The sequence below is a fragment of the Planktothricoides raciborskii GIHE-MW2 genome (assembly GCF_040564635.1).
Classification (GTDB): domain Bacteria; phylum Cyanobacteriota; class Cyanobacteriia; order Cyanobacteriales; family Laspinemataceae; genus Planktothricoides; species Planktothricoides raciborskii.
In genome coordinates, this window is sequence record NZ_CP159837.1 from 6,288,008 (window position 1) to 6,345,678 (window position 57,671).

43 protein-coding genes (2 of these 43 running past the window's edge) are annotated in these 57,671 nt (G+C 42.7%); 23 read left to right on the top strand and 20 right to left on the bottom strand.

The features are described from left to right. Positions 1 to 672: the 5' portion of a hypothetical protein gene (locus tag ABWT76_RS26875; protein WP_054469000.1), read on the bottom strand. 1,275 nt of this gene lie to the left of the window's left edge; 672 of the gene's 1,947 nt are visible here — the first part of the coding sequence; it begins with the start codon at positions 670 to 672; its stop codon lies off the left edge, out of view. 540 nt (positions 673 to 1,212) lie between these two features. Further along, entirely contained in the window at positions 1,213 to 1,377 is a 165-nt protein-coding gene (locus ABWT76_RS26880) for a hypothetical protein (RefSeq protein ID WP_156331958.1), read from the bottom strand. A 200-nt stretch (positions 1,378 to 1,577) separates the two neighbouring features. Between ABWT76_RS26880 and ABWT76_RS26885 the strand changes: the two genes are divergently transcribed. Then, positions 1,578 to 1,781 (top strand): hypothetical protein, encoded by a 204-nt coding sequence (locus ABWT76_RS26885; protein ID WP_054469001.1) that lies wholly within the window; start codon positions 1,578 to 1,580, stop codon positions 1,779 to 1,781. Further along, positions 1,753 to 2,118: a hypothetical protein gene (locus ABWT76_RS26890; protein WP_190878692.1), complete on the top strand. Its 366-nt coding sequence runs from the start codon at positions 1,753 to 1,755 to the stop codon at positions 2,116 to 2,118. Before ABWT76_RS26885 ends, ABWT76_RS26890 begins: the two co-directional genes overlap by 29 nt. Before the next feature lie 132 nt (positions 2,119 to 2,250). Here the strand turns inward: ABWT76_RS26890 and ABWT76_RS26895 are convergent, their stop codons facing one another. Next, positions 2,251 to 3,126 (bottom strand): DUF5895 domain-containing protein, encoded by an 876-nt coding sequence (locus ABWT76_RS26895; protein ID WP_054469011.1) that lies wholly within the window; start codon positions 3,124 to 3,126, stop codon positions 2,251 to 2,253. A gap of 332 nt (positions 3,127 to 3,458) precedes the next feature. Here ABWT76_RS26895 and ABWT76_RS26900 point away from each other — a divergent pair, with 332 nt between their 5' ends. Then, positions 3,459 to 3,752: a WD40 repeat domain-containing protein gene (locus tag ABWT76_RS26900; RefSeq protein WP_054469003.1), complete on the top strand. Its 294-nt coding sequence runs from the start codon at positions 3,459 to 3,461 to the stop codon at positions 3,750 to 3,752. Positions 3,753 to 3,772: 20 nt separating this feature from the next. Here the strand turns inward: ABWT76_RS26900 and ABWT76_RS26905 are convergent, their stop codons facing one another. Next, positions 3,773 to 3,895 carry a hypothetical protein gene (locus ABWT76_RS26905; protein ID WP_255353239.1) on the bottom strand — a complete coding sequence of 41 codons (123 nt, stop codon included), beginning with the start codon at positions 3,893 to 3,895 and terminating at the stop codon, positions 3,773 to 3,775. A gap of 28 nt (positions 3,896 to 3,923) precedes the next feature. Between ABWT76_RS26905 and ABWT76_RS26910 the strand changes: the two genes are divergently transcribed. The 3 genes from ABWT76_RS26910 (at position 3,924) to amt (ending at position 6,386) form a co-directional block, all read left to right on the top strand. Continuing rightward, positions 3,924 to 3,974, top strand: a complete 51-nt coding sequence (locus tag ABWT76_RS26910) for a hypothetical protein (protein ID WP_354636444.1) — start codon at positions 3,924 to 3,926, stop codon at positions 3,972 to 3,974. A gap of 222 nt (positions 3,975 to 4,196) precedes the next feature. Beyond that, positions 4,197 to 4,433 (top strand): WD40 repeat domain-containing protein, encoded by a 237-nt coding sequence (locus ABWT76_RS26915; RefSeq protein ID WP_082348991.1) that lies wholly within the window; start codon positions 4,197 to 4,199, stop codon positions 4,431 to 4,433. A 300-nt stretch (positions 4,434 to 4,733) separates the two neighbouring features. Continuing rightward, a complete protein-coding gene (gene amt / locus ABWT76_RS26920; RefSeq protein ID WP_231636895.1) occupies positions 4,734 to 6,386 on the top strand; it encodes an ammonium transporter in 1,653 nt (550 codons plus the stop codon). Positions 6,387 to 6,544: 158 nt separating this feature from the next. Here amt and ABWT76_RS26925 read toward each other — a convergent pair whose 3' ends face one another. After that, entirely contained in the window at positions 6,545 to 7,570 is a 1,026-nt protein-coding gene (locus ABWT76_RS26925; protein WP_054469006.1) for an ABC transporter permease, read from the bottom strand. 79 nt (positions 7,571 to 7,649) lie between these two features. On the opposite strand from ABWT76_RS26925, the gene ABWT76_RS26930 reads away from it, so the two are divergent. From ABWT76_RS26930 to ABWT76_RS26945, 4 genes are all read left to right on the top strand, one after another. Further along, a complete protein-coding gene (locus ABWT76_RS26930; RefSeq protein ID WP_054469007.1) occupies positions 7,650 to 8,495 on the top strand; it encodes a 7-carboxy-7-deazaguanine synthase QueE in 846 nt (281 codons plus the stop codon). A 264-nt stretch (positions 8,496 to 8,759) separates the two neighbouring features. Continuing rightward, complete coding sequence (locus ABWT76_RS26935; RefSeq protein WP_190878747.1) at positions 8,760 to 11,183, top strand: endonuclease MutS2; 2,424 nt, start codon at positions 8,760 to 8,762, stop codon at positions 11,181 to 11,183. 35 nt (positions 11,184 to 11,218) lie between these two features. Further along, positions 11,219 to 11,683 carry a 6-phosphofructokinase gene (locus ABWT76_RS26940; RefSeq protein ID WP_190878687.1) on the top strand — a complete coding sequence of 155 codons (465 nt, stop codon included), beginning with the start codon at positions 11,219 to 11,221 and terminating at the stop codon, positions 11,681 to 11,683. After that, complete coding sequence (locus ABWT76_RS26945; RefSeq protein WP_082348992.1) at positions 11,629 to 12,381, top strand: DUF4335 domain-containing protein; 753 nt, start codon at positions 11,629 to 11,631, stop codon at positions 12,379 to 12,381. The genes ABWT76_RS26940 and ABWT76_RS26945 overlap by 55 nt, the downstream gene beginning before the upstream one ends. Positions 12,382 to 13,258: 877 nt before the next feature. Here ABWT76_RS26945 and ABWT76_RS26950 read toward each other — a convergent pair. Further along, positions 13,259 to 14,065 (bottom strand): peptidylprolyl isomerase, encoded by an 807-nt coding sequence (locus ABWT76_RS26950; RefSeq protein ID WP_054469816.1) that lies wholly within the window; start codon positions 14,063 to 14,065, stop codon positions 13,259 to 13,261. Between the two features lie 645 nt (positions 14,066 to 14,710). On the opposite strand from ABWT76_RS26950, the gene ABWT76_RS26955 reads away from it, so the two are divergent. Together ABWT76_RS26955 and ABWT76_RS26965 are read left to right on the top strand one after the other, a co-directional pair. After that, positions 14,711 to 15,604, top strand: coding sequence for an SPFH domain-containing protein (locus tag ABWT76_RS26955; protein ID WP_054469815.1), 894 nt, complete (start codon positions 14,711 to 14,713; stop codon positions 15,602 to 15,604). A 1,664-nt stretch (positions 15,605 to 17,268) separates the two neighbouring features. Continuing rightward, the gene (locus ABWT76_RS26965) at positions 17,269 to 18,684 is read left to right on the top strand and encodes a methyl-accepting chemotaxis protein (protein WP_190878683.1); all 1,416 of its coding nucleotides are present in this window, start codon (positions 17,269 to 17,271) and stop codon (positions 18,682 to 18,684) included. 202 nt (positions 18,685 to 18,886) lie between these two features. Here the strand turns inward: ABWT76_RS26965 and ABWT76_RS26970 are convergent, their stop codons facing one another. Then, positions 18,887 to 22,057, bottom strand: a complete 3,171-nt coding sequence (locus tag ABWT76_RS26970) for an FAD-binding and (Fe-S)-binding domain-containing protein (RefSeq protein ID WP_190878681.1) — start codon at positions 22,055 to 22,057, stop codon at positions 18,887 to 18,889. A 354-nt stretch (positions 22,058 to 22,411) separates the two neighbouring features. Continuing rightward, the gene (locus tag ABWT76_RS26975) at positions 22,412 to 23,068 is read right to left on the bottom strand and encodes a GAF domain-containing protein (RefSeq protein ID WP_054469811.1); all 657 of its coding nucleotides are present in this window, start codon (positions 23,066 to 23,068) and stop codon (positions 22,412 to 22,414) included. Between the two features lie 946 nt (positions 23,069 to 24,014). Between ABWT76_RS26975 and thyX the strand changes: the two genes are divergently transcribed. Then, positions 24,015 to 25,439, top strand: a complete 1,425-nt coding sequence (thyX, locus tag ABWT76_RS26980; RefSeq protein WP_054469810.1) for an FAD-dependent thymidylate synthase — start codon at positions 24,015 to 24,017, stop codon at positions 25,437 to 25,439. Positions 25,440 to 25,547: 108 nt separating this feature from the next. Here thyX and ABWT76_RS26985 read toward each other — a convergent pair whose 3' ends face one another. Together ABWT76_RS26985 and ABWT76_RS26990 are read right to left on the bottom strand one after the other, a co-directional pair. Continuing rightward, complete coding sequence (locus tag ABWT76_RS26985; RefSeq protein ID WP_054469809.1) at positions 25,548 to 26,669, bottom strand: ATP-binding protein; 1,122 nt, start codon at positions 26,667 to 26,669, stop codon at positions 25,548 to 25,550. 2 nt (positions 26,670 to 26,671) lie between these two features. Further along, positions 26,672 to 30,649, bottom strand: coding sequence for a PAS domain S-box protein (locus ABWT76_RS26990; RefSeq protein WP_354635238.1), 3,978 nt, complete (start codon positions 30,647 to 30,649; stop codon positions 26,672 to 26,674). A gap of 478 nt (positions 30,650 to 31,127) precedes the next feature. On the opposite strand from ABWT76_RS26990, the gene ABWT76_RS26995 reads away from it, so the two are divergent. The 4 genes from ABWT76_RS26995 (at position 31,128) to ABWT76_RS27010 (ending at position 38,550) form a co-directional block, all read left to right on the top strand. Then, positions 31,128 to 31,370, top strand: a complete 243-nt coding sequence (locus ABWT76_RS26995; RefSeq protein ID WP_156332062.1) for a hypothetical protein — start codon at positions 31,128 to 31,130, stop codon at positions 31,368 to 31,370. Between the two features lie 88 nt (positions 31,371 to 31,458). Next, entirely contained in the window at positions 31,459 to 31,620 is a 162-nt protein-coding gene (locus ABWT76_RS27000) for a hypothetical protein (protein ID WP_354635239.1), read from the top strand. A gap of 442 nt (positions 31,621 to 32,062) precedes the next feature. Beyond that, the gene (locus tag ABWT76_RS27005; RefSeq protein WP_054469806.1) at positions 32,063 to 33,358 is read left to right on the top strand and encodes a P-loop NTPase fold protein; all 1,296 of its coding nucleotides are present in this window, start codon (positions 32,063 to 32,065) and stop codon (positions 33,356 to 33,358) included. 197 nt (positions 33,359 to 33,555) lie between these two features. Continuing rightward, positions 33,556 to 38,550: a hypothetical protein gene (locus ABWT76_RS27010; RefSeq protein ID WP_190878677.1), complete on the top strand. Its 4,995-nt coding sequence runs from the start codon at positions 33,556 to 33,558 to the stop codon at positions 38,548 to 38,550. Positions 38,551 to 39,014: 464 nt separating this feature from the next. Here ABWT76_RS27010 and ABWT76_RS27015 read toward each other — a convergent pair whose 3' ends face one another. From ABWT76_RS27015 to ABWT76_RS27035, 5 genes are all read right to left on the bottom strand, one after another. Continuing rightward, positions 39,015 to 39,722 (bottom strand): carbonic anhydrase, encoded by a 708-nt coding sequence (locus ABWT76_RS27015; RefSeq protein WP_054466632.1) that lies wholly within the window; start codon positions 39,720 to 39,722, stop codon positions 39,015 to 39,017. 433 nt (positions 39,723 to 40,155) lie between these two features. Next, positions 40,156 to 41,760, bottom strand: a complete 1,605-nt coding sequence (gene crtD, locus ABWT76_RS27020; protein ID WP_054466634.1) for a C-3',4' desaturase CrtD — start codon at positions 41,758 to 41,760, stop codon at positions 40,156 to 40,158. A 176-nt stretch (positions 41,761 to 41,936) separates the two neighbouring features. After that, positions 41,937 to 42,626 (bottom strand): dephospho-CoA kinase, encoded by a 690-nt coding sequence (coaE, locus tag ABWT76_RS27025; RefSeq protein ID WP_054466635.1) that lies wholly within the window; start codon positions 42,624 to 42,626, stop codon positions 41,937 to 41,939. A gap of 494 nt (positions 42,627 to 43,120) precedes the next feature. Then, on the bottom strand, positions 43,121 to 43,945 hold the full coding sequence (locus ABWT76_RS27030; protein WP_054466636.1) for a DUF1838 domain-containing protein: 825 nt from the start codon (positions 43,943 to 43,945) through the stop codon (positions 43,121 to 43,123). A gap of 352 nt (positions 43,946 to 44,297) precedes the next feature. Then, positions 44,298 to 44,681: a hypothetical protein gene (locus ABWT76_RS27035; protein ID WP_054466637.1), complete on the bottom strand. Its 384-nt coding sequence runs from the start codon at positions 44,679 to 44,681 to the stop codon at positions 44,298 to 44,300. A gap of 59 nt (positions 44,682 to 44,740) precedes the next feature. On the opposite strand from ABWT76_RS27035, the gene ABWT76_RS27040 reads away from it, so the two are divergent. From ABWT76_RS27040 to ABWT76_RS27055, 4 genes are all read left to right on the top strand, one after another. Beyond that, positions 44,741 to 44,926: a hypothetical protein gene (locus tag ABWT76_RS27040; protein WP_054466638.1), complete on the top strand. Its 186-nt coding sequence runs from the start codon at positions 44,741 to 44,743 to the stop codon at positions 44,924 to 44,926. A 467-nt stretch (positions 44,927 to 45,393) separates the two neighbouring features. After that, entirely contained in the window at positions 45,394 to 46,050 is a 657-nt protein-coding gene (locus ABWT76_RS27045; protein WP_369817728.1) for a M23 family metallopeptidase, read from the top strand. A 235-nt stretch (positions 46,051 to 46,285) separates the two neighbouring features. After that, complete coding sequence (locus ABWT76_RS27050) at positions 46,286 to 46,486, top strand: hypothetical protein (protein WP_054466639.1); 201 nt, start codon at positions 46,286 to 46,288, stop codon at positions 46,484 to 46,486. 537 nt (positions 46,487 to 47,023) lie between these two features. Next, entirely contained in the window at positions 47,024 to 48,406 is a 1,383-nt protein-coding gene (locus tag ABWT76_RS27055; RefSeq protein ID WP_354635240.1) for a DNA cytosine methyltransferase, read from the top strand. A 111-nt stretch (positions 48,407 to 48,517) separates the two neighbouring features. Here the strand turns inward: ABWT76_RS27055 and ABWT76_RS27060 are convergent, their stop codons facing one another. Then, on the bottom strand, positions 48,518 to 49,351 hold the full coding sequence (locus ABWT76_RS27060; RefSeq protein ID WP_354635241.1) for a TdeIII family type II restriction endonuclease: 834 nt from the start codon (positions 49,349 to 49,351) through the stop codon (positions 48,518 to 48,520). A 65-nt stretch (positions 49,352 to 49,416) separates the two neighbouring features. Here ABWT76_RS27060 and ABWT76_RS27065 point away from each other — a divergent pair, with 65 nt between their 5' ends. After that, a complete protein-coding gene (locus ABWT76_RS27065; RefSeq protein ID WP_354635242.1) occupies positions 49,417 to 50,721 on the top strand; it encodes a recombinase family protein in 1,305 nt (434 codons plus the stop codon). 237 nt (positions 50,722 to 50,958) lie between these two features. Here the strand turns inward: ABWT76_RS27065 and ABWT76_RS27070 are convergent, their stop codons facing one another. Next, positions 50,959 to 51,969, bottom strand: coding sequence for a sensor histidine kinase (locus tag ABWT76_RS27070; protein ID WP_054466703.1), 1,011 nt, complete (start codon positions 51,967 to 51,969; stop codon positions 50,959 to 50,961). Between the two features lie 165 nt (positions 51,970 to 52,134). After that, entirely contained in the window at positions 52,135 to 53,658 is a 1,524-nt protein-coding gene (locus ABWT76_RS27075; RefSeq protein ID WP_190878649.1) for a hypothetical protein, read from the bottom strand. A gap of 464 nt (positions 53,659 to 54,122) precedes the next feature. Here ABWT76_RS27075 and ABWT76_RS27080 point away from each other — a divergent pair, with 464 nt between their 5' ends. Beyond that, complete coding sequence (locus ABWT76_RS27080; protein WP_054466643.1) at positions 54,123 to 55,787, top strand: glycosyltransferase family 39 protein; 1,665 nt, start codon at positions 54,123 to 54,125, stop codon at positions 55,785 to 55,787. Between the two features lie 111 nt (positions 55,788 to 55,898). On the opposite strand, the gene ABWT76_RS27085 is transcribed toward ABWT76_RS27080, so the two are convergent. Both ABWT76_RS27085 and surE read right to left on the bottom strand, forming a co-directional pair. Next, positions 55,899 to 56,297, bottom strand: a complete 399-nt coding sequence (locus ABWT76_RS27085; RefSeq protein ID WP_054466644.1) for a hypothetical protein — start codon at positions 56,295 to 56,297, stop codon at positions 55,899 to 55,901. A gap of 733 nt (positions 56,298 to 57,030) precedes the next feature. Continuing rightward, a protein-coding gene (surE, locus tag ABWT76_RS27090; protein WP_054466704.1) for a 5'/3'-nucleotidase SurE crosses the window boundary here: on the bottom strand, positions 57,031 to 57,671 show its 3' portion. 163 nt of this gene lie beyond the right edge of the window; 641 of the gene's 804 nt are visible here — the last part of the coding sequence; the start codon falls outside the window, past its right edge; its stop codon occupies positions 57,031 to 57,033.

Below are 57,671 nucleotides of genomic sequence, written 5' to 3' on the forward strand. Positions count from 1 at the left end.
GCGTTCTCCGGTAATTAACACCTCCGCTTGCTCCGTAGCGGCTAGTTGTTCTAGTTCAGAAATCAGAGATTGAATAAGCTGGCTTTGTTGCGGTCTGAGTCTGAGTTCTTGTATTCCTTTTAATATTGATAGGGTGCTTTGGAGTTCGGCTTGGGTGAACACCGCAACTTCTACAGACTCCTCTCCCAAGGAGGCATCGATGCGTTCGATTTCCGCTTCGGTGAGGGATTCGAGTAAGGCTTGCACTTGCTCTAACTGCTGGGAGGACAGTTCAACCTGATCCGCCCCTTGGGTTTGGAGTTGTTTAAGCTGGCGAATTAGAGTATTAATCTCTGTGGTTTGTTGGGGTCGGAGGCGTAATGCTTGAATTTGTTCTAGCACTGAGAGCAGCAGTTGGAGTTCTTCTTGGGTGTATAGCTGTCCCTGTCCCCCCTGAGCAAGCGGTTGCAGAGCCATCGGTGAGGGTGATGTTGCTGAATTATTATTTTCCAGATTATTTTCCAGATTATTTTCCAGATTATTTTCGATTTCGGAAAAGTCAGCCGACCAAACGGCGGGTTTGACCCCCTCTAATTTGTCCGCATTCGCGAGACTTACGTCTGGCCGCAAAGCGATCGCAGCACTCACACAGGTAATAAAACCAAGACGTAAAGCAAACTGATTTAAACTCACGCAAAAAGCTCCCAATGCCTAGTTGATACAAATATCAATCATATAGCCACCCTGCTTGTTTTCCCACCATAAACTTATGGCTGGAGCAATTTTATTTCTCGCCACATTTCTCGCCACAGTTATGGCAGATAATGTTCTGGCGTTGCCAGACGTTTGATGCTTATGCCTTTGTTCCCTGTTGGGAAAAATTTAACTAAAACCGGGCAAATCACTTGGAATCTCGTCGCCCAGGATACAGAAAATTCCTGGAAGCTCATCAAATTTTATTTTTTTATATATTATATCTTATGTCTGATGTATTATGTATTATGTCTTATGTATTATGTCTTATGTCTTATGTCTTATGTTTAATTTCTACATCTGTACAAATCGATCTCTAAGACTCTCTCGGTACTGGCTCCAATCATTCTCCCAATAACTTCACTTTGAGCCAAAGTGATTTTAAGTTCTAAAAAGTGAAATCTCTGATTGTTTTCTGGCTGACTGAAATCCTGTAACTGAGCCGGTATTGACTCAGTATTTTTACGAAATCACCTCGATTTAATCTGGGGGGAATCTGGCGATCGCTTGAATGCCATCAAAATTTTCCCGAAGCATCCCATATTTGCCAAAAGACTGGTTGTTACTCCTTGCTTTCCATCTCTTTCCTGTTGCGGCTATGGCTGCCGTGGGGACTGAAAACTCTTTCTTGCTTTCTGCAATCATTTTGCTTACTGCCCATTGTCAGTGCTACTGCTTATGATCTCAATCACTGGCAATAGGGATGTGCATCACTGGAGATTCATTACTTGGATTACAAGATGATGACGGAATAATCACGATGGATGAATAGCTGATATCACAGCGTTAATAACTTCCTTTTCAGATAATGGTCAAAACAAATATATTTTCCAGTGATTAAAAAAATGCTTAAAATTCAAGGTGAAATCAATAGCAAAACGGTTTTGAATTATTTACGCAATGGTCATATGATGGCGATCGCCCCTGGATCAAAGGGAGGTTTAATTCTCTGTAAACGGTATCATGCGGAGTTAGTCGGACCTGGTGCGGCGGTCGGTGGACTATTAGACATAGACTGTAGTGATTATCATTGGAAATATATCTTTTAATCAGTTATTTTCTTATCAAGAAAGTCATCAAGCATTAGATACTAGACAACAGTGGATTCACTATCTGCAAGATTTAGTCAAATTTTCCGATCCTTTGATGCGATCGCAAAAAATTTTACATCTCTTGGATAATTTTTTTCAGAATGAACCAGGGACTTCTCCCCTCCCCGACGATACCTTAGCCATAGCGGGAGTCTTACCCAAAACTATCACCCTGGCTAGAAAATATCACAATGTCATGGATCCCTACGCCGCCGATGGCAAAATCCAAAAAAAAGACTCTTATGAAAATTTTGGTTGTAATTTTCTACAGTCGCCTAAAACCTCTATTAACTGATAGTATTTACCCATAAAATTTACTCAAAAATCCATCATCCTAGGGTGAGCAGACAATCTACTCGCCCTAATTATTTGACCATCGACTATACAGTTCTCAGTGAAGCCATAATTACTGTCTTGGCGTCATGGCTTAATAAAGCGGTTCATACTCATATTCTTCTCCGGCAAAGGTGTAGGAACTGCCAATTGGGGACGGAGTATCTGGCTTTTCGGGTTCCGTCTTAGGAATGTCTTGACCAAAGTCTTCGTATTGCTCAAAAGTCTCTTGAATAATTGACGATTCTTCGGAATTCGAGGCAATAATATAATCTTGGAAATTCGCCCCCATTGGGTGCTCATAATCCACAGTAGTAGCAACCAGGGCTTTGTTCGCTCCAATGCCTCTAGTTTCCGGTTGAATCAATGGGCAGAAAATCCCATGAGCATGAAACAGCGGGCTTTTTTGACCAAAGGGTTGTTGGCGAAATTCTGCATAAGCTTTTTCTAATTCCACCGTAAACCCACTGACTGCTTGTCCTCCTTTCACCATGCGGTAGGAGTTGCCAAAACTAGCCCCCGCTGCCCCACTAATACTTAAGCGTAAGGGCGATTGGTGCAGGAATTTTTTGTCCCGTCCGACAAAGAAAATGAGATGACGGGTAAAGGTTTTAAATTTGAGGCGATCGGCCATAAATTCATCATAATGATCCATGAGTCGGCCAATGGTCGCACCAGTTTCCCTATTTTTAATACAAACGGCACCCCGTCGCACAATCACCAGTCTCGGAGTGGTCGAGATATATAAATTCTCCACATCTCCAGTGCTAAATTCATGTTCTACTTCCTGCCAATTCTCATCAGGAGTAAAACCAATGGCTTCCGCATTGTCCAGTTTTATGGCCAAACCATAACTGGTCAGTCCATCAGTCCCGGCACGAGGATTGATCATCTGACACCAGGGGAGTACGTCTGAAGGGGGGGCTTGAAATTTCTCATCTTCAAAATCAAAAGTTGCAGATGACTTCATAGGTTTTGGCATAGTTGTTTATTGGTGATTTTACAGAAAACAATAAGTCCTCAAGATTCTACGTTGAGGTTCCTTGACAGACAAGTATCTTGTGGCGTCAAGAGTGCAAAACGTTGGGAAGATGATTCTATCCCATTTGCACGGGTCGGCGCATTCGGGGATTAGATTTGGGGGTTAACAAGAGAAATTATTGCCCGAATGCGTTCATCCCCTACGATGGCAGGGTCAGCCAGTGGAAGAGAAAAGATTTTTTCTATTCTCTTCTAAACTCTAAACTCTAGACTCTAAATTCTAAATTTCCCAATCGTAAATTTTAGTGAAGTGATGACAACATGATTCAAACTTGGCAATCTGTAAATACTTTGACGGGTCATTCGGCGCCAGTGCTGGGGTTGGCTTTTAGTGCCGATGGTGAGACGATCGCCAGTAGTAGTATTGATGGCACCATCCAACTCTGGAATGCCAGAACTGGGAAAGAGGGTAAAACCCCGATCGGTCACGAGGATTTTGTCAATGGGGTGGCTTTTAGTCCAGATGGTCATATTTTAGCCAGTGGTAGTACCGATAGTGAAACTTTGGGATCCGAAGACCGGGGAGGAGATCCAAACCCTGATGGGACATTCTAAACCAGTGGAAGCGGTGGCTTTTAGTGCCGATCGCGGCGATCGCCCAATTTTGGCCAGTGGGTAGGGATTCTTTGGGCTAAAACTATTAAATTATGGAATTGGCAAACCGGAGAGGCGATCGCGAAGCGGCGCGGATGCGCCATCGCTACCTTCACAGGTCATACCAAACCGATTTTATCCATTGCCATTAGTCCATATGGAGAAATATTAGCCAGTGGGTAGGGATTCTTTGGGATAAAACGATCAAACTTTGGCATATCCAAACTGGTGAATTAATTACAACCATGACCGACCATTCTGCCCCGGTAGAATGTGTCGCTTTTAGTCCGCCCCTTATGTGGCAAAAGAAATCTGAAAAAAAAATAGCATCAGATTTTATCTTAGCCAGTGGGTAGGGATTATTTTAGATGGTAGAATTAAAGGCAAGGAAAAACTGGGAAATTAATCCAAAGTTTTACCGATCATAATGACGGAGTTCGAGGTTTAGCCTTTAGTCCTGATGGGGAAATATTCGCCACTGCCAGTGTGGATAAAGCCGTAAAATTATGGGATTTAACGGGTAAAAATATTGCGACTATTCCCGACAATAATTATGTTTTTGCCGTGGCATTTAGTCCTGATAGTAAAATATTAGCGAGTGCCGGTGAGGATAAAACGATTCAAGTATTTCAGTTAGATTAAAACCAAGTTTAAGTCAGGGACACGGTGAAAGCATCTGTCCCTCGGTTGCCATGTCTTCTTCCGCTATAATGACAGCCATAATAGGCATAAAAGTGACATTATCTAAGCCAAAAAAGCAAAAATCTGTAGCAAAAAATACGGAATACCAGGGATAAAATTAAAATTGGGGCGACAAAAAATTTAATAATTTTATAAACAAAAAAATAGCAATTCTGTATCAAAAAATACGGAATACCAGAGATAAAATTGCTGCAATGCAAAGTCATCTATGGAGAAAATTCTATACAAAAGGGTAAAAAAGTGATTAAAAAAGTCCTCATGGTTGGGATGATCGCCCTGTGGGCAATAGTTATCCCCCTGATCGGAAATGGCTTGTCCCAAGATGAACCAATGCCGGATTCCGCAATGCCGGAAGTCGTCAGTCCCGCAGAACAACCAACTGATGAGATGCCGGTGGAACAGCCAACTGATGAGATGCCGGTGGAACAGCCAGCCGATGAGATGCCGGTGGAACAACCAGCCGATGAGATGCCGGTGGAACAACCAGCAAGTGATGGGACTCCAGCACCAACCTCGACCCCCGCACCGGCTCCTATAATGGCACCCCAAGCGGCACCGGCATTAGAAACTAACGTGGACAGCAGTACGACGGCAGCCCCAGAGCCGGAAATCAACAGCGGTGATACCGCCTGGATGCTGGTTTCTACGGGGTTGGTGCTGCTGATGACACCAGGATTAGCATTTTTTTACGGCGGTTTGGTGCGATCGCGCAACGTGCTCAACACTATGATGATGAGCATGATCCTGATGGCATTAGTTGGAGTGACTTGGGTTCTCTGGGGCTACAGCCTCGCTTTTGATGTGTCGGTGCAAGCACCGGAATTTGGTAAAGGTCTGGAAGCGTTTATTGGTGGGTTGGACTGGATCGGTTTAAACAATGTCACCGCTGCAACGCCCGATCCCGTTGGCTACGCCCCCACGGTTCCCCACCAAGTTTTTATGGTTTACCAGATGATGTTTGCCATCATCACCCCGGCTTTGATTTCCGGGGCGATCGTGGAACGCATGAGTTTTAAAGCCTATTTCTGGTTCATTATTCTCTGGTCTACGTTTATTTACGCTCCCTTGGCCCACTGGGTTTGGGGAAGAGGCTGGCTAGGTGCGATCGGTGCCCTGGATTTTGCTGGCGGAACAGTGGTTCACATTAGTTCTGGGATTTCCGCCGTAGTCGCCGCTTGGATGATCGGCCCACGCAAAGACTTTATGATCAAACCCCACGCCCCCCATAACGTGCCTTATGTTTTATTGGGGATTGGTTTGCTCTGGTTTGGTTGGTTGGGTTTCAATGGCGGCAGCGCTTTGGCTTCCGGTTCTCTGGCCGCCGTTGCTTGTGTCACCACGATCATTTCCGCCGCCGCTGGGGGTCTGACCTGGGTAATTTTAGAATGGATACTTCGCAACAAACCAACCGCTGTGGGGATTGCTAGTGGCTTCCTGGCAGGATTGGTGGGTATTACTCCAGCCGCCGGTTACGTTCATCCCATCGGTGCGCTGCTGATTGGTTCTATTACTTCGGTTTGCTGTTTCTATGCGGTCAGTTTCCGAGCTAAATTGCAGTTTGATGACTCTTTGGATACCTATCCAGTTCACGGTGTGGGCGGGACAATCGGAGCAATTTTAACCGGGATTTTTGCCACAAAAAGTGTTAACGAATTTGGCAATAATGGCTTGCTATTTGGCAATCCTAGTTTGTTGTTGATTCAAATTTTGGGTGTTGTGGCCACCTATATTTTTGCCGCTGTTGGTACTTTTGTTATTCTCAAAATTCTGAGCATTTTTATGGAATTGCGGGTGAAATCTGCGATCGAAGACCAAGGGATGGATATCAACGAGCACGGCGAAGAAGGTTATGGTAAGGACTTTGCTTCTGGCTTGAGTGTCGATAAGACCTAGAGAAATTCCCAATAATGCTGGCTTCCGGTTGGTCTGCCACCTGACAGATACCTGAGAAACGGTTTTTTTGGTAATAGGACTTACAGATAACCTGTAGCATATATTAGGGGCAATTAATCAATTGCCCCTACATTTAATGTTGATGTTTAAGTCCTAAATTAATATCTAATTCGGGGGTCAATATAGGCATTGATAATATCAATCACGATACTGGCGATCGCCACAATTGCGGCAAAAAATACCACAATTCCCTGAACCGTGGGATAATCTCGTAAAGAAATCGCCTCATATAATTTATTCCCCAAACCAGGCCAAGAAAAAGTCACCTCAGTTAATAGGGCACCGCCTAATAATGCCGCCAAGGTTAAACCCATCACCGTAATCACGGGAATTAGGGCATTTTTCAACGCATGACTGACTAAAATTTTCCTTTCAGGAATGCCTCTGGCGCGGGCTGCTTCCACATAATCCGCTTTTAATGTTTGTTTGAGATTAACTCGGACAATCCGCTCAAAAATACCACTAATTAAAATACCCAAAGTTAAAGATGGCAAAGCCAGATAATGTAAAGTGGTAAAAAACTGACCTAAATTAAAACTTAATAAACTATCAATCGTATAAAGTCCCGTCGGCCCTTGGGGTGGAGTTTGGGCAATGGGAAAGCGAGTCCCCAAAGGAAACCAACGCAATGTCACCCCAAAGATTAACTGCATCAGCATTCCCACCCAAAACGCAGGCAAAGAGTATGTGAGAATCCCAAACAACCGTCCCCCAGCATCCCAACCCGTATTGGGACGAGAGGCAGAAAGCATTCCCACACCAATTCCCACCACCAAGGCAACCACCATGCTAAACACCGCAATTTCTAACGTAGCGGGAAAATATTGCTGAATAATTTGCCAAACGGACTGCCCGCGAGTGGTCAGGGAAGTGCCTAGGTCAAATGTCAACAAGTCACCCATATAGTTAAGGTACTGTTGCCAGAGGGGATCTCCGAGTCCCAACTGTTCTCGCAAGGCATTTTTAACCGCTTCTGGGGCTTTTGGCCCTAAAATAGCATCCACTGGATCGCCGGGAGTGGCACGAAGCAATAAAAACACTAAGGTGGTAATTGTCCATAACATCAGCGGCGCCAGCATGAGACGGATGATGATATAGGACTGGAGGGCTTTAGATCGAGACATGGGTGAGGGTTGAAGATGATTAAGAGAGTGACAGAAAAATTATAAGATAAAAGATTTTGTTGCTAGAGAGATTTGGGAAATGACAGAAACTATTAAAAATTTAGCCACTGCGAGACTGATTGAACTGTTTTCCGCCATTCAGGGAGAAGGGCTGAATGTGGGGACTCGACAGATTTTTATTAGATTTGCGATTTGTGATTTACGGTGCCATTTCTGTGATAGCGCCCATACTTGGCAGCCTTCGGATACTTGTAGGATTGAACAGACTCCGGGAAAACGAGATTTTGTGACTTATGCTAATCCGGTTACTCAGTCTCAGTTGTTGGGGTGGGTGGAACAGCAAATGTTGCCACCAGGTTTACATGACAGTATTAGTTTGACCGGCGGCGAACCGTTGTTACACGCGCCGTTTTTACAGGAATTTTTGCCGGTGGTGAAGGAAAAGACTGGTTTACCGATTTATTTGGAAACTGGGGGGCATCGTCCCCAACAGTTAAGGATGATTTTAAAGGATTTGGATTTGGTGGGGATGGATGTGAAGTTGCCTAGTGTGAGTGGGGAAAATTGCTGGGCTGCCCATGAGGAGTTTTTGCAAGTTTGTGGGGATGGGGGCGTGGAGGTTTTTGTGAAAATTATTATTTCTCAAGATACGAATCCCGATGAGTTGATTCAAGCTAGGGATTTGGTGGCGGCGCAAAGTCCAATGATTCCAGTTTTTTTGCAACCTGTGACTCCGTTGAAACCTTGGGAGATTTTGCCAGGAAAACAGGGTGAGAATTTAGATAAGTTGCAGAAAGATAAGTTACAGAAACCGATGCTGCCCCCGACTCCAGAACAGGTGCTTGAGTGGCAAGGGTTGATGAAACGCGAGTTGAAGCAGGTGCGGGTGGTGGCGCAAACTCATAAGATGATGAATCAGTTATAGATTTGTTGTTTGTTGGTTGTTGGTTGTTGGTTGTTGGTTGTTTGTTGGTGGGTCTGAATAACGAATAACGAACAACGAATAACCAACAACCAACAACAAATCACTAATGTTATCGAAAATTGATATGATGGATTGCTGCGGTGAAAATGTAGTATAATGTAGTATTAAATTTCTGTAGAAAATCAGAATTGTCATTACTACTATCGATTTTTGAGTTAAATTAAGTTGATCAGTCCCCGAAGTAGCGAAATAGCAGTAAGTCCGTTGATTCAGTCGGAAACCTTAGAACTCCTAGAATGGCCTCGCTTGTGCGAACATCTGGCCACGTTTGCCGCCACTAAGTTGGGCGCGATCGCAGCCCGTCAAATTCACATACCTACAAGTTTGGCCGAAACCGAGCAACTGTTGACGCAAACGAAGGAGGTTTACCATTTGGAAACCGCCTTGACCACCAGTTTGTCTTTTGAGGGGATTCACGATATTGGTGATTCTCTGGAAAGGGCACAGTTGCACGGGATCCTTAGCTGCGTGGAATTGTTGGCGATCGCCACCACTTTGGCGGGAATGCGTAACCTGCGCCGGGTGATTGATAGCCAACCGAGTATCCCGGTTTTGAAAGAGTTGGTGGAAGATTTACGGACTTATCCCGAACTTGAACAAGAGATTCACCATTGTATTGATGAACGGGCAGAAGTTGCCGATCGCGCTAGTCCTCAACTGGGCGCTATTCGTGGTCAACTGAAGCAAGTCCGCGATCGCATTTACCAAACGTTGCAACAGATTATGCAGCGCCAAAGTGGGGCAATTCAGCAACAGCTAATTACCCAGCGGTCCGATCGCTTTGTGATTCCGGTAAAAGCGCCCCAAAAAGATTCGATTCCCGGCATTGTTCACGATAGTTCCACCACTGGCGCCACTCTCTACATCGAACCGAATGCGATCGTGGAGATGAATAATCGGCTGCGCGTGCTATTGCGCCAAGAAAAAGCTGAGGAAGAAGCAATTCTGCGGGCTTTAACGGAAAAAGTGGCAGCGGTGAATGAAGATTTAGAGCGGTTATTGGCGATCGCCACTACCCTGGATTTAGCCACAGCCCGCGCCCGCTATAGCTACTGGCTGAAAGCAAACCCCCCTAGATTTATTGACCGCAGCGCCGCTGACTTGATTACCTTACGTCAACTGCGCCATCCGTTGCTCATTTGGCAACATCACCACGAACAAGGCCCCGCCGTGGTGCCGATTGATTTAATGATTTCGCCCCATATTCGGGTTGTCGCCATCACCGGCCCGAATACCGGGGGAAAAACTGTCACCCTGAAAACCCTGGGACTGGCGGCACTGATGGCTAAAATTGGCCTCTTTATCCCCGCTAGAGAACCTGTGGAATTGCCCTGGTTTGACGAAGTGCTGGCAGATATTGGGGATGAACAGTCCCTAGAACAGAGTTTATCTACTTTTTCTGGACATATCCGCCGGATTACTCGGATTTTGGCGGCTATGAGTCAGGAAAGTTTGGTGTTGTTGGATGAAGTGGGCGCCGGGACTGACCCGTCCGAAGGCAGTGCATTGGCGATCGCCTTGTTGCAACACCTGGCAGACTATGCGGGACTGACCGTGGCAACCACGCACTATGGCGAACTCAAAGCCTTGAAATATCAGGATGAACGGTTTGAAAATGCGGCGGTAGAATTTGATGATGTGAGTCTTTCCCCCACTTATCGTCTGCTTTGGGGCATTCCGGGGCGATCGAATGCCCTGACCATTGCCAGTCGCTTGGGCTTAAGTTCAGAAATTATTGAAGTGGCGAAAACTCACGTGGCGCCGAGTGGCGGTGCGGAAATTAATCAGGTGATTGCCGGGTTGGAGTCTCAACGACGGCAACAAGAAATCAAAGCGAAAGAAGCAGCGGTATTATTAGCCCAGGCGGAAAAGTTGAATCAAGAAGTGTCTCAGGCTGCCCGGTCTTTGGAAGAACGAGAACAACTGCTGCGTCAGCAACAAGAACAAACCTTATTAAATGAGTTGGCCCAAGCGAAGGCGGAAATTGCCCAAGTGATTCGCCGTTTGCAAGAAGGGAATCAAACGGGTCAAGATGCTCAAGAAGCAACTAAGGCATTAAATGAAATTTCTGAGCAATATCTCCCGTCCCGGCAGGTGAAGGCTAAACCCAAACCCGGATATCAGCCCAAGGTGGGCGATCGCATTAGAATCCCGAAATTAGGCCAAACTGCTGAAGTTCTGGAGGTGTCCTTAGCAGATCAGGAGTTAATTGTCCGATTTGGCATTATGAAAATGACTGTGGCACTCACGGATATTGAATCCCTCAATGGGGAAAAAGTAGAACCGCCCCCAGTTAAAAATGTTGAACCAAAAATTTTAAAGGCGGCAAAAGTCACGGTTCCGGCAGCTACGGCTTCTGGATCGTCTTCTGTACCGACAATTAGAACTTCGCGGAATACCGTTGATTTGCGCGGGCGCCGAGTGGCAGACGCGGAGATGGAATTAACACAGGCGATCGCTGCCCAAGTCCCGGTGGGTGGCGCTTTGTGGATTATTCACGGCAAAGGTACAGGTAAATTACGGGAAGGAGTTCATCAAATTTTAGACCAATCTCCGCAAATTAAAAATTATGAATTAGCCAAAGATAAAGATGGTGGATCTGGTGTCACAATTGCCTATTTAAAATAATAGTTATTAGTTGTTGGGTAGGGATTCTTTGGTTGGTGGTTATTAGTCAAACAACTAACAACAGGCAACAGGCAAAAGGCAACAGGCAACAGGCAACAGGCAAAAGGCAAAAGGCAAAAGGCAAAAGGCAACAGGCAAAAGGCAACAGGCAACAGGCAACAGGCAAAAGGCAAACAACAACCAAAAGGCAACAGGCAAAAGGCAAAAGGCAAAAGGCAAAAGGCAACAGGCAAACAACAACCAAAAGGCAACAGGCAACAGGCAAAAGGCAAACAACAACCAAAAGGCAACAGGCAACAGGCAAAAGGCAAAAGGCAAACAACAACCAACAACCAAAAGGCAACAGGCAACAACCAACAAACAACAAACAACAATCAACAATCAACAACCAACAAATAACTATTTATCCTTTCTCCAAAAAATTATCTTTCTTAATTCTCTTTATATGCCCTGGTCTAACTCAGTTTCTCGAAGGTACAGTTCTCCCACTTGCACTTTAGAAATTAGTCTGAAACGCTCACCCTGGTCATTTTTGACTGGTGAATTTTTCAGGAAATATATCCGATTTCAGCTAATATTTGATCGCCCACAATCTGCCAGTGAAAAACAATTAATTATTCGGGGCGATGGATTAACCCTCGAAGAGTTATATCAAGCAGTCAAGCAGTACAGTGAAGCGTTTTTTCATGGCGATTCGCGAGAGCGGATTCCTTGCGGGAATAGCACCCCAAGCAATATGGCGACGCAATTTCTGTTAGAAGATTCCTTAGAATCCCGTTTTCATTCTGGGAGTATGGTTCTGCAACCTCCCTTAGAGAATCAAGAAGTTTCTAGTATTTTAACTTTGAATCAGAATGCATCGATTCAGATTAAACCCCAAGGGGGATTTATTCATCAATTAGATTTGGGTGTTTTAGCCACGGAAGCATCTAATCATAATATTCAATTAGGCAACCTACAATTATTAGATTTAGTCGCCGCTTTAGAAGAATGTATGGTGGATTTAATGGCGATCGCTCCACCCCAACCGCCATTAAAACCCGTCTCTGGACATTTGCTGAAATGGATCCTGGGGGCGATCGCCTTTGTGATACTGGGACTGACCGCAGGGACTACTACTAAAAGCGATCGGCAAGCTTCACCCCCACCCCTGACTCAGCCAACATTGCCAGGGATCCGCCATAGTCAATCTAAATAAACCGAACTTACCCAGAGTTCCACTCGTTTTGCGTTCAAATTGCGATCGAATCTTGATAAATTCTCTGGTGGGCATTTGCCCACCATATTTATAGTGCTTAAAACTTTTACCACACTATATATAGATTCAAGTAGAGTGGTAGCCCAACGGCTCATCACTTTTTTTATTGCCCCTTGGCTAAAAAATAAATTTTCTGGAAAAATTTTTCTCAAATGAGGGGTATGACCCCTCATTTATATGCTAAGTTAAATTTAGTAGTGTACCCTGATTGCAGACGCCCCTTGTTTGGGCGTTTTTTTTGGCCATTTTTCCGGCAACCAACCCAAAGGAAGATCCAGTAGGATCCTGTGCGATCGCCTCCCCATCAAAGCTAAAAAATTTTGACAAAAAATTTTGACAAAAAATTTATAAACTAGGGGGTAATACCCCTCATTGATGTGCTAGATTAAATTCAGTAGATTCACCCTGATTGCAGACGCCCTTAGTTTGGGCGTTTTTTTTGGCCATTTTCCCGGCAAGCCAACCAAAGGGGGATCCAGGGAAGAACCCCGCCCATCAAGGCAAAAAATTTTTTTCAAATCCGATTAAATGAGGGGTCATACCCCTCATTGATGTGCTAGATTAACTTCAGTAGATTCACCCTGATTGCAGACGCTCCTTGTTTGGGCGTTTTTTTATTGGATGCGTTCCCACCTAATCAGTCATCAGCTATCACTTATCAGCTAGTAGCTATTATTTGTTAGTTATCAAACAACAATTAATCACCAGCAACTAATAACTAATAACCAACAACTACCAACTAAAAATTAATAACTAACAACTATCAATCAACAACTATCAACTAACCCCTGACCTATGACGGCTGAATGCTTAAGAATTACCTAGGATTTTCGGGTGATTTTCGTGATAAATAAGTTGTAATCGATTGATATGTCATGTCCTGACTTTGACATTTCTGTAATCGATATTGCACTTCCAAGTGTAGCCAATTTTCAAATAATTTATCTAATATTTTTTCCTGAATTTCTGGGGTTAAATCAAGTTGAGTCACTTCTTCCACTAACATCAAATGATACCCAGCGGCAGTTTTCACCGGCGGAATAATTTCCCCGACATTTCCATTCAGAATCGCCTCAACGAGTTCTGGATCTAATTCAGCCATAGAAACCCAGCCACTATAACCACAACTTAGTCGGCGGCGCTGGTCGATGTCATAAAGATGGGCGGCTTCAAAAAAACTTAATTCTTGCTCTTCAATTTGATAAAATAAATCCGTGGCAATTCTTTCAAATGGTACAATAATTTGATACAGCAATATTTCTTGAAATTCACTTTTATGTTCCATGAAATATGCTTCAACTTGGGATGCAAACAAATGTTTAGCAAGTTTTTTGGCTAATAAGCGATCGCTAATTATCTGTTCCCATTCTTCATACAATAATCCGCGACCGACTAACCAAGCAATTAAGTCGGAACTGGTTTCTAGATGATGCTGGGTTCTAAACTGATGACATTCATCTTGAATTTCCTCTAAGGTGATGATCGGGTTGATTTGTTCCGCAAATTCTTTAACAATTTTACCCGATAATATCTTGACAATAACTTCTGGTAGGGTTTGTTCTTGTTTCAGAAAGTTAATAATTTCTTTGGCAGTAATTCCCGCTGTAATTTGTAAATTAACCATGATAGCCCCTCATTTCTAAGATAATCTGTAGCGTTTTATGAATTGAACGTAAACCCCGGTGATAAATTTAGTAAAATTTAACTGTAAGCCCTATAATTCAATCGATTAAAATTTCAGACAAATTATTTAAAAATTTTGAGTAAAAATATCCCAATTCTGTGATTGATAGTGTTGATCGGGGTTTTTCGAGTTTACCTAAGCAATTAAATCTGATCTCACTCATGGCCGATCGGCGTATTCATGCAGATTGACTGGTCAATTCAAGATTTTCATTGAGAGATGATTGAGATCCGTGAGATCCTTTCCCTTAGCCTTGTTCGTTCGCTTTAGCGTGCCGGAGGCAATCGCTCTTATAAGCAGGAATTTGGTTAGCGAGCCAAAATTGTCACCTTGATTGTCACCTAGTTTGTTCCCTTATGTTACATATTATCTCTCTTTTTGATAAATAATGCTGCCAATTTGGCAAAATTATTTGATGGCTTCTCCTCACCGGGGCTATGGGGATAAATCTTGTTTGTGAGGATTTCTCTAGGGCTAAGAGATTTCGGGTCAGGGATTTTTGGTTCTCATCCCTAGCCCACGTTGGCGGATTCAAAAGGGCGCTATAACATAGTCATATTGGTATGGATGATCAAATAATCAAAAATGATGCAAGAAATTCCGGCTTTTAAAATCAATGGATTTATCGCTTTGGGGGCGGCGATCGCCGCAGCCTGGGTGGGACTATGGCTAACCGGGGATATCACCCAGTTAATCAATCAATTAAATCGAGGCGAAGTGGCGCCGCCTGCTTTACTCGGAGTGGTGTTATTGATGGTGGCTACTATGACGTTACTGGGTTTGACTACCCTAGAACCCAATCAAGGGCGGGTGCTGATTTTTTTGGGTAACTATAGTGGTACAGTGCGCGATCCGGGCTTTTGGTGGGTGAACCCATTGGCTTCAAAAGAATTGATTTCTTTGCGCGTGCGTAATTTTAATAGCGATCGCCTCAAGGTAAATGATGCCCAGGGCAACCCGATTGAAATTGCGGCGGTGGTCGTTTGGCGGGTGGTGGATTCCGCCAAAGCCCTCTTTGACGTTGAATATTATGAAGAATTTGTGGCGATTCAAAGTGAAACGGCCATTCGTTCTCTGGCAATTCGTTATCCTTACGATAGCGGCAACGATCAAGAAGCTTCACTCAGAGGTAGTCCTGATGAAGTCGCAGCCGCCCTCAAACAAGAGGTGCAAGACCGCTTAGGAGTGGCTGGGGTGGAAACGATCGAAACTCGGCTGTCTCATTTGGCTTACGCCCCGGAAATTGCTCAGGTGATGTTGCGCCGTCAGCAAGCCCAAGCGATTATTGCCGCCCGTCAGCAAATTGTCGAGGGGGCGGTGAGTATGGTGGAAATGGCGATGAACCAGTTGCGCGATCGCCAGATTATTGCCTTAGATGATGACCGCAAAGCCAAAATGATCAATAATTTGCTAGTGGTTTTGACTTCTGAAAATAATATTCAACCTGTAGTAAATGCCGGTCATTCCCCAGAAGCTTGAGGGTTTTGTACTTGACCAATATCATGCCAGCAGCCTATAGAACATTTACGCAAAAAAGCCGTCGATGCTTACGATCATGGCGAACGCAAAATCCACATCTGTCGAACCTTAAATATTAGCCGCAATACTCTTGACCTCTGGTTAAAGCGTCGAAAAGAAACGGGCAGGGTGGCGGCTAATACCCAGTATCGGGGGGTCTCAATCGAAAATCAATGATCTCGAAATTTTTGAGAGTTTGGCGGTCGAGCATGGACATTTGACACAAAAAGAAATGGCTGAAAAATGGCCGGCACCAGTCAGGTCTTGATGAGAAAAGCAGTCAAGAAAATTAAATTCACTCGTAAAAAAACCTATAGGTACGGGGAAAGAAATGAACAAGCAAGAGCCGAGTTCCAAAAAGAAATTAGCCGCTATGCTCCCAAGAGACTGGTTGATTGGGGGCGATCGCTAAAGATAATGTGGTTTATCGGTGGCTGTTCTCAAAGTTTATATAACTCGCTATGGCAGGATTTGCCGAGAACAGAGTCAATATACTTGAAGTGGTTGTCACCACAGTTGCTAGTTTTATTGCCAGTGTGCTTGCCAGTGTGCTTGCCAGTGTGCTTGCCAGTTTGCTTGCCAGTTTTCTGGTTAGCCCAAGTCGCATTTCTTGTTTCTACCGTAATTCTTAAAAAAAGAGATTTGCTCTGATTAATATCCAACGAGCCAAGGCTATGTTTGTAAATGCACTTTTATGTCAATTGCTGTTTAGTGTATCGAAAAAATCGAGTTAGAGTCATCATTCTTTATGAAATTTTCATTATTGGCGGTATTTCTCGCTGAATTATGAATTTTTAGTAAATTTTAGTAAAATTACTTGACATTTTTTTTAACTTATGATTTCCGATTCCCAATTCTAGGGACAATTCAAAGATCGCCCATACTTCGGCGGGCATATCGGCGGGGAGAAGAGAGGCGATCGCCCTTGTCCCCTTTTTTCCCTTTTTCCCCCTTTTTCCCTTTTTCCCCCTTTTTCCCTTTTTTTCCCTATTTTTGTAAAATTATCATTAAATTTCTGAGAATGTGTGAGTTTAATCACCCAGTTTACTAAAATATCTGCCATGATATAAGTAGGACAAAATTACAGGAGAGGCAAAATGAACCACTCACCAGTAGACAGCGAAAAAGACAAAAGTTTTCCCCTGCATAAATTTCTGCAAAAATTTATCCATCCGTCGAGGAAAAAACCCCCCAAGAACGAAACACACCGCCTCTGAATTCCTCGAATTTTTCTCCGGTTATTGAGTAAAACGATCGCCCCTGGGTTGACCAGGATGAGAACACAGATAGGAAAACACCCCGATCCCAACAAGGCAATGGAATCGGGGTTTTTCTTGACTTTTTACCCTGGATCCAATGAATGATCCAGCAAATTTTTTAAATCCAATTATTGGGTGTACTTACTTCAGTCAAACCATTGTTTTTTTTACAAAACTTTAAAACTTTTTTTTTGGAAAAATAGTATAATACAAGATCATAATTCAGGGTTTGTTAACGTTTAAGCTTCTTCACAAATTTTAACGTTGGCTCAAACAGATCCGCTTAAATGAATCGATGAGTTTTTGACAGGTTCAAGGTTATTTACTCTAGAAAAATATTTTTTAGGCAATTTCAGAGGAAATGTTATGTTGAATTTGACTCAGGTTCGGTTCCGGTGGCTAATTGTCATCGGCTACTCAGTTCCCATTCTTTTATTGCTACTATCGACTTATTTGATTAAAGGAAGCGTTCAAAGGGCATCTCGTGCAGTGAGTGAACTCGATGCCTACAATGTCATTGAAAAACAAGGGGATGAAGTTGCTTTTACGGTAGAACACTTGCGAGTGGTGATTCGTTGTTATATGCTGGATCCGAATGCGAAAATTTTACAGGAATTAAAACAAAATATTGAACTGTATCACAATTTAGCCGCAGCCTACCAAGCTAAGATTCAAAATTCGGAACAACAAAAAATATTTACTCAATATAAGAGCCAGGTAGATGCAGAGATCGTATTTGTAGAAACAGAATTAATTCCTTTGATGAATCAAGGAAAGTTAGCCGAATCTCGCCACAAATGGCATCAAGAATACTATGGAGAGATTCAGAATGAACTGGCAACCTTGATGGATCAGTTTCGCGAAACCGGAGAAATTAAATACGCCGATATCAAACAAGAACAAGATACCGCATTAAGTCGGATAGATCCATTGATTTTGCAAGTGACTGCCGCCTCGGTAATCGTGGGGATCGCCACAGGTTTTTTGATTATTTCTGTTTTGATCCAACGCTTGAATCAAGAAGCGATCGCGATCGCTTCTTCTTGTTCGCAAATTGCCGAAACTTTCACGGAACAAGACCGGACTGCTAGTGAACAAGCTTCGTCCGTTAATGAAACAACAATTAGTATTGAACAGTTGCGGCGATCCGCAGAAAAATCCGCTTTGCAAGCCGAATCTGCCGCCGTGGGTGCGCGTCAGATATTACACTTGGCCAGCGGCGATCGGGAACATTCGGAACATGGCAACGGAACCGTTTGTTTACAAAAAGCTTCAGAAGAAATTGCGGACAAAGTGCAGTCTTTGAGTGAAGAACTCAATCAAATTTATCGCATTACTAATGTAGTGACGGAATTAGCCAGTCAAACGAATATGCTGGCACTCAATGCCGCAGTGGAAGCGGTTCGTTCTGGAGATCAAGGAAGAGGATTTGCCGTTTTAGCCACAGAAATTCGTAAACTTGCCGATCAAAGTCGCAAGGCTTCTGAACGAATTAATCAGTTAATTGAGAATCTGCAAAAATCGGCTAATTCTACGGTGACTATCACAGAAAAAGGCACCCAGGCGGTAGAAAATATGGTCACGGCGATTAATGATATTTCTGGAAATGTGCAAGAGATTGCTTCAAATGTTCAGGAGCAAGCCAGTGCCATCAATCAAATTATGATTGCCATGAATACGATTAATACAGGAGTTCAACAAACTTCTAGCAGAATTAGTCAAACGAAAATCGGAATTGAACAACTGGATAAAACGGCGCAACATTTGAAAGCCTTGGTTTAGATTCGTGCTAGTTTTAGCCATTTTCCCTGGAGTTTATTACCTAACAATTCAAGTAATTCTTGTTTCAATTGTTCTAAATCCTGCGGTTCATCAATCGGGTTTCACTCATCTTTTGGGTAGAGAACCCAGAAACCGGGTTTTTTTCTGGCGATCGCAGTTAACTTAGGAATCCCAACCAGAAACCCGGTTTATTATGGGTAATTTAGATTAACTTTAACAATGCTTGTACCGGATGCAATGGCTGCCAACCGTCAAACCGCTTTACTTGCGATCGACAAGAATATCCGGTAGCTAAAATATAGGCTTGTTTCTCTACATTTTCTGGCAATTGCCGACCCCAACTCATCTGATAAATGCCTTGAGATTCCCCATAATGTTCCGCTTCATGTCCGTAAATTCCCGCCATGCCACAGCATCCAGTTTCTACCAGATTTAATTGTAACCCAATGGCATAAAAAATTTGTTGCCATTGTCGTTGGGAAGCTAAGACAGCGGTTTTTTCGGTGCAATGTCCGAATAATTGATAAGACTGAAAATGGTTATTATAATGCTTAACTTTCGGTAATCGATATAATTGGCTGACTAAGAATTCTTGTAATAACTGGACAGGGAGGTTATTGTCGGTTGGGATAACTTTCTGATATTCGTCTCGATAGGTGAGGACGATGCTGGGTTCAATGCCAATTATGGGGATATTTAAACCAGCGATTTGCTGGAAATATTGGGCATTTTTATGGGCGATCGCGCCAAATTCAGTTAAAAATCCTTTCACATGGAGAGGTTTACCACTGGGAAAAAATGGCGACACATAAACCGTATATCCCAGTTTAGTCAAAAAGTCGTAAGTATCCAGCACCAAATCAGATTCATAGAAACTGGTAAACGCATCTTGAATTAAGATAACACTATTTAATTTTTCACTTTCACTCAGGTTGGCTAATTTCTCTAGGTCAAACTCTGGGGCTTTTCTTGCTGCCAAACCTTGCTGAACTGTCACCGGACTAACTACCGGGGGATCGACCATCTTTAGACTATGGCGAATTAACCAGAGACTAACAGGATTTTGGCTTAATAAATTCACCAATCCTGGGGCAAAAGATTGCCATTGTGCCAAGGTTTCAATATAACCAATGAAGTAATCTCTCAACGGTCGTAAATATCGAGTATAATAGAGAGATAAAAACTTGGCTTTCATCTCTGGAATATCCACATGAATTGGGCATTGAGTCGCGCAAGCTTTGCAGGATAAACAACCGTGCATCCCGGCATAAACTTCATGGGAAAAGTCATAAAATTCCAGAGATTTTTGCAGGGTATTCCAGACTTTAAGTGGGAAATTTGCAGATGGGAACAGGGAACAGGTCTGGGTAGGGTAAGAGGCAATATTCCCCGTTCCCTGATAACCGAAACCCGTTCCCTTTTTTCCGATTTCTAATTGCCGTAACCATTCCCGGAGTAAACTAGCGCGACCTTTGGGAGAATGAATGCGATCGCGTGTTTCCTTGGAGGAAGGACACATCACTTGATCCGGATGATAATTAAAACAAGCCCCATTGCCATTACACTTAAATGCCGCCTCATATTCTAACTGCAACTCCGGGGAAACTTGGCGATCAAATTCGCCCCGTAGCGGCGATTCTAGGGGGACAACTGCCGCATCACTGCCAAAAGGCGTCACAATTTTACCCGGATTTAATTGATTATATGGATCAAAAGCTGCCTTAATTTTCCGTAAATCTTGATAAAGTTCTTCTCCAAAGAATAGGGGAGTATATTCACTTCTAAAACCCTTACCATGTTCACCCCACATCACCCCGCCATATTTCCGCACCAAAGCCACCACTCGATCCGACAATTCTCGGATTAAAGCTGCATCTTCTGGCGCTTTCATATCCAAGGCAGGACGCACATGAAGACAGCCCACATCAACATGGCCATACATAGCATATTCTAGATCATATTTACTCAGTAAACTTTTAAATTCCCCGATATAATTGGCTAAATTTTCTGGTGGTACGGCAGTATCTTCAATCAAAGCAATGGGTTGACGTTTTCCCGGTTTATTCCCCAATAAACCCACCCCTTTTTTCCGCAATTCCCAAAGTTTTGTCGATTCCTGGGCATTTTTTGCCAAATAATAACCAATAGCAGGTTTTGTAGGGGCGAAGCATTCGCGCAGATAGGCATCGGTTTCTAGCGGAGATTTATCCGCGAATGCTTCGCCCTCGGTATGGTGAGGCGATTTATTTTTATCGGCTGCGATCGCTGCACAAATTGCCTCTATCTTGTCGTTAACTGCCGATTCATTTTCCCCCACAAACTCAACTAAATTAATTGCTTTGGCATCCCCAATAAAATCTTTAACCTCATCATAAATTTCATCATTTTTAGCCAATTGTAGAATCGTTTCATCAATCGTTTCAATCGCTGCGGGTTCTGCCTTTAATAAATTTTCGGCAGCGGATAACGCATCATCAAAACAGCGATAGTGAATCACTAATAACCTTTGGGCTTTGGGAATCGGGGTTAATCTTAACTTCGCTTCCGTAATTACCCCTAAAGTACCTTCTGACCCGGCTAATAGCCAGTTTAAATTAAAAGTATTTTGTTCTTTATCATAAACCTTAGCTAAATTATACCCAGTCATAAACCGAGTTATTTTCGGAAAAATATCGGCAATTAACTCTTGTTTAGCAGTCACAATATCATCTACTTGGCGATAAATTTCACCCAGCCGTTTTGACTGTTGCTTAACCTGGGATAAATTAGGTAAATTAATAGAGTAGCTGTTGCCCACAGTTCCATCAGGCAAAACCCACTCTAATGCTAAAATATGATTACTCGTGCGACCATAAATCCGCGACCCTTTCCCACAAGCATCAGTATTAATCATGCCGCCAATAGTAGCCCGATTACTAGGGGCTAAATTCGGGGCAAAAAATACGCCAAATGGTTTTAAAGCTGCATTCAGTTGGTCTAAGACAACGCCCGGTTGTACCCGCACCCAACCCGCTGCTACATTCACCTCTAAAATCTGGTTCATATACTTAGAACAATCAATCATAATTCCCGGAGAAAGGGATTGACCATTTGTCCCCGTCCCCCCACCTCTGGGAGAAAAGGTTATCTGACGATAAGCGGGTTGATTGGCTAATTGAAATAGGGTAACTAAATCAGCAGTAGTTTTAGGAAAAACGACCGCTTGAGGTAAAATTTGATAGATACTATTATCCGTTGAAGCACTTAACCGACTGGCTAATTCGCCGTGAATTTCCCCAGAAAAAGAGGTTTTTTTTAGGGCGGCTAAAAATTCCGCATAGTCAGGTTTTAAAGTTTGATTTAAGGTTTGAGTTAGATTTAATCTGGGAATCATAAGCGACAGAAAAGAAACCGGGTTTCTGCGTTAACTTTAATATTATGGCACAACTTATCTAAAGAAATCCGGTTTCTAACCTCTCCAGGTTTAGGGGTTGCTGGTGGGGGCAAGAAACCGGGTTTCTTGCAGGGGCGAATGGCCATTCGCCCCTACTTGCTGGGTGGCAAGGGTTGACTGAAGAAACCCGGTTTCTAACCTCTCCAGTAGATAATGGCGCTAACATAGAAATATCTCTCTCTTTTTTTGGGCATTCATCCATGAATAACCCCCAGAGTTTTTCCCTTTGTAATAACGGCAGCACCAAATTAGCCCTAACCTGAAAATCCTCCAGCATTTCTTGATGAAAATCACTCAGCCCCCGGCGTAGATATCGGCAATCACCTGCATCCGACCCTGCTGATACTGACTGGCGTACTGTCCGCCAAAGCAATTGTCGTGAACTTTGAGGGCAATCGTTGAGGGAAACGGTGGCACCACATCCTCGGAAAGGATTTCCCCATCGCTATAGTTAGAATTGGGTTCAAACCGAAAAATTGCCACGCGATCGCATTGCAAAAGTTGCCGCACCTCACAAGCGGTGGTCTGAAAAATCGTCGGTAAATCCAGCGATCGGCGAATGCGATTAATAATAGCCGCCACCGCCTTCTCTCGTCCCACCGCTTGCTCCACCACTGAGGCTAATTTCTCTGATTCCTGGCGTAGTTCTTGCACCGACTCCATTTGCTGCACCGCAATTCCTAACTGTAACGCAATATTTTGCGCCAATTTAATCTCTGACTCCTGCCAAGAACGGGGTTGAGAACATTGGTGAACGCAAAGCCAACTCCACGCTTTTTCCCCGGTTAAAATCGGCAATGTCAGACTCGCCTTTACCTGCAAACGCAGCAGCAGAATTTCCAAATCCCATGATGGTAATCCGGCTTCATAGATATTATTTACCGCCCAAATTTCCCCCTGATGATAATTAGCAATTTGGGTTTTAGCCAAACCATACTGTTCGATGGTCATTCCAAAAGCTGAGGGTAAATTTGCCGCTACATCCTCACAAATAAATTATCCTGGAGGACAAGCGCTTACTCTCAATGGCACTAAATGATTTTACGGCTGATTCATAGGATTTTACCTGACATTAGCCAGCCGATAAATGGCAGCTTAATCGACCTACATTTAAGCAGTCACGAAATTCGCTGTCTACGGTTTTAAAAATACTCTTTATATTCAGAAAATGTTTAATTTTTAAAATTAACACCAATAAAATTTTTTTGATTTTTATGGCAAAATACTGTGGAATAAATACAGCGTTTATTTCTGTTGTTTTAGCATTTAATTATCGGAGTTTTTTAGGTGTTTATTTTTAAAATATTAATTAAAGTAATTAATATTTTAAAAATAAAAAAATCTGGTAGATCGCGATCAGAAAAAATAATTTTATCTAAAAGACCGGGGCAATTCATCATTGTCTTTAAGATAGATTGCGTTAGTCCTGACCTGATGGCTAGTTTCAGCATAACATTTTTAACATAATATTATCCCTGACTAAAACTTACGTCAAATTCAGAGAAAAAAACTGTGAAATCATATTTGTAATTTGTAAAAAGACGGGTTATGGCTTGTTTCAGCCTCTCTCCGGTTTTCTCTTTCCAGAGAGGCGATCGCGATCCTGTCAGAAGGCAAGGGTCGATCGGGGTTGATGACCCTTGGTTCTTGAAGCTCCTAAAGATCCTCTCTCTGTAATCATTCAGTGATATACGGCGGGCGGATCAACCATACTGCGGGAATTTGAGGATTTATGCCAGAATTGTCTCAAGAATCAGTGATAGTGATACGGTGATAGTGATAAAATGTGAGCGACAACGGATCGAGCGGTAATTTTCCCTCAGAAAAATCATCATTATCTGAGTTGTACTATGATTGCGATCGCTGTCACTCAAAGTTACAAATTATTAACGATTTTATGGATCGATTTCGTGTAGAGGTGATTGCCAAAACCTCCAATCCTCAGCAAGTCATTTATGGGGCAATGCACCAAGATTATTGTGAGGATTTTGTTATAGATCAACGGGATACATGGCCGTCGGAAAGCAAAAGTGGGGAGATTATTGTCAAGCGATTATTGGCAGGCGATCGCGGGCACTTTGGGCCTGTTGAACACCCCACTATTGTCTTTAATTGCGGATATTTTCCCCATAGCGTGATGCAACAAATTAGAACTCATCGCGTGGGAATTTCTTTCGACGTGCAGTGTCTGGCGGGAAATACTGAGGTGACATTTGTTCATGCTAGTGGCAGTTTACGCAAAATCAAAATTGCGGAACTTTACGAGTTGTGGACGAATGGAGAAAAAGCGATTCGCCAACGATTAAAACAAGGTCGAAACGGAGAAACCCCTGGAGAATATCGTCGTGATTGCAAAACCCGAATCAAAAAAATGCGGCTAAGGGTTCTGAATGAAACCACTGGTTTTTTTGATCTCGGACATATTAAGGATGTGATGGCTAAAGGGATTCAACCTGTTTATCGCCTAACTTTAGAAGATGGTAAAACCTTAGATTGTACGACCAATCACCGCTTATTTACCACATTCGGCTGGCAAACAATGGGGGAAGCGGTCGGTTTAATGACAGCCGAAGATGGTCAGGTAATCAGCATGACCAAAAATTGCTTGGTCTTATGTAATGGCATGGCAGTGGCAGGCAATAGACTTTATAGGGATAAAGAGTTTCTAGAACAGAAAAATAACAAAGAGGCGGAGTTTGCCAAACATTATCAACCAATTCTCGAACCAAAAAATTGGCAGCCTAAACCGAAATCACCAGGGAATAAACTCCGATCGCATCCAATCAAGGTAAAAAGCGTTGAATTCCTGGGGTTAGAAATGACTTATGACCTAGAAGTAGAAGGCCCTTGGCATAATTTTGTCGCCAATGGTATGGTGGTGCATAACTCTAACCGCTATACGGGAAATCGGATCGTTGATGCGGCGAAAGGAAAACGCGATTTGGAAGACGTATTTTATCTCCGTCCCGTGGGCAGCTACACCGATCGCCAAGGAAAGCGTTATGACTATACTCAAGCACAACGCGATCGCGATTTAGCCTGGTGCTTAGAAGCGGCAAAACGCTATCAACAACTGATCGCTGAAGGGGCTGCCGAAGAACACGCGAGAGGGATTATTCCCTTTGATGTGCGACAACATTGGGTGATGTCTTTAAATGTGCGATCGCTCATGCATTTGCTCGATATGCGCTGGAAAAAAGACGCCCAATTAGAATGTCAGAAACTCTGCGATTTAATTTGGCCGCATTTCCAAGAATGGGTGCCAGAAGTTGCCGAATGGTATCTCCAAAATCGGGCTAAAAAATCTCGATTAGCGCCATAAAGTAGTTATTGGTTATTGGTTGTTGGTTATTCTGTATTTTAAGCAACAAGCAACAACCAATAGCCAATAACAAACAATCAATAACCAATAACAACTAACCAATAACATTTATGATTGATTTACTGGCAATTTAACAATCACCGTTGTCCCCTGATTTTCTTGGCTTGTGATTTCAACAGTTCCGTGATGTAAATCCACCACTCGCTTGACGATCGCGAGTCCTAATCCATTCCCCGGAATTTGCATCACATTGCTGCCTCGTTTAAAGGGTTCAAACAAATTGCCTCGATCTTTTTCAGGAATTCCCATGCCAGAATCTTTAACTTGCAAGCAAATATAATCCGCATCCCCAATTAAACTTAAATAAATTTGGCTGCCTAGGGGAGAATACTTAAAGGCATTATCTAGTAAATTATTCAGAATATGCCAGAATAAATGCTCATCTAAATAAGCCTTGATAGATTCACCTTGATGGGCAAAACTTATCGCATAGTTTTTTCCTTCGCGATATTGAATTTTATCCATAAAGTTTTGACATATTGATAGCACATCTAGCAACCTAGGTTTAAAATTACTTTCTGGATTTTCTGTTTTGGCCATCAGCAAGATTTCTTCTAATAAAATATTCATCATATCCGCTGTTTTTTCAATTTCTTTGAGGGCATTTTGCTTTTTATATTCTGACCATTTTTTAGCGGATAAATTCATCAATTGAACCCAGGCTTTAATATTAGTAATTGGGCTGCGTAAATCATGGGAAACCATCAACAAATAATCTGACTTTTTATCATTTTCCTGTTCCGCTTGCTGTTTTTGGGATTCTGCCTGGGTCAAGGCTTGTTTAATTTCCAGTTCTTTTTGATAGCGCGATCGCGCCACTTCAATAGCGGCTAGGAGTTCTTTATCCTTAAAAGGTTTGAGTAAATAACCAAAAGGATAAGTGACTTGAGCTTGTTTAACGGTCTTATCATCCCCATAAGCGGTTAAATAAACCACTGGGATATTCTGTTGGGTATAAATTGCTTGAGCAGCTTGAATACCACTCATTTCATTTTGCAACATAATATCCATTAAAACTAAATCCGGCTGAGTTTTGATGGCGGTGGCGATCGCCTCTTCTCCAGAAGCGACAATATCGGCGATGGTATAGCCCATTTTTTCTAAACGAATCGCGATATCTTCTGCCACAATAGCCTCATCTTCGACAATCAAGATTTTAAACTGAGACATGACTAAAATCTCCTAAATTCTTGGGGTTGCGGAAAAGTCAGTTGGAACACTGTACCGCCTTGATTTTGCATTTCTAATTGGCCTCGAAGTTGACGGGTAAGTGCTCTTACTAGACGTAATCCCAGGGAATTCGTTTCAGCGATATTGAGGTCTTTGGGCAAACCGACCCCATTATCCCTAACTTCTAAAAATAGTGTTCCCTGAGAAATTTGAGTAAACACAATCGTAATTTCACCCATCCGAGCCTTACCTTGTCCTGGTTCTCGGTAGGGAAAGCCATGTTTCAGGGCATTCGAGACCAGTTCATTAATCAACAAACCACAGGCGATCGCGGTATCCAAATTGAGATCCACATTGTTCACCTGCAAATTCAGGCCAATCAAATTGGGACTCACATTATAAGAATCAAATAAATTTCGGGTTAAACTTTTTAAGTAATCCGCAAAATCAACCTTAGCCAGATTATTAGATTGATAGAGCTTTTCATGGATCAGCGCCATTGAACGGATCCGATTTTGGCTTTCGGCAAGAATCGACAAGATTTGCGGGTCTTGAATATACATAGACTGCAAGGAAAAAATGCTGGAAATTACCTGCAAATTATTTTTCACCCGATGGTGAACTTCCTTGAGCAGCAGTTCTTTTTCTTGCAAAGACGCTTGTAATTGCTGTTCCGCTTGCTTGCGGGCAGTAATATCCGTAATCACGGAGACGAAACCAATCACTTCCCCAGAACGATCCAGTCGATAGTTCCAAGCTACTTCTACATCAATAATACTGCCATCTTTGCGACGATGCTGAGTGGTGTAGATACTGGGGGGCAATTTGTGGTTGATCAAATTCCTAAAATATGTGGCTAAATGTTCTGGTTGTGATTCTCCGGCAGCTAAAGACCAAATAGATTTTCCCTGGAGTTCATTGAGTTGATAACCCAACATTTGTAAACCCGCTGAATTGATCAATGTAATTCGACCGGTTAAGTCAATTTCTCTAATCCCATAAGGCAATGTTTCCACCAGGACGCGATATTTTTCCTCACTTTGGCGCAATGCTTCCTCAGCCCGATAGCGATCGCTAATATCTCTGACCATAGAAATCAACCATTTCTGTCGATCGTAGGTCAAAAGTTTGGTGGAAATCAGCACCGTCCGTGTCGATCCATCTTTATGTAAAATCTGCCAATCTTGATTACTGATGTTTTTGCCTCGGAAGGCAGCGTTTCTGGCGGCCAACGCCTGAGTCCGGTGTAGAGAATCGGCATAAATCCAACTAAAATAATCAGTGTGCTCCGCTTCTTCTTTGGAATAGCCGGTAATTTCCTGCATTTTATGATTGTAAATAATAAACTGACCCTGCTGGTTACTCACGGTAATTCCTTCATTGGCCGTTTCTAAAACTGCATCGAGAAAGTCCCTAGAAGAACGCAACTCCTCTTTCACCTGTTTGAGTTCCGTAATATCGCGACTAAGAGCCATGACAAATTCTACCGAACCATCCCGGCCATATTCAGGCACTAAATGAGACTGATAGGTTTTCACTCCCCTGCTGGTGGAAAATTCAAATTCGATTAGTTGATCTTCGCCGGTATCAAATACTCGTCCAATGGTTTGATTCCAGACTAATAGAAGGTCTGGGGACATTCCCAACTCTTCATTAGTTTTACCGATAAATATTTCCGGGTATATTCCCGTGACCCGTTCCACCGCTGGGTTGACATAAACATGGCGAAATTGGCGATCGAACCGGGCAATTATATCTGGGGAATTTTCCACTAAAGCTTTAAATTCTTGTTCTCGTTGATAGAGTTGTTCTTGTGCTTGTTTCAGTGCGGTAATATCCCGATCTACCCCGATCAAAGCAAAAGGTTTTCCCAGGCGATCTTTGGCCAGAGAAAGAGAAGTATTCGCCCAGAAAGATGAACCATCTTTCCGTTTTTGCCAATACTGCCCCGACCAGTAGCCTGTTTCCGTGACTTGCTGAATTCTGGCTTCTTCTTCCGCTGCTTCATGGGGTTCGACAATAAAAGTCACCCGTTTCCCCATCACTTCTTCGGGAGTATAACCGTAGAGAGTTGTTGATGCTGGACTCCAATAAATAATATAGCCCATTAAATCCGTGACGACAATTGACTCGCGGACATTGTTGAGTAATTGGGCTTGGAATTGTAATGTCTCTTCGGTTTGTTTGCGATCGCTGATATCAACCGCTGTCCCCAGCATTGTTTCTGGCAAACCATCTGGAGTCCGGCTTAAAATTACATCCCAAGTATGCAGCCACCGCCATTCTCCGTGGGCATTTTTAACTCTAAACTCATTTTCTAAGACTTCTCCATCTTTGGCTTTAGCCAATCTTTCTGAAAGTGCCGTCATTTTTTCCATATCGTCAGGATGTAATCTTTCCACAAAAAATGCGAATCCCTGACGTTGAATTTCTTCCGGTGAACAACCAAAAAATTCTCGATGCCGCGAGGTGGCATAGATATTATGCTGTAAAATTACGTTAAAAATATAAAGCAATTGAGGTGTTGTATCGGCAATTTTTTGCACTAAATCATGGGCTTGAGTTCGGAAAAATATTTCTTGGAGTGTTTGCTTAGTTATGGTGTTTAAATTTACATTAATTTTTTGATTTTCTATTTTTTTGGTTTTTATTTTGATTTTTTTTAAAGATTTTTTGAGTTTTTTTTCTAGACTTATCCGATAAGTCACATCTTGAATAAGCGAGAGAATCGCAATCACATTTCCTGACTCATCTCTCAGAGTAGAATTATACCATTCACAAGATCGCAGCGATCCCTCCTTGGTGTAATGGTGATGGCAAATAAAATTTACCGTCTCCCCTTTTTTGACTAATTTATAAATTTTTTGATGAATTAGCTTCATATCTTGAGGTTGAATAAACTGCCAATCTTTCAAATACTTGCCTACGAGTTCTTCTGCCGTCCAACCAAATATTTTTTCTGCGGTTTTAGACCATTTTTGTAATTGAAAATATCCGGTAAATTCAATTACCGCTAACGGAGTATTATCCAGATAACATTTTAATCGCTGATAAGCTTGTTTAAGGGCAAGTTCCGATCGCTTGCGTTCGGTAATATTCATGGTGGCACAAGTCACCCCGATGAGATTTCTGCTGCTGTCATATAAAGGATCGACGGTGAGATCGTAGAAATTAACTTCCCCTTGCATGGTTACATTCACTTCTTCTCGATGGCTGATACCCGTGTCTAACACGCGCTGTTTAATCTCAACCAAATGCAGAGCATCTTCAGGGGGCAGCAGTTCTAGATCGGTTTTCCCTAAAACCGCTTCAGCATTAATATCATGGGGATTATAAACCCAGGTGTAACGCAACTGTCGATCCTGCTGAAAAACGGCAATGGCCGAATTTTTCAGTGCTGCTTCCAAGGGAGTTTGAGTTTGAATCAGGTTATTTTCTATCTCTTCAAAACAGGGGGGTTCGGGAGAAATTGATAACTTTTGATTGTTTTGACATTCGGTGAGGTTAATACTGACACCAACCAGGCGATAAATTAAGTCTGGAGTATTGTCATTTTCCGGGATAATAACGGCGCGATCGCCTCTATCTATCTGATCTTTTTCTCCCTGATTTTGGCTGGCTGCTGAAGCTTCATTTATCAAAGGAACTAAGGTAGTAATCCATAAATTTTTTTCCCCTTCAACCGGCCAATATTCTTCATAAGCAATACTCTGATTTAACTCGATACAATAATTAAAATTAGCCGCGATCTTTTGGGCGATCGCCTCTGGAAAGACCTGACTCAGGGTTTTGCCTGAAATCATTTCTTTAGACTTTCCCATCACCGTTTCATACCGTGAGTTAACCCTGACAAAGAGAAAGTCCCCTGATGGCAAAACATCTATCACAAAGGTCAGATCCGGCAATGTTGGAGCATTCCCCTGATTGACGCATTCTGGATTACCTGATTTTTTGGGGTTATCGATATTGAAATTGATCATAATTCTTGAATTTCCCGATCTGCCGCCAAAGATGATTTATCCTGAAATCACCTTTTGACTAATTATATCAAATGCCCTGGAAGCCCGCGATGGAACTATAGGGAAATTAGCCGGACATTAGCCGGACATTAGACCATACTTTCCCCACCCGACAATACCCAGAGAATTTAATTTAATTATCTGGTAATTATCTGGAATTTAGTCACCTCGATCGCTTCTCCAGTCCTCTACATGAAAATCTACATAAAAATCTACATAAAAATACATTGATCGGCGGGGCGGAGGTTAGCCCAGGAGTGGCTCCCATCTTTCCCTTGCCGAAAAGTCCTCAACCAACCAATAGGTTATAATAAATAAGTAACTAGCAACCAAATATAAAAAATTAACCGTTACAAGTTGCAGAACACAAATTCTAGTAAAGTAATTTACCGGAGCGAATCCGGTAAGTGGTGAAGAAACAATTAGAGGGTGTCGAAAGTTGGCGGTTCAACTTGTAACAACAACGGTTAACTGGTCAAAAGCCCTTGATTTTTGCTCGGTGAGCCAACGCAACCGGAGAAACTATTTCCGCGATCGCCTGGTCTTTTATTCTGACGACAAAATATTCGGCAATATTCGGCAGATTACTGAGATGATCGTTAAAGTAAAATTCGGTTGCCGATTGTCAAGCGATCGCCACGAGGGTCTAGAAGCTTTAGGAGGTGTTTTTAATGAAGGGTAAATGTTTCCGTGGAATAATTCTTTGCTTATGGGTGATAGGAACCGTAAATTTGGCAATGAAACCGATCCTAGCCTGGGATGATTTGCATATGCCAAAATTTCCAACCAATCATCCCCTCAACGGGTTAAATCAAGAGATGATGCGCTCCCAGAATTCCCGGAATCTGGAAACGTGGCAAGTCTCAGCTAGAGGTGAAGTGAGTGAAGATTGTCTGCTGTATGGAATTTGTTCTGACAGCAAAAAAGATTAATAAACGCACAAAAAAACCGGAAAAATAAGTGAGATTGTTTTCGGCGATCGGAAAATGAGTGCATTAATTCCTCGTAATTCCAGGACAATCGGTGCTGATGGCTATTTTTTATTTTTTTATAGATTATTACTTTTCCGATAATTTTTTTTAAAATTAACCCGCAAATATTCAATGTTCTTTACCCAATAATTATCGAGTCGTTTACAGCTAATAAATCTAATACCCCGGCTAAATCATGCCATAGCATATATTCCAGGCAAAAAGATAAAAATTATTATTGCCATGATTATCTGCCTAGATATATTTTTTTTGGGATAAATAATCAAAATATTATAATAAAATAAGTAAATATTTAAACCAAATAACTAATGTAACCGTCTATAGCTATAAGCATATTTTACGTAAAAATATGTTAAGTTATAAAATCTGAGATTTGGAAAAAATGAACCTTAACTTACGTCAATTTTATCATGCTTGTAATCCGAGTAAAACTCTGGTATTTGGTCATCCCGAACAACGACGCTATTATATTGATTTATCTTCAGTACGCGGTGGCAAGATTATTGAAGAACTAAGCCGGACGATCGTCCGCTTATCTCCCGACGATCCTACTTGTCAGCTATTTACTGGGCATATTGGCTGTGGCAAGTCCACGGAATTGTTAAAGCTGAAACAAAATTTAGAAGAAAACGGATTTTATGTGGTGTATTTTGAGTCGTCAGAAGATTTAGAAATGGCTGATGTGGATCTGACGGATATTTTATTGGCGATCGCCCATAAAGTCAGTGAAAATATCAAAAGCAAATCCATTTATACGCAATCTGCTTATTTCCAAAACCTATTTACCGAACTCTACCATCTTTTACCCAACTCTCTGGAATTTTTCAACGGATTAGACTTTGACTTAGTTATTGGGCAAATTACTGCCCAATCTAAAGAAAGTCCCAAACTCCGCACGCAATTACGCCAATATTTAGAGCCGCGTACCAGTGGAATTTTAAACTCAATTAATACGGAAATTATTCATCCGGCAACCACCCAGTTGAAGCAACAGGGAAAAAAAGGATTAGTGGTGATTGTGGATAACTTGGATCGGGTCGATAATAAACCTGTGGCGTCCGGGCGATCGCAGCCAGAATATTTATTTGTTGATCGCGGCGAACAACTGCGAAAACTTAACTGTCATTTAGTTTATACCATTCCCCTTTCTTTAATTTTTTCCTCATCTTCGGAATTCTTGAAAAATCGTCTAGGGGGTGGGGTGGCACCAAAAGTTTTGCCGATGGTGCCCGTCCATTTGCGATCGGGAGAAGAATGCCAACAAGGCTTAAGCCTCTTGCGTCAGACTGTGTTAGCTAGAGCATTTCCTGACCTGGACTCTGCCGCCCAACTGAGTTTAATCACGGAAATTGTCGATACACCAGAAACTCTAGATCGCCTCTGTCGCATCAGTGGTGGACATATTAGAAATTTATTAGGATTAATTTATCGCTGTTTACAAAGTGAGGACCCTCCATTTCCCAGAAGTTTAATCGAAATGGTGATTTCAGAACGCGCCGCTGAATTGAGTTTAGCTATTCAACCCGGTGATTGGGAATTATTGCGAGAAGTCGCCCAAACGAAACAAGTCCGAGGTGAAAGTAACTATCAAAGACTGTTACGCAATATGTCAGTATTTGAATATCGCGTTGGCAATTCTGGTCGTTGGTTCGATATTAATCCTATGTTATTTTATTAGTGATAGTTGATAGTTGCTTGTTGAGCGTTGACCTTTGCTTGTTGATAGTTGCTTGTTGATAGTTGCTTGTTGATAGTTGCTCGTTGAGCGTTGAGCGTTGAGCGTTGATAGTTGAGCGTTGAGCGTTGAGCGTTGACGATGACAGTCTGCCCCCTCCCCCTTGTATCCCCCTTGTCCCCCACCCCCAAACCTTACCTATGCACCACCAATCCCCTGGCAATTCAGAAAAACGCAATCAAGGAACCCTGAAGATGCTTCGCAGGGCGATATCCTTTTCCGGTGGGGAGTTTTCCCTGATTTTGGTGCGCTGTAACTATCAGTTATTGCGCGATCGCCTGTTGGAAAAACTGCAAGAATTCCCAGAGTTAGAAATTCGCACTATTTCCTTGATGCCATCCACACAAACTCTCTATCAAACCATTGCCGAGGGACTCGGTAAAACCATGCCTCATGCTTTTATGGTGTTTGGGTTGGAATTGTTAGAAAATCTTGATGGGCTGGTGACAGCTACCAACCAAGTTCGCGATGAGTTTAGAAAGAATTTTCCTTTTGTGCTGGTTTTGTGGGTAAATGACCCGGTACTGAAAGTTTTAATTCAAAAAGCGCCGGATTTTCATAGTTGGGCAACCAGTTCTGAGCTAATCTTAAGCCATAATGAGTTAATTCGCTTGCTGGAAGAAATGAGCGACCGTGTTTTAAGTGTATGCTTAGAAGATGGTTCAATGCAGTTTCGCTCAAATCAAGAATTTTTGGGCGATCGCTATCGTTTGGAACTAGATGCAGCCCTGAAAGATTTGCAGGCATCCGGGTTAATTTTACCCCCAAGACTAAATGCTAGAGTGCAGTTTATTTTGGGACGAGATGATTATGGGCGCGATCGCTTAGATCGAGCCTTAGTTCACTATCAAGAAAGCTTAAACGCTTGGTGGCAAGAAACCCAACTATCGGGCAATGTTGAAGCATCAGAGGTGGTGCCAATTGCCGCGATCGACGGTGATTCCTCGGCCATAATGTTGCCCAATCTGGCATCATCTTCAGACTGGGTTGAATATGCACTGGTGAGATTTTACCGAGGCATAACTTTTTGCCGAAAAGCAGATATAGAACAAACAAAACGGGAAGAATATTTAACCCAAGCACGACGAGAATTAGAAAAATGTAAAGAAGCCCTTGAAGAGTCGGGGCGAAAAGATTTAACCGCCAAGTTTTTAGGTCAATTGGGATTAGTCTTTCAACGGTTGTCCGATTGGCCAGCGTTGGCCAAGCAAGCGAAACAATTACTCAAGTTATACCAGTCCGATCGTCATCCTTATTTTTTAGCCCAAAGTTATGGATTTCTAGCACAAGTTGCCTTACAAAAAAAGCAATGGAAAAAAGCAAAAAATTGGACAAATAAAGCATTAACCATTATTGGTAAAGATGAAAATTATCCTCAGATTAGCGGGTTATATACGCTGCTGTTAGCCCGATCGCAAGCCAAGTTATGTCAGCAAGATTTAGCGATCGCCAATCTGATTGATAATCTGAAAATTGCTCGTACAGATCCCGATTACGATCCGCAAATTTATCTAGATAGTCTGAAAGAATTGCGTTCGCTTTATTTTGAACAAGAAGACTATTTAGCTGCTTATGATTTAAAGCAAGAACAACGGGCGATCGAAGCTCAATTAGGTTTACGGGCTTTTATTGGTGCCGGAAAGCTGCATTCTCAATGCCATTCCCTCAACCCCACCATTTCCCAAATATCTCTGAATAGTACCGTAGCCCAAGAAATTAAAGCTTCTGGACGGGAGCAAGATGTCAACAATTTAATTAGTCGTTTAGGACGCAATGACTATAAACTCACCGTCATTCACGGACCATCTGGAGTTGGTAAAAGTTCTTTGGTTCAAGCTGGACTGGTGCCACAACTGCGACAACAAACGATCGATGCGCGAACCCCCTTGCCATTGGTGGTGCAAGTTTACACCGATTGGTTAAATACCCTGGAAGTTGCTTTATACCGGGATTTGCAATGGTTAGGCAAAACCGCAGTAGGAGCAATTCCCCCTGTGGTTGCCCATTCAGTCAATACCGATGAGATAGAAACATTTGCCCAAAAACGGGGGAGAGTTTTGGGAGAATTACAGCAAAATGCCGATCGCAATTTGCTGACCGTGTTGATTTTTGACCAATTTGAAGAGTTTTTCTTTGTCAAAAAAACTTTAGCGGAAAAATACCAGTTTTATGAATTTTTACGAGATTGTTTGCATTTACCCTTTGTCAAAGTTATCCTGTCTTTAAGAGAAGACTACTTACATTATTTATTAGAGTGCGATCGCCTCTGTCCCATTGAAACCTTTAATCAAGATATCTTAAATAAGAATATTCGCTACTACTTGGGAAATTTCAGTAAGAAAAATTCCTATAATGTGATTAATGGGTTAATGGAACGTTCCCAAATTAAATTAACTCCCGAATTACTAGATCGCCTAGTGGATGATTTGGCGGATCAACTGGGGGAAGTGCGACCCATTGAATTACAAGTGGTTGGCGCCCAACTGCAAGCCCAAAATATTAGAACTCTGGCGGAATACGAGCAGTATGGACCAAAAGAAAAGCTGGTGGAACGGTTTTTAGAAGAAGTAATTTTGGATTGTGGCCCCAAAAACCAACGGGCGGCTCGGTTACTGTTATACTTTTTAACCGAAGAAAATGGAATTCGTCCCTTAAAAACTTTAGGGGAATTAGCTAGTGAATTAGTTGCCTCTGGGGTGAATGTTAAACAGTTAGAATCGATTTTAGAAATTCTCGAAAAATCCGGTTTATTATTTAAACTACCGGAAGTCACCACCAATCGCTATCAGTTAGTTCACGATTACCTTGTCGCCTTTATTCGTCAGCAACCGGACATTCAACAAGAACTCCGAGAGTTGCAAAAGAAATATCAAAAACTGGTTCAAGAAAAAGAATTAGCCGATCAGTTAGCAAGGGCGAAAGAAAAAGAAAAGAAAACCCTACAATTTACCCGCAATTTAACCGCCGTTGGGCTAATGATTTTTGTCGGCTTATCAGCGATCGCATGGCATCAGGCGCAAATTACTAAACAAGCGGAGCAACAGGCAAAAAACGCCGCCGAACAAGCGTCCTTAGCGGCAAAGGAAGCGAATATAGCCCGCCAACGGGCGCAAATTGCGGAAATTGAAGCCACCAACGCCGCCACCAAAGCCCTGTTACTTTCTAATAATCAATTAGAAGCATTAATTTCCGGGGTGAAAGCGGCGACCAAAATTCAAAACTTAAATTCAGCACCGGCTGATATTCAAGCAGAAACGGTGAAGCAACTTTATAAAACAGTCCATCAAACAGCGGAAATCAACCGTTTACAATCCCATCGAGATAGTGTGGTCACGGTCAGTTTTTCCCCAAAAGGAGATATTTTGGTCAGTGGCAGTATCGATAATACGGTTAAAATTTGGCATCGTGAAGGCACAATTTTACGGACGATTTTTGCTCACGACCAGCCCATTACTAGAGTCGCCGTCAGTCCCGATGGTCAATTAATTGCTTCTGCCAGTGTTGACAAAACCGTCAAACTCTGGAACCGTGAAGGCGAGACTGTCGCCCTGATGCGAGGTCATACCCAAGGTGTTACTGGGGTGAGTTTTTCCCCCACCGGGGATTTAATTGCTACCTCCAGTCAAGATGCCACCATTAAACTTTGGCAGCTAGACGGAACTTTGGTCAGAACTTTAAACGGACACGATCAAGCTGTCACCAGTGTGACTTTTAGCCCTAGTGGGCGAATTCTGGCTTCCACTTCTGCGGATAACACGATCAAATTGTGGAGCGATCGAGGTACTTTGTGGAAAACTTTAAGAGGTCATACCGAAGCCGTTACCAGTGTGAGTTTTTCTCCAGATGGACAGCTTCTCGCCAGCGCTAGTGGCGATAAAACCGTGAAACTTTGGCAGGCTGATGGTACTTTGTGGAAAACTTTAAGCGGCCATCGCGATCGCGTCTGGGGAGTCAGTTTTAGTCCCGATGGCAAAATCTTAGCTTCTGCGGGTGCGGATAATACCGTAATTTTATGGAAAAGTGACGGCACTAAAATCCGGGAACTGGGGGGACACAGGGGGGTAGTCCGTAGCGTTAGTTTTTCCCCGGATACCCAAATCTTAGCTTCTGCCAGCAGTGATAACACCATTAAACTTTGGAAAACCTTTGCCAGTGGGGAATTACCGGCGCTGAAATCCCATAATCAGCCCGTTTTGGCGGTTTCTTATTCTCCCGATGGCCAAATCCTGGCTTCCGCGAGTGAAGATAAAACCGTGCGACTCTGGTCAGTGAGCGATCGCAGAGAAATTCACCAGTTGATCGGACATCAACAAGCGGTATGGGATGTGAGTTTTTCTCCCGATAACAAATTGATTGCTACCGCGAGTGGCGATCGCACCGTGCGACTTTGGCAGATTGGAGATAAATCTAATCAAAAAATTATTGGCAAACTTATCGGCGAACATGGGGCAAGAGTTCTCTCCGTTTCGTTTAGTCCCAATGGTAAAACCATTGCTTCCGCGAGTGAGGATGGGCTGATCCAGTTTTGGGATTTAAATGGGAAAAAACTTCAGTCCATAGAAGGCCATTCATTGGCAATTAATCGAATTAGTTTTTCTCCAAAGGGCGATCGCTTTGCCACTGCTTCCAGCGATCGCACGGTGAAAATTTGGCAAGGGGATGGAACTTTGCAGACTACTTTATATGGTCATAAAGGGGAAGTCTGGAATGTGACTTTTTCCCCCACCGGCGATCGCCTCGCCACCGCCAGTAGTGATAATACAATTAAACTCTGGGATACGGAAGGAAATTTGCTGAAAACCTTAGAAGGTCATTTAGGCTCAGTTTACTGGGTCAGCTTTAGTCGAGATGGCCAATTAATCGCCAGTGCCAGTAAAGATCAAACCGTCAAACTTTGGGATGCTGAAGGAAATTTGCTAACCACTTTAGAAGGTCATACCGCAGCAGTATTGAGTCTCACTTTTAGTGCCGATAGTCAAGCCATTGCTTCAGCGTCTCAAGATAACCGAGTGATTCTCTGGAATTTATCTTTAGAACGACTGTTGTTAGAAGGATGTCATTGGCTAAAAGACTATTTGACCAGTCATCCGCATAATATGGAGCGCGATCGCAATCTTTGTCAGAATCAAGGATAGAGGGTGTAGGGTGTAGCCCTTCGGCAGGCTCAGGGTAAGAGGTGTAGGGTGTAGGGGGAAGAGAGGGTAGGGAGGGTAGGGAGGGTAGGGGAGAGAGTGAATAGTGAATAGTGAATAGTGAATATAGCAGTCCTATTTCAATCGTAATATTTTTGTAGGGGGCAATTCCTTAAGGCGGTGGTTGCCCCTGCGCGTTTAGGGGTAAGCTCACGCTTGCCAAACCTGTTACCCCTACAATTCCACAACTGATATAGGACTGCTATAGTGATATTTCTTTTGTACGGGCGAATGGCCAGAAAGCCCCTACGAATTTTGTACGGGCGTCCTTGCGAAGCATAATCCGCCAGGCTATATGGCCAGAAAGCCCCTACGACTTTTGTACGGGCGAATGGCCAGAAAGCCCCTACGACTTTTCACTTTCCCCCACACCCCCCACACCCCCCACACCCCGAAAGCTAGATGAATTAACTGAGAAGAGTCGCTTCTCCGGTATCCAAGTCATAATAAGCACCGGCAATTTTTAGTTTGCCTTCTTGAACAAGCTGAGACAACACTGGAGAAGCATTCAGCCGTTCGATTTGTAACAAAACATTGGCTTTACAAACTTCCGTAAGGCGATCGCTCACATTATCGGCCACCCGACCGACAGCGGGGCGAATTGAATCTAAAATGCTGCCAATTTGACCGGGAACTTGGGCATCTTGGATCGCCGCATCCACCGCACCGCAGCGTTCGTGTCCCATCACCAATAGGACTTTTGCGCCTAAGACTAACGTGCCAAATTCTAAGCTGCCAATTTCTTCTGGAGTCGCCACATTTCCCGCCACGCGAACCACAAATAAATCGCCTAATCCTTGGTCAAACACAAGTTCTGATGGCACGCGAGAATCCGCACAAGAAAGAATCGCCGCAAACGGCTTTTGTTTAGCGGCCACTTCCGCTAGTCGGAATAAAGATTGATTGGGGTTTTCCCGTTTATCTTGGACAAATCGTTCATTTCCCTGCATCAGTTTTTCTAGGGCTGCCTCTGGGGTCACATCATTTTGAGCCACGACAGGGGCTGGATTTCGGAGTTGGGAGCCAAACGTTTGGCTGAGAATTCCGGCACCAATGATTCCAGAGCTAAATTGTAACAGATTGCGACGGGACATTCTTGGTTGATGTTTTGACATTGCGTCTATTAACCTCGATCTATATAAAAATGCTATGAATAGATATAAAGTCAATGGACGTCGATCGCGGAGTTTTTTTTGACCAAAGGACTTGTGGTAAAATCGATGCTAAAAAAACTTTTGTCTGACAGCAGTTTCCTCTGCTATACATCTCGATCCCCCATTCTCCAAGCCACTTGGATAATGGGGGACTTTCGTTGATTGCCCCCACCCCGCAGGGGCTGGCTTAACATACCTCAAAAAATCGCTTCGGTGCTGTATGTTATCTAGGACTTACGCAACGACTCTATATATATGGGGTATTGGTGTGTCACCGTCGGAACAACACCCTACCGATAGCTGATTATTAGACAAGAGTGCTTTCATAAGGTGTCGATCCCCCCAACCGATGGCGGATTCACCGCCATCGGCTTTTTGGAATTTTTCAAGAAGTCTATTTTCCTTTTTCCCCGGCATCTTCCTCTTGAATTTGTCGCACTGCGGTCAATGCGGAATAACTCACCCCAGCAGTTCCTTCTCCTGGGTGAGTAGAGTCTCCCACTAACCATAAATGCTGAATTGGGGTGCGAGTGGCAATGCCAAAAGGCCCAAAAGTTTGAATCCGTTGTCCCACTCCCCCAACAATTCCATGTAAACGCCCGGTATATTGAGCAAAAGTGCGCGGTGTCGCCGCTTCTTGGTAAATGATTGTGTCAGAATTGAGGTGAAAATATTGCCCTAACCGCTGAATTGCTTTTTCCGTATAGGCTTGTTTTAATGCTGCATAATCATGGCAATTTTGCCACAGTTTTGTATCCGTAAAAGAAGACGCGGTAATGGTAAATTTGCCGTCGGGGGCGCGACCATCCCCAGGGTGACTGACAGAAACAAATAGAGAATTATTTTCCCCAATAGTTTGCCTTGCGCCGATTTTTCCATCTTCTGCATATTCATAGAGAAATTGCATATGGGGGGGACAATTTTCGGGAATAGCTTCTTGGGTGACACCTAAATAAACCACAAATGCACCGGAAGCGGGGGGCAAGTTTTCCACTCGGTTTTGATACAGGTTTTGGAAAAAGCGATGCTGTGGATTGGTTTTATGTTCTGGGACAACGGAAGTTAACATTTTTACTAAGTTTTGTACCGGCACATTTGCGACAATATGATCGGCTTTTTCTGTCCAAATTTTCCCGCTTTTCTGGTTGCTAATTACGACACTAGATGCCCCATGTTGATCGATGTTGATTTCTTTGACTGTATGGCGCATAAATAGCTGACCGCCATATTTTTCTAAGCCTTCAACTAGGCGATCGCTCAACACTTGCATACTGCCTTTCAGGTGAAACAGTCCTTGAGGAGACTGAGAAACTCCCAAGGCGGTGGCGGCATATAATAAGGCGGTTTCATTGGCATCAACTTGAGAATATAACTTCAGTTGTAAATCTAAAAAAGTTTTTAAGCGGTGATTCTTTTCTAAGCCAAATAATCGCAGGGCATCTAATACCGTCATTAAGGTAAAAGGGACGGTAATTAATGTGTCTGGTCGCAAGGCTTTGACTAATTGCCATATATCCCAACTATTGCGCGGCGGCAGTACCGGATCGCGGCCTTGAAATTGCCAACTGGCTTGAAATAATGTATCCATTAATTGCCAAAAAGGTTGGCTTCCGGGAAAGTGGCGATCGCGTTCTTCCTGCCATTTTTTCGGGTCACGCCAAATATTAATTGGTTCGGTTTCTCCGGGTAAAAATACCGCACAAGCTGGATCGCAGTAGGTAGCTTCGGGCAGGTCAATTTCTAACTCCGAGAAAATACGGTGATGAATGCCTCCCGGTTCTAATCCTGCGACTTGGGTTGCCCCTACATCAAAGGTAAATCCTTGGCGTTTGAATGTAGAAGCACAGCCCCCAGGAACGATCGCCTGGTCATAAATTCGCACTTGATAACCCCGTTTGGCTAACAGTACACCTGCGGTTAACCCACCAATTCCTGCCCCAATGACGATCGCGGTTTTTTGATGATTCTCTGGGGGATGATTCTGTTGACTGTTGGCCATGAAATCAATCTTTACATTTGTTTACAATGTCGATTGTAGTTGATTTTCTCATGGTATGAGTGTGGCATGAGTGGCTGGGGATGAATATTCCCCGCAGGTGCGCCACGGATGTCAATCCGTGGCTAGATGAGTTCGCGAATAGCGGAATATCAAGGGTTAACAACGGTTAACAAGGGTTAACGAGAAGACTTAAGCAAAGCCGCATCAATTTGTTGAACTAAATGATCCATTGTTGATGAGTTGTCGAGTACCACGTCAGCTAGGGACGCTTTTTCGTCAATGGACATTTGGCTATCAATGCGGGCGATCGCTTGTTCTGCCGCCAGACCATCTCGTTTGATTAACCGCTCGATTTCTAAAGCCCGTGGCGCATAAACCACCCAAATTTCCGTGACTAAATCGGTCATTTTGGCTTCAAACAACAAGGGCACCACCAAAACAATTGGGGTTTGTGGTGTTGGTTGAATTTTGCCATTATTTTTGGCTGGGGGTTGCTTGGGTGCGAGGATTTTTTGGATTCCTTCGCGCAACCGACGCCGAACATAAGGATGAATTTGTTGCTCAATCCAATGCCGTTCCGCAGGGTTGCTAAAGATAATATGGCCGAGTTGTCCTCGATTCAAATTACCATCGTCAAGGAGAATACCTGTGCCGTAACGGTTGGAGATCGCCTTGAGTACCGGAGAACCGAGTTTCACTGCGTCGCGAGCAAAAATATCGGCATCAAATACGGGCAATTGGTGAACGGTTGCCAAATAGTCAGAAACGGTCGTTTTGCCGGTGCTGATGCCGCCGGTTAAACCAATGATTCGGGGTTGGATGTTAGTGTATGTAGGCAAGGGTCTGGGATTGGCGCTTGTGGTCATTAGTCAACTCCGCTTCAGTGACATCACCACAAATAATATAGCTGGTCGTTGGGATAAGAAACAGCCCGAATTCATGGTAATTCTGAATTAGATATAGGATGTTACCATTTTTAAGTGTTAACTGTTGGTAAAAATACAATTTGATTAATTTTTTTGATACCCCTGGAAGCGATCGCAATGATTTAGATAATTCATTGCCCGAATGGTTCTGCGATCGCCATGAATCGCCATAAATGAAGAATGCGATCGACCCCGCGCCCAATTTTTGCAAGTTTTTTCAAATTTTTTCAAATAACTAGGCATTGACTAATTTTGCTATTTTTTTCTAGATAATTGCAGTTATCTATCTGCAATTATTGATAAATCAATTAGCCCCTAAAAAAACCATAATTTGTTCAAGCAAATTGCTTAATTCTCCCGCTTCACGCGATCGCGCAATCCAATTAAACAAGCCGCCAATCACCCAAGTTTACTGGCGGCTGGTCATCATCTGCTTATTCTGGAGAATCAAGTTCAAAAATGGGAAATATTTCTTGCCGCAGATAGGCATCAAAGTGTTGATAAAAATACTTCCAAGAAGTACAATTATCTTGAGCCAGTTTTTTCATCGGCGCATTTTGATATAAAGGCACACGGGTGGTAATTTCATCTTGCAGCAATTGGGGCAGATTATTAAAAATGGGCACTTTTTTCCCCCAAGCACTGTAAATCAGATAACCAGGGCGATCGCCCATTTTCATCCACGGCAACCAAGGCCCAATTCTATCCCAAGCTAACATCACATTGGGAATAGAAATAAGTTCTGTATTTTCCATATCAGCCGTAGAGACAGTCAATTTAAACAGTTCCGTTGACTGATAAATTGCCTGGGGACTATAGGGAGCAAATTTCGCATCTTTTGCCAGAGGATTCGGATATTGAGGAAATAAATTAATCAGAAAAGTCGTGAGATCCCCAGCCACAATTCCCGGAAACCGTTTTGTCAGATTAAAATTTGCCTGGACTGGATTGTTGGCCACATGAACCACGGGTAAAATTTCACCTGTCCAGGGGTTTTGCCAATGATTTAAGCGGGTTCCGGTCATCGGGTCTAAATATAAACTGATTTCCCGCGAGGTAAAATCCCAAGTTTCATCGGGGTTAGAAATAAACCGGGCAACACTCATCCCTAATATCTGAAATAAATGTTTTGTCGGTTCTCCGGGAACTATCCCATAAATTGAACCCGACCAGGTAAGAAAAGATTGGCTGCCATCTGCACTTCCTCTAACTTTTATCCAATCTTTTAGGTTTAAATCTGTTTTGATAAAATTCATCATTTATTAGATAAATACACTAAATGATTTTAATTTTTTGCTATTGCTATCAATCGTCCGTCGATTTTACCTGAGATTAGTTTGGGATAATTAGTTAGCAAAAATTTGCTTTACATCCCTATTATTTACTTAATTTTAGTTTTTTTGCCCGTTTTACTGTTGCCTATTATCATTTTTTATGGATAACTATTCAAGGGTAGTTAATCTAAAGATTTAATCAGATAATATGGAAATCAGAAACCGAATTTGTTACCCGGTGAACCAGGATTTCTGGAACAATGGGCAGAACCCGGTTTCTGAATTAACCGATTAATCGTTGCGACTAAAAGCCAGCAATTTACCAGGTTTAAATGTCTTAATTACTGCTACTATTGCGCCGTCCCAGTTCATAAACTCCCGACCCAATACAGCTAATCATCCCCACACTGATCGCCCAACTCGATCCCAGACTGAGTTCAATGCCGTAATTACATAAAACTCCCACGATAAAAAATGGGAGAATGCTGCACACTGAAGCATAGAATGCATTTTGTGACTCTCGGGCTTTGCGAGTTCTTTCAAACTCTTTCTCGGAGGTGTAGAGCGATCGCTCCGCAAAATTAAACCAGCGGTTGAGTTGTTCTGTCACCCACTGACTTAGGGGATAAAACCCTAAATACAACGACAGCGCCCACAAGCTGGCGCCCGCTACCGTAGTGGCATCAAAGGGAAACCTGAAGAAAAAAATGTCAGTCAACATAGGTCAAAAAAATATTGCAGCTAATGGGATCGGTTCAGCAAGGGGGTTGAGTGGAGGATATGTCCACCAAAAAATCCACCAAAGAATATGGTAATCTTAACGAAAATTTTAAGGTTCTGGAAACCCTGCCCACCATCATGGGTCTAAAATCTAGATTCCGGTTGGCACTAAAACCAAAAATGATTCACACTCTTGGGTTTTACCTGGTAGGTGATGACAGGTGCGATCGCACTCCCCAAACTTGATAAAAAAATTTACAAAAAAAACTTGTCAAATAAATTGACTTAGGGAAGCTTTTATGTTATTTATCCGTTCATTATCTGCCGATCGCTTCCAATCTTGTCAGACTGGCAACAGAAAGTCAGGAGGTTCCCGATCCGGACAGGGCTAAAACATCAAAAATCATTAGACATTGAAATTTACCCCGAAAAGAATCAATCCTAAATATTTATAATATTTATAATCCAGAAAAAATTTCCCGCCAAAAAGCTTTTTTTAAATATCTGAATAATTCCTGATAGTTTAGGAGACACCTGAAAAAATATAAAGCTTTAGAGTACCTGTGGAGATAGTTAACTCAAAAAGAGTTAAACTAAACCCTTAAGAACGCACTGAAGGATCAAAATATGTTTAATCTGAATATTTAACTTGATTTAATCTGAATCTATGCTCGAATCTGGAAATCATTACGGTATCTGAGGAGTATCCACCTGTGAAGCAAAAGTTACGATCAATACTCAAGCAACTCAAGCAAAAATGCTGGAGTCCCATCACCCAAGTTGTGTTAATCGCCATGCTCAGTTTATTTACAGTCCTGGGTTTAAATGGGATTGATATGATGCAACCGGCTACGGCGAATGAAACTTATCAGGTTGCCCGGGGCAGCGCGTGGCAAAATGCCTCGTTTCCAGTAGAAAATTTTCAAGAATATACTTCCCCATTTGGCTATCGGCGATCGCCCACCGGAGGATACACCGAAGAATTTCACTCAGGATTAGACATTGCGGCACCAATGGGTAGCTACGTCCGTAATTGGTGGGCGGGTACGGTGGTAGAAGTGATTGATGATGGTCGTTGTGGCATTGGTCTGGTGATTTCATCCGGCAATTGGGATCACATCTATTGCCACATGGACGGATCCGTAGAAACATCTAACGGAGTTCCGTATTTAATCGACCGATCTGGCGGCATTTTTATCGGTGAAGGCCAACAGATCCCTGCCGGAGCACGCATTGGTCGAGTGGGTATGACAGGTCGCACCACCGGCCCCCATTTACACTGGGGGCTAAAATATGCGGGTCAATGGTATGACCCAGCCCTAGTCATTCGCCAAATGTATCAAGATCAACAAATATCTCGGCAACCCTAAGACGAATCGAGACAACCGAGCCAAAAAATTGCAAATCAAAAAAAACTGACCAAACAACCGAGTTTATACGGAGATACCTCAGTAAAAACGCTGAGGATCTTGCGTAGAACCTCGGTTTTTTTGGCTTCACTTAGCCGGATCAAGATCACAATCCCAGAGTAATCAGATCACTGTAAAATTTGAGAAAATCTTGCATTGTAATAAACAACCCAATTCCATATTACTTCGTGAGATTATGTCACTTACCAAAAATCGGTCCAAGCTATCCCTTGAAGAACTTTACGGTCAAGCGATGTTTTCTACCATCTTAACTTCTTCTGACCGTCAAAAAATCAAAAATCTCTTGTTAGGGGAATCTTTGAGTCACTCAGAAATGCTGATTATCGATCGCCTACTCTACAATGTCCGTCAAGGATGGCTTCAGGTGACAGATTAAACAGTGTTTTTCAACATTCTCTGGTTTTGAGGAGAAATTGATGACGCGATCGCCATGATTTTCATACCTATTTGAGCTATAATACTCAAATCATCACTTGATAACGATAAAATCTGGCTAACATCATCAAAAAAATGAAAAACCATATTCATCAACTCTCGCTTCCTTTAGCTTTTTATCCTAAAATAAATAAAAAATCCTAAATATTTTCACGGCTTTGATATTAGACAATCAAAGCTAGATTGATGCTGTTTATATATATCCGATTAAAAACGTAGGCAAAACGTATAAATCGCAATTATAACCATTACCGACTACATCAAATAAAAACCCTGATTATTTATTAATTCGATCCTGAGAATAATTAGGGCAATCTGGAGGGGATAAAATGTGCGATCGCATTCCTCACAATCCTCTGGCCGATACCTGAATTGATTAACTCAATGAATTATGTTATCATTAGCATTAGCTAAACAGCGGTTTTGCCTTCAGCTAAAGTCCCGGCAATTACATTCAGATCGACGCGAAAAATCAACGATGCTTACTCAAAATAAATCACAGTTAGAACTATTTAACCCCAACCTCTTACAAGTTTTGACGGGTGGGGTTAAATTTAAGTTTATTGACTTATTTTCGGGAATTGGCGGGTTCCGCATTCCTTTAGAAAAATTAGGCGGTAAATGTGTAGGCTACTCGGAAATCGATCCAGAAGCCCAGAAAGTCTATCGGCAAAATTTTATCGGCTATGTGAATTCCGATGAAATTGATTTAGGGGATATCAGAAATATCCAAGAAATTCCTGAAAATCTTGACTTAATTGTGGGTGGGGTTCCCTGTCAGCCTTGGTCGATCGCCGGAAAATTAAAAGGATTTGATGACCCCAGAGGACAGCTTTGGTTTGACGTGATGCGTTTATTAGCAAAATATCAACCAAAATCTTTTATTTTTGAAAATGTCCGAGGTTTAGCCAGTCCGAAAAACCGCCAAAGCTTTGATTATTTATTACAACAGTTTGAAGCGATCGACTATTCGGTTCGCTGGAAAATCATTAATTCTTATGATTTTGGCGTTCCCCAAAGTCGAGAACGAGTATTTATCGTGGGCATCAGAAATGATTTAGAAAATGCTCAAGGGTACTCTTTTCCTGAACCGATTGATTGTCAGCCCAAGCTGGTTGATATTATCGATGAGATTAAAGACTGTGAAATTATCGAAAAAGTCAAAGTTTCTCCTGATTTACTGTTTGGGGAGCAAATTCCACCGTCGCGCAATCGGTTTCAAAAAGATGATGAAATGAATGATTTTTTTGTGTTTTCCGATTTGCGGAATGGTCATACCACGATTCACTCTTGGGATTTAATTAAAACCAGCGCAAGAGAAAAGTTAATTTGTGTCACAATTCTGAAGAACCGCCGCCGGAAGAAATATGGATTAAAGGATGGAAATCCTTTATCTTTTGAGGATTTGCGTGAGTTAATTGATGGCCTTAAAGAAACCGAATTAAATCAACTGGTGGAGAAAAAAATCTTACGTCTCGTGAGAGATGGTGCCGGATCCAAGTATGAATTTGTGAATTCCAAAAATAGTGCAGGAATTGGTGGGGTTTATCGGGTATTTTTGCCCAGTTCAGCGATGATTCCTACTTTGACCGCTACGGGGACAAAAGACTATATTGCTACAGTGGCTATTCATGCCGAAAATCCCGAAGACTATAAGCGTCTATTTTTACAAAAAATCTATAAACCGAAAAAGTTTAGGCTGATTACCGCCCAAGACGCTTGCCGACTGCAAGGATTTCCCGATTGGTTTCAATGCCATGAAAACCCCAATATTGCGAAAAAACAATTTGGCAATGCTGTTTCGGTTCCGGCTGTCTATTATATTGCCAAAAATTTAGTGGAAACTTTGAATTTTATTTAATGAATAGTCTATAGAGTAGTCAATCTTAGACTTATCGCTAAATTCTCAAAAGCCCCCTAAAAAGGGGGCTTGGGGGAATCAATCCAGTATTTTACCAGAGTTATATTACTTTTATTCCGTTGTACTTTGATAGAAAATATCTTCAAATTCTTGATCAAAGTTTTCGGCTTTAAGTTCGTAGAATAGAGTTTCTAAAGCTTGCCAAGTGTTTTGTTGACCAGAGCAAAAATCCCAAAATTCATTTTCCACATAAATATCACGATTAATATCTAAACAAGTAGAAATTTTATATTTTTGTTCTTCATACCAACTTTTGTCAAAAGGATTAAAAATAAAAGCAATGCGTGCTTCTAATTGTAAAGAAGGATTTTGGGCTAATTTATAAGCATACCATTCTAATAATTGCCTAGTATATCTTGGGAAATCTCCTTTATTAGGTTGAGGAGATTTTAGGTCAAAAAGATATTCAGTATTGTTTTTCTTAAGATACAGATCAACTCCATGACCTGATGGTGGCTTGACAAAAGTTATGCGATCACTATCTATTTTTTGCGCGACTTCTTTTAGCTGAGTAATACAGTCTTCTGTAGAGATAAAAGTTTTTCTGTTAATTCTAGTAGAAATTAAGTTTTCTAAAGTTTTTGCGAGTTCTTCGGGAAATGGGCTGGGCATCAAAATTTTATCAGATATAATACTAAATCCATTATTTTGAGCTAATTTCACAGCGATTGCTTCCCAGACAGTCCCCATGCTGGTTTCTAAACCGCCTATCAATAATCGGATGCGTCTTTCCTTGGGAAAAAGGATATCTAAGATATTAGACGTTTGAGATGTCGCATTTTTTATCGGCAATTTTTTTTGTTTTCTCTCAAAGAAACGGCGGATCGCAGTTTTTAAAGTTTCCTTGATTTCTTGTTTGAGTTCTTGCTTGAGTTGATGATTCATATTATTGATCTATCTTGAGTATAGTGAATAAAATGTACTTGAAGTCAGAAGATGAACAGTAGAACATGAAAATTATCGCATATTTGTACAGCGATCCGCTGTTAGAACCAATGCCAGATCCGAATAGCTGGGGCTGGGAGGTCGATCGCGTGTATCAAGATTTAAGCGATCGCACTCAATTGGAACAACTGTTTACCGACTGTACCGAGGAACCCGCTGATTATTTATTAATTCACCGCTTAGAAGAATTAGGGGATTCGATCGCGGAAATAAGCGATCGCATTCATCAACTAGAAACCCTGGGGACAGAAATTGTCGCGATCGAAACCCCTGGATCGATTCCAGAATTATCTCAGTCTCTCACCCAACGTGCAGACTTAATTCAACTGCTGGCGCAAATTCAAACCACCCAGCATAGTCGGCAAATTCGCAAAGGTCATGCGCGTAATCGCATCAACGCCCTACCTCCTCCGGGTAAAGCCCCATTTGGCTATCGTCGGGGCAAAGACCGCTACGCCCTCGATCGCGCGGCAGCCCCAGTAATTAAAGAATTTTTTGAACATTTCCTGCTTTACGGATCCTTACGCGGGGCTGTCCGCTATCTCGCCCAAAAATATAACAAGAAAATTTCCGTCACCACAGGACGACGCTGGCTGACTAATCCGGTTTACCGTGGGGATTTAGCCTATAAAAATGGCGAAGTGATTGCCAACACTCACATCCCGATTATTTCTCGTCAAGAAGCCGCCCAAATCGATCGCCTCTTGCGTCGCAACCAACAACTGCCCCCCAGAACCGCTAGTTGTTCTCGGTCTTTATCCGGTTTAGTGGTCTGTGGGCAATGTCAAGCCACCATGACCGTCACCCATGTCAGCACTTATCGTCGCGATCGCGAATATCTATATTTACGTTCCCCCCACTGCCCCCAAAAACCAAAATGTAAAGCGATCGCCTATAACGAAATATTGCAAAAAACCATTGACCAAATTTGCCAGGACTTACCCACAGCAGTGGCGAAACTGCAAAGCCCTGACAGTACCATTAAACAAAATATTACCGCTGCGATCGCCGAAAAAGAACAAATTCTCGATCAGCTTCAAGAACTATGCGATCGGCATATTCTAGACGAAGAAACCAGGCAACTGCGGGCTTACAAACTCCGCACAGAAATCTCCCAACTGCAACGCCAACTCGCTGAATTACCCCCCGTCAATCTCCGAGAAACAGCCCAAGCGGTTTCTTTCCCGCAATTTTGGTTAGACCTGACGGAATCAGAACGCCGATTTTACTTCCGGGAATTCATTCGCCAAATTCAAATAGACCGTCAAGATACCTCCTGGCAACTGCGAATCTGCTTTATTTTTGAGTAAGTTATATCAAATCCGTGTATTCGCTGATTATCTACAAAACTCTGTCATTCCCGCGAATGCGGGAATCCATCTTAGTATTTCGTAGGGTGGGCAAAAATCAACTTTTGAATTTATCGAATAAACCAAAGCAATTTTGCCCACCATTATTTCGTAGGGTGGGCAAAAATAAATTTTTGACTTTATCGAATGAACCAAAGCAATTTTGCCCACCATACAAGAATGACAACTAAACTATGCTTACTTGGGTTGGGCGATCGGCAACTCGATGGTAAAAGTAGACCCTTCGCCAAAAGTGGAAACACAAGAAAGAGAACCATGATGAGTCTTTTCCACAATTTCGCGAGAAATTGATAAGCCCAAACCTGTCCCCACCCCAATCGCTTTAGTAGTAAAAAAAGGCTCAAACACCCGATTTTTAATTTCATCAGGCATTCCTGGGCCATTATCAGTAATAGAAATAGCCACGCGGTTAGAGTTCAAACATTTAGTCGCGATCGCAATTTTTCTTTTCTTCCCAGAAGGCTTTATGACTTCCTTTGCTTCTGACTCTGATTCTGCTTCTTTTTCCGCCTCTTTCTGGGCTAAAAGACAGTCAATAGCATTACTAATCAGATTCATAAACACCTGATTCATCTGATTAATATGGCATTCCACCTCTGGAATCTTGCCAAAATCTTTAATCACCTCAATATCTTGTTTATAACGGTTATTTAAAAGAACCAAGGTACTCTCAATCCCTTCATGTAAATTCCCAGGTTTCATCGTCGCTTCATCCCGGCGATAGAAATTGCGGAGATTAATCACCAAATCACGAATTCTTTCCGAACCCGTTTTCAGCGACTTGACAATCCGGGGTAAATCTTCCTGAATATATTCTAGGTCGATATCCTCTAAAATATTTTCCACATCTTCGACTTTATCTGGATAAGCTTCTTCGTAGGTTTCTAATACCTCAAACAAATCCCCAACGTGCTCTTCTACATAAGGTAAGTTGCCGTAAATAAAGTTAATCGGATTATTAATTTCATGGGCAATCCCAGAAACCATCTGCCCTAACATAGCCATTTTTTCCATCTGCAACATATTGGATTTCAGCCGTTCTAACTCTGACTCATTTTGCTGGCATTTTTGCATTAATGCCGCCTTCGACTGTTCCAAATCTTCAACCAACTTAATCACTTTTTCTAACACTGCCCGGTTTTCTCCAGTTAAAACCTCCGACAGTTCATCTAAACAAGAACGTTCCATATTAACTGCTCGATTCATTAGATTGCTTTACTTAATGAAAACTTACCCAACCACTTTATATGTTGGGTGGCCGTTGGGTGGCTGTTGGGTGGCCGTTGGGTGGCCGTTGGGTGGCCGTTGGGTGGGCAAAAGCCCACCCAAAAGAGCAAAGGCGATTAATCTATATCACCTTGAGTCCGAAGACTTCTTGCCACCCATATTTTTCAGATCGATCACTTTGCCCAGTAAATCAAACCAAAAAGATGACCCCATTGAAATGGCGATTCCACTAATCAACCAACCGATAACTCGATGAATAAAGGGCAATTTTACCGGGCCAAAACTCAATTCTTGTTTGGCTTGACCGGCTAGATTATATTGATTCCAACCTACTGGTAGCGAAACATCTTCCAAAGCATCTCTAACCTCATTTTTCACCTGGTCAAATTTATCTTCTGGGGGAGATGTCATCGTAGTCGGAAAAGAGTTTTCCACTAATCGTTCAGCACTCAGACTAATGGTACTGCGTAAGACTGAATTACTCGATAAGCTATTCACCATATATAAAGTATCCGCATTAGCCCCAACCGCTACCAGGAAACCAATTAAAATCGCTACCCCTTTAGAATTTCGCTTGTAAACTCCCGATGCCCGTTGCATGGAGCGATCAAACCACTGTTCAATTTCTTTTTCTAGTTGACGTAATTCATTCTCAGTTTGACTGCCTTTTTCGTCAATTTTTTTAGCCAGTGAAGTTAAACTTTCTTTCACTGAATCTGGTAAATTACTATAGACCGCATGAACGGTTTTATACGCGGGACTATTTTGATCTCCAATATATTCTTGAATTTTCGCATACATTTCTCCCCCTTGGCGAACTTCCGCAATCACATCCGTCATTTTTGGTTTGAGTTCAGTCATCAATAACTGACGGCGAATATCACTGCCAAAATAGTCTTTTCTGAGTTTGGAAAGTTGGCCGATAAATTCGTGAACTCCTGGTTCTTGGAGGGATAATCGTTCTTGACATTCTTCCGCAAAGGATCCGATTTTGGTCGCGAACCTGTAAATGCACATTTGCAAGCTTAATTTTTCCGCTTTTAAATCATCAATTGCGTGATTCCACTCTTGCCATAAATTTTCTAGTTCTGTTTCGACTAGCTGCTTATTTTGTTCACTTAAACGAGAATAATTCAGTAAGTTTTCTTTAATAATCTCATCTAAGATTTTTTTCTCAAATTCTTCCACTTTTTTCACGATTAACATCCGATTTAATTCGGGAATTTTTAATGTTTCCATGATGGAAGTGGCAAAAGTTTCCGGGGGGATGTAAGATGGACCACTTTTTCTTTCTTCTTGAGTAATGATATCTTTACCAAAAACATTGCTTGATTTAGTCATGGTTTGCATTTTAGTAATCAGCAGGTTACTAAATTGACGAACAGCTTTAGCCCATCCGCTTTTGGCTTCTTGGTTGAGGTTTCTGATTAAGGGATGAGAATATAGGGTATCGGCGATCGCACGAGTTTCTGAGGCTTTGGTTGTTTCTTGACTGCCGGAAAGCAGCACTTCAATTGATTGCTTGACATGTTCTGCCCGCCACTGAAGTAATGTAGAAAGAAGTCCCTGAATTTCTGAAGCCAACAAGCTGAGAATCAGGTAAATAAAAATTAAGCCAATGGCAACATCTAAAATAAACGGTAGACTCATAGAACAAACTCCAATTCTAGGGTTGACAGATGCTTCTTGAGACGCTTCTTGATTGGTTTTGCGTAAATATCAGCCACTATAAGCCATTCTTGAAGAGATGATGTCATCTTTACCAGAAATTTTCATCTTCAAATCAGACACCAATAGGACTTACGCAAATAATCTATATACGGGGTATTGGTGTGTCACCGCCTCGGAACAACACCCTACGGATAGCGTTCATGCGTAAGTCCTGACCAAGACGCAAGGGAGGGTGAACCGAGAGGTCTGGGGCATGAAATCAGGGATCGGATTTTCTGCCCAAACGTCCGTAAGAGGAAACGGGGAATTTACAATGATGATACAGGGTTTGATCCCTGACGCGGAGGAGATCGACGATCGCCCTCTTATCCTAGAGATAGTATCTGATAGTTGATTTTTCCCGGTGACTTCAAAGTTACTCAAACAACTAAAACATCAAAATAATGTACAGAGAAATTTTTCGGTTAGATGACTCCGGTGACAAGGGTCGTCTGGCCGACCATTGGATCGAACAGCTTTGGGTCTTGGGGCTACTTGTGAGTGCCATCTTACTTTATCAGATGAATTTAGGGGATGTGGCCTTGCGGGATTGGGATGAAGGGATTGTTGCCACCGTAGCCAGAGAAATGTATCGGGGTGATTTTAATTGGCTGCATCCCACCCTGCATTCCCAGCCCTATTATAATAAACCGCCCTTGGTGCATTTGCTGATTGCCCTCAGCTATCACTGGTTTGGGGTGAGTGAATGGAGTACCAGGCTTCCGGGGGCGATGCTTTCGGCTTTGTCCGTCCCCCTATTATATGGAATTGGCCGGGAGATTTTTATTTGGCGCGGGCCGGCCATTTTCGCGGCATTTGCTTATCTGACCTTGTTGCCCGTAGTCCGTTATGGCCGCTTGGCCATGTTGGATGGGGCAGTGTTATGTTTTTTCTTATTGATGGTGTGGTGTTTGCTGCGATCGCGCCGAGATTTGCGTTGGGGCTTGGGGGTGGGCATTGGCTTAGGACTGATTTGCTTAACCAAGGGCATCTTAGGCATTCTCCTAGGGGCGATCGCCGGCGTCTTTCTGATTTGGGATACCCCGCGCTTACTCAGTTCTGGCTATCTCTGGACTGGCATAGTCTTGGGCATAGCCCCGGCAGTAGGTTGGTACATTGCTCAAGGACTGTATTATGGCGAAACATTTATTCAGAGTCATTTTTTCGGCCAATCTTTCCAGAGAATTGTGCAACCTGTGGAAGAAAACAGCGGACCATTCTGGTATTACTTCCTAGAAATAGTGAAATATAGTTGGCCTTGGGTGATGTTTTGGCCGGGAGGACTAGGATTAGCCTGGAAAAATCCCGGAATGGGTTGGGCAAAATTAATCCTAGTTTGGACTGCGGGTTATTTATTGTCCATCTCCATAATGAGCACCAAATTACCCTGGTATGTCTTGCCCCTTTACCCAGCGATCGCCCTCGCGTGTGGGGCACAACTGTTTGAAATTTGGCAAAAATTACTCGGTTGTACCTGGTCGCTTGGGTCTTCAGTTAGTTCTGAAGGATGGTTGACTCGTTCTTGCCGAATTTATGTGATTCTCTTATCCCTGTTGGCGATCGCTGCTTGGGGGGCGAGTCTGTACTATGGCTTCTGGGCTACCGCAGAAGAACGAATCTTAGCCTTAACTCTGATTGCAGTTGGCTTAACCATGACCACCAGCGCCATATTACTCAGCCGCCAAGATCGACAATTCGTGATTATCTTATTTTGGGGAATGTATGTTTCCTTATGCTTATTCTTTGTCACTCCTTACTGGCTGTGGGAACTAGGCGAAGACTACCCCGTGAAACCTGTCGCCGAAATGATTCGACAACACACGCCCTCGGAAACCGCGATCTTTACCTCACACCCGAACCATCGACCTTCCCTAAATTTCTACAGCGATCGCCAAGTCATCCCCGCGACCTTTGAACAACTGAGAAAACATTGGAAACAAGATCCATCGGCTTATTTTTTAATCGATTCAGACAGCCTGAAGCGTTTGAAACTCAAACAAATAAAATCACTGGATACCTTTAACAACTGGCACCTAGTGACGCGATCGCCTATAGTCAAGAAAAATTAGCCCGAAATCTTCTGGAAATCATCCGTAACTCCCGATCAGGCGATATTTGGCCATATCAGGCGATATCAGGCGATATCAGGCGATACTTGGCGATATTTGGCGATATGCCGATTACAAAGAATCCTCCACGGACGAAATCGTCTCATGGGGCGCTTCCAAGGCATCAGGCACCGGGTCACGCTCAAAACTCCAGCCTTGAATCACTGCCAAAGTCACCCCAGCGACCACTGCCGATACCAACAAAGCCATCAACGACACGGGTTTGGTCAAGCCCACATCCCGTAAAATTCTTGCCCAAGGACGACTCTGGCGCCGCAGCAGTTGTTCAACGGGCGCCTGTCGGAAGGTAAACGGATCTCGGACATAATGACCACTCAAACTAATCACTAAACGGGCCTGACAGTGGGGACAAGTGTAGAGTCCGCCAAGCATCTGACCTGGATGGATTGGGCCTGTCCGATGGCAAATGGGGCAAACAACAGAATGACTATCAAAGGTATGAGCGTTCATACTTACTTTCCCGATTTCCCTTTCCTCTCAATGAACGGATGCGTTTTTGTCACTTATTCCTGGCATAATTTTGCCGAATCCGGCAGCGCCACTAAATGTTTACTATTGGGTTTACTATTGGTTTACTATTGCGTTGACCAGTATTTTTTTAACTGAGCCAGCACCATATTGTTACTTTTTAGCAGCATTCTCCTCTGGGGCAATTTTTTATCCCTAGGAGCGTTTCCTTTTGTCAGCAATCCCTGATGAATTGGCCAAGCGTAAAAGTCCAATTGCCGAAATAAAGTGCCGGTATTTAAGATAATTTTCTATGGTTACTTTTATTGTACTGCCATAAGAGCGTTGGGTGAACTATTGTTTTTATGCTTGTGTAGTTTCAGGATTTCCTCCCATCTAAATGCCCATCTAAAATTTAGAAAACTTAGATGCTATCTAGACGCGATCGCTAGGACTAGGTGGCATACAACCGCTCCCAACCTAAAATCAGTCATCCTTATGTCCTAAGCCTCAAGCAATTTATCTATCTATTGACCGCTAAATCTATTATAAATAATCAATTGTTAATTGACAATATAATTTTAGGTCAAGATTTTGGTTTATTTTGATTTTTTCCCTGTAGCTAGCTGTCAGGAGACATTCATAGAACTCGATTGACCGATCTCCGGTAAGAAACCGGGTTTTTCACCCGAATTTCCCGGATCAAATCAATCTTTTTCTGTAAGCCATCAGGTTTCTACAAGATTCCTACAGGGAAATTCCATGCAGGAGGACTAAGTAATCCCTCTCGAAAAGTTAAGTTATATTGCAAAGGGGTGATCGTAATATAGTTTTGCCGAATTCCCTGCACATCTGTCAGAATCTCTGACCCAAGTTGAGGATCCGGGGTTTGTTCCACATCTTTGATTTCTTCCCCTGCTAACCAATAATAAGTTCTTCCTCGCGGATCGACGCGCTTTTGAAAGATATCTTCATATCGCCGCACCCCCTGTCGGGTGAAAATTACCCCAGCGATCGCCTCTAGGGGCAGATCCGGCACATTCACATTCAACAGCATCGGCGACGGCAAAGGCTGATCTGCTAATTGCTGCACCAACTGGGTAGCAAACTCCGCAGCGGGCGCAAAGTTTTTCGACGTATAACTAGCCAAAGAAATGGCAATACTGGGAATGCCTTCTAGGAGTCCTTCCATCGCCGCCGAAACTGTCCCGGAATAGAGTAAATCCGTACCTAAATTCTGCCCTTGGTTAATCCCAGAGATTACTAAATCTGGGGGACTGTCCAACAATGCCCAGATTGCCAACTTGACGCAATCAGCGGGAGTCCCGGAACAAGCCCAAGCATTCACCCCCGGATCGAATACGGAGTGAATCTCTT

Coding starts and splice junctions, on each gene's coding strand:
- ABWT76_RS26880 (WP_156331958.1), bottom strand. CDS start 1,377: ATGATTGCAGAAAGCAAGAAAGAGTTTTCAGTCCCCACGGCAGCCATA.
- ABWT76_RS26885 (WP_054469001.1), top strand. CDS start 1,578: ATGCTTAAAATTCAAGGTGAAATCAATAGCAAAACGGTTTTGAATTAT.
- ABWT76_RS26895 (WP_054469011.1), bottom strand. CDS start 3,126: ATGAAGTCATCTGCAACTTTTGATTTTGAAGATGAGAAATTTCAAGCC.
- ABWT76_RS26900 (WP_054469003.1), top strand. CDS start 3,459: ATGATTCAAACTTGGCAATCTGTAAATACTTTGACGGGTCATTCGGCG.
- ABWT76_RS26905 (WP_255353239.1), bottom strand. CDS start 3,895: ATGGCGCATCCGCGCCGCTTCGCGATCGCCTCTCCGGTTTGCCAATTC.
- ABWT76_RS26925 (WP_054469006.1), bottom strand. CDS start 7,570: ATGTCTCGATCTAAAGCCCTCCAGTCCTATATCATCATCCGTCTCATG.
- ABWT76_RS26930 (WP_054469007.1), top strand. CDS start 7,650: ATGACAGAAACTATTAAAAATTTAGCCACTGCGAGACTGATTGAACTG.
- ABWT76_RS26945 (WP_082348992.1), top strand. CDS start 11,629: ATGCCCTGGTCTAACTCAGTTTCTCGAAGGTACAGTTCTCCCACTTGC.
- ABWT76_RS26950 (WP_054469816.1), bottom strand. CDS start 14,065: ATGGTTAATTTACAAATTACAGCGGGAATTACTGCCAAAGAAATTATT.
- ABWT76_RS26955 (WP_054469815.1), top strand. CDS start 14,711: ATGATGCAAGAAATTCCGGCTTTTAAAATCAATGGATTTATCGCTTTG.
- ABWT76_RS26965 (WP_190878683.1), top strand. CDS start 17,269: ATGTTGAATTTGACTCAGGTTCGGTTCCGGTGGCTAATTGTCATCGGC.
- ABWT76_RS26970 (WP_190878681.1), bottom strand. CDS start 22,057: ATGATTCCCAGATTAAATCTAACTCAAACCTTAAATCAAACTTTAAAA.
- ABWT76_RS26975 (WP_054469811.1), bottom strand. CDS start 23,068: ATGACCATCGAACAGTATGGTTTGGCTAAAACCCAAATTGCTAATTAT.
- thyX (WP_054469810.1), top strand. CDS start 24,015: ATGGATCGATTTCGTGTAGAGGTGATTGCCAAAACCTCCAATCCTCAG.
- ABWT76_RS26985 (WP_054469809.1), bottom strand. CDS start 26,669: ATGTCTCAGTTTAAAATCTTGATTGTCGAAGATGAGGCTATTGTGGCA.
- ABWT76_RS26990 (WP_354635238.1), bottom strand. CDS start 30,649: ATGATCAATTTCAATATCGATAACCCCAAAAAATCAGGTAATCCAGAA.
- ABWT76_RS27000 (WP_354635239.1), top strand. CDS start 31,459: ATGCCAAAATTTCCAACCAATCATCCCCTCAACGGGTTAAATCAAGAG.
- ABWT76_RS27005 (WP_054469806.1), top strand. CDS start 32,063: ATGAACCTTAACTTACGTCAATTTTATCATGCTTGTAATCCGAGTAAA.
- ABWT76_RS27010 (WP_190878677.1), top strand. CDS start 33,556: ATGCACCACCAATCCCCTGGCAATTCAGAAAAACGCAATCAAGGAACC.
- ABWT76_RS27015 (WP_054466632.1), bottom strand. CDS start 39,722: ATGTCAAAACATCAACCAAGAATGTCCCGTCGCAATCTGTTACAATTT.
- crtD (WP_054466634.1), bottom strand. CDS start 41,760: ATGGCCAACAGTCAACAGAATCATCCCCCAGAGAATCATCAAAAAACC.
- coaE (WP_054466635.1), bottom strand. CDS start 42,626: ATGACCACAAGCGCCAATCCCAGACCCTTGCCTACATACACTAACATC.
- ABWT76_RS27030 (WP_054466636.1), bottom strand. CDS start 43,945: ATGATGAATTTTATCAAAACAGATTTAAACCTAAAAGATTGGATAAAA.
- ABWT76_RS27035 (WP_054466637.1), bottom strand. CDS start 44,681: ATGTTGACTGACATTTTTTTCTTCAGGTTTCCCTTTGATGCCACTACG.
- ABWT76_RS27040 (WP_054466638.1), top strand. CDS start 44,741: ATGTCCACCAAAAAATCCACCAAAGAATATGGTAATCTTAACGAAAAT.
- ABWT76_RS27050 (WP_054466639.1), top strand. CDS start 46,286: ATGTCACTTACCAAAAATCGGTCCAAGCTATCCCTTGAAGAACTTTAC.
- ABWT76_RS27055 (WP_354635240.1), top strand. CDS start 47,024: ATGCTTACTCAAAATAAATCACAGTTAGAACTATTTAACCCCAACCTC.
- ABWT76_RS27060 (WP_354635241.1), bottom strand. CDS start 49,351: ATGAATCATCAACTCAAGCAAGAACTCAAACAAGAAATCAAGGAAACT.
- ABWT76_RS27065 (WP_354635242.1), top strand. CDS start 49,417: ATGAAAATTATCGCATATTTGTACAGCGATCCGCTGTTAGAACCAATG.
- ABWT76_RS27070 (WP_054466703.1), bottom strand. CDS start 51,969: ATGGAACGTTCTTGTTTAGATGAACTGTCGGAGGTTTTAACTGGAGAA.
- ABWT76_RS27075 (WP_190878649.1), bottom strand. CDS start 53,658: ATGAGTCTACCGTTTATTTTAGATGTTGCCATTGGCTTAATTTTTATT.
- ABWT76_RS27080 (WP_054466643.1), top strand. CDS start 54,123: ATGTACAGAGAAATTTTTCGGTTAGATGACTCCGGTGACAAGGGTCGT.
- ABWT76_RS27085 (WP_054466644.1), bottom strand. CDS start 56,297: ATGAACGCTCATACCTTTGATAGTCATTCTGTTGTTTGCCCCATTTGC.